At 43.6% G+C, this 41,859-nt stretch carries 35 protein-coding genes, 2 tRNA genes and 1 pseudogene; 11 read left to right on the top strand and 27 right to left on the bottom strand.

Going from position 1 to position 41,859, the window contains the following annotated elements; translation table 11 throughout:
• From QZL64_RS12385 to QZL64_RS12355, 7 genes are all read left to right on the top strand, one after another.
• Window positions 1-528: aminotransferase class I/II-fold pyridoxal phosphate-dependent enzyme (locus QZL64_RS12385; protein ID WP_296309643.1), on the top strand; the 528-nt coding region annotated here is incomplete at its 5' end.
• A gap of 11 nt (window positions 529-539) precedes the next feature.
• The gene (gene queD / locus QZL64_RS12380; RefSeq protein ID WP_021842275.1) at window positions 540-878 is read left to right on the top strand and encodes a 6-carboxytetrahydropterin synthase QueD; all 339 of its coding nucleotides are present in this window, start codon (window positions 540-542) and stop codon (window positions 876-878) included.
• Window positions 865-1,524, top strand: coding sequence for a radical SAM protein (locus QZL64_RS12375; RefSeq protein ID WP_226974452.1), 660 nt, complete (start codon window positions 865-867; stop codon window positions 1,522-1,524). Before queD ends, QZL64_RS12375 begins: the two co-directional genes overlap by 14 nt.
• 139 nt (window positions 1,525-1,663) lie before the next feature.
• Window positions 1,664-1,754 (top strand) — tRNA-Ser (locus QZL64_RS12370).
• A gap of 198 nt (window positions 1,755-1,952) precedes the next feature.
• Window positions 1,953-2,543, top strand: a complete 591-nt coding sequence (locus tag QZL64_RS12365) for an anthranilate synthase component II (protein ID WP_021842273.1) — start codon at window positions 1,953-1,955, stop codon at window positions 2,541-2,543.
• Window positions 2,536-3,996: an aminodeoxychorismate synthase component I gene (pabB, locus tag QZL64_RS12360; protein WP_021842272.1), complete on the top strand. Its 1,461-nt coding sequence runs from the start codon at window positions 2,536-2,538 to the stop codon at window positions 3,994-3,996. The genes QZL64_RS12365 and pabB overlap by 8 nt, the downstream gene beginning before the upstream one ends.
• Window positions 3,980-4,729, top strand: coding sequence for an aminotransferase class IV (locus QZL64_RS12355; protein ID WP_021842271.1), 750 nt, complete (start codon window positions 3,980-3,982; stop codon window positions 4,727-4,729). Before pabB ends, QZL64_RS12355 begins: the two co-directional genes overlap by 17 nt.
• Window positions 4,730-4,793: 64 nt before the next feature.
• On the opposite strand, the gene QZL64_RS12350 is transcribed toward QZL64_RS12355, so the two are convergent.
• Entirely contained in the window at window positions 4,794-5,342 is a 549-nt protein-coding gene (locus tag QZL64_RS12350) for a helix-turn-helix domain-containing protein (RefSeq protein WP_021842270.1), read from the bottom strand.
• A gap of 577 nt (window positions 5,343-5,919) precedes the next feature.
• A tRNA-Ser gene (locus QZL64_RS12345) sits at window positions 5,920-6,008 on the bottom strand.
• A 231-nt stretch (window positions 6,009-6,239) separates the two neighbouring features.
• On the opposite strand from QZL64_RS12345, the gene QZL64_RS12340 reads away from it, so the two are divergent.
• The 3 genes from QZL64_RS12340 to QZL64_RS12330 are packed head-to-tail and all read left to right on the top strand — an operon-like array spanning window position 6,240 to window position 11,302.
• Entirely contained in the window at window positions 6,240-7,703 is a 1,464-nt protein-coding gene (locus QZL64_RS12340; RefSeq protein ID WP_021842269.1) for a hypothetical protein, read from the top strand.
• A 21-nt stretch (window positions 7,704-7,724) separates the two neighbouring features.
• Window positions 7,725-9,533: an ABC transporter ATP-binding protein gene (locus QZL64_RS12335; protein WP_021842268.1), complete on the top strand. Its 1,809-nt coding sequence runs from the start codon at window positions 7,725-7,727 to the stop codon at window positions 9,531-9,533.
• Entirely contained in the window at window positions 9,530-11,302 is a 1,773-nt protein-coding gene (locus QZL64_RS12330; RefSeq protein WP_021842267.1) for an ABC transporter ATP-binding protein, read from the top strand. Before QZL64_RS12335 ends, QZL64_RS12330 begins: the two co-directional genes overlap by 4 nt.
• A gap of 208 nt (window positions 11,303-11,510) precedes the next feature.
• Here QZL64_RS12330 and QZL64_RS12325 read toward each other — a convergent pair whose 3' ends face one another.
• The 4 genes from QZL64_RS12325 to QZL64_RS12310 all read right to left on the bottom strand — a co-directional run bounded on the left by QZL64_RS12325 (window position 11,511) and on the right by QZL64_RS12310 (window position 17,197).
• Window positions 11,511-14,564 carry a YadA-like family protein gene (locus QZL64_RS12325; protein WP_021842266.1) on the bottom strand — a complete coding sequence of 1,018 codons (3,054 nt, stop codon included), beginning with the start codon at window positions 14,562-14,564 and terminating at the stop codon, window positions 11,511-11,513.
• Between the two features lie 424 nt (window positions 14,565-14,988).
• Window positions 14,989-15,804, bottom strand: coding sequence for a sulfite exporter TauE/SafE family protein (locus QZL64_RS12320; RefSeq protein WP_021842265.1), 816 nt, complete (start codon window positions 15,802-15,804; stop codon window positions 14,989-14,991).
• 302 nt (window positions 15,805-16,106) lie between these two features.
• The gene (locus tag QZL64_RS12315; RefSeq protein ID WP_021842264.1) at window positions 16,107-16,826 is read right to left on the bottom strand and encodes an LrgB family protein; all 720 of its coding nucleotides are present in this window, start codon (window positions 16,824-16,826) and stop codon (window positions 16,107-16,109) included.
• On the bottom strand, window positions 16,820-17,197 hold the full coding sequence (locus QZL64_RS12310; protein ID WP_021842263.1) for a CidA/LrgA family protein: 378 nt from the start codon (window positions 17,195-17,197) through the stop codon (window positions 16,820-16,822). Before QZL64_RS12310 ends, QZL64_RS12315 begins: the two co-directional genes overlap by 7 nt.
• Before the next feature lie 227 nt (window positions 17,198-17,424).
• On the opposite strand from QZL64_RS12310, the gene QZL64_RS12305 reads away from it, so the two are divergent.
• Window positions 17,425-18,375 (top strand): LysR family transcriptional regulator, encoded by a 951-nt coding sequence (locus QZL64_RS12305; protein WP_021842262.1) that lies wholly within the window; start codon window positions 17,425-17,427, stop codon window positions 18,373-18,375.
• A gap of 247 nt (window positions 18,376-18,622) precedes the next feature.
• Here QZL64_RS12305 and QZL64_RS12300 read toward each other — a convergent pair whose 3' ends face one another.
• The 21 genes and pseudogenes from QZL64_RS12300 to QZL64_RS12200 form a co-directional block, all read right to left on the bottom strand.
• Window positions 18,623-20,473 carry a hypothetical protein gene (locus tag QZL64_RS12300; RefSeq protein ID WP_021842261.1) on the bottom strand — a complete coding sequence of 617 codons (1,851 nt, stop codon included), beginning with the start codon at window positions 20,471-20,473 and terminating at the stop codon, window positions 18,623-18,625.
• Window positions 20,474-20,688: 215 nt separating this feature from the next.
• Complete coding sequence (larA, locus tag QZL64_RS12295) at window positions 20,689-21,984, bottom strand: nickel-dependent lactate racemase (protein WP_021842260.1); 1,296 nt, start codon at window positions 21,982-21,984, stop codon at window positions 20,689-20,691.
• The gene (locus tag QZL64_RS12290; RefSeq protein ID WP_021842259.1) at window positions 21,971-23,167 is read right to left on the bottom strand and encodes a DNA polymerase IV; all 1,197 of its coding nucleotides are present in this window, start codon (window positions 23,165-23,167) and stop codon (window positions 21,971-21,973) included. Before QZL64_RS12290 ends, larA begins: the two co-directional genes overlap by 14 nt.
• Window positions 23,168-23,185: 18 nt before the next feature.
• A complete protein-coding gene (locus QZL64_RS12285; protein WP_021842258.1) occupies window positions 23,186-23,521 on the bottom strand; it encodes an ArsR/SmtB family transcription factor in 336 nt (111 codons plus the stop codon).
• Between the two features lie 640 nt (window positions 23,522-24,161).
• Entirely contained in the window at window positions 24,162-24,725 is a 564-nt protein-coding gene (gene ahpC, locus QZL64_RS12280) for an alkyl hydroperoxide reductase subunit C (RefSeq protein ID WP_021842257.1), read from the bottom strand.
• Between the two features lie 397 nt (window positions 24,726-25,122).
• Entirely contained in the window at window positions 25,123-26,697 is a 1,575-nt protein-coding gene (locus QZL64_RS12275) for an ABC transporter permease/substrate-binding protein (protein ID WP_021842256.1), read from the bottom strand.
• A complete protein-coding gene (locus tag QZL64_RS12270; RefSeq protein ID WP_021842255.1) occupies window positions 26,698-27,825 on the bottom strand; it encodes an ABC transporter ATP-binding protein in 1,128 nt (375 codons plus the stop codon).
• A 239-nt stretch (window positions 27,826-28,064) separates the two neighbouring features.
• Window positions 28,065-28,706, bottom strand: coding sequence for a TrkA C-terminal domain-containing protein (locus tag QZL64_RS12265; protein ID WP_021842254.1), 642 nt, complete (start codon window positions 28,704-28,706; stop codon window positions 28,065-28,067).
• Between the two features lie 2 nt (window positions 28,707-28,708).
• Complete coding sequence (locus QZL64_RS12260) at window positions 28,709-30,322, bottom strand: CTP synthase (RefSeq protein WP_021842253.1); 1,614 nt, start codon at window positions 30,320-30,322, stop codon at window positions 28,709-28,711.
• A 64-nt stretch (window positions 30,323-30,386) separates the two neighbouring features.
• Complete coding sequence (gene argS, locus QZL64_RS12255; protein ID WP_021842252.1) at window positions 30,387-32,051, bottom strand: arginine--tRNA ligase; 1,665 nt, start codon at window positions 32,049-32,051, stop codon at window positions 30,387-30,389.
• Window positions 32,017-32,475 (bottom strand): DUF1934 domain-containing protein, encoded by a 459-nt coding sequence (locus tag QZL64_RS12250; protein WP_021842251.1) that lies wholly within the window; start codon window positions 32,473-32,475, stop codon window positions 32,017-32,019. The genes argS and QZL64_RS12250 overlap by 35 nt, the downstream gene beginning before the upstream one ends.
• 112 nt (window positions 32,476-32,587) lie before the next feature.
• Window positions 32,588-32,887 carry a GIY-YIG nuclease family protein gene (locus QZL64_RS12245; RefSeq protein ID WP_021842250.1) on the bottom strand — a complete coding sequence of 100 codons (300 nt, stop codon included), beginning with the start codon at window positions 32,885-32,887 and terminating at the stop codon, window positions 32,588-32,590.
• 95 nt (window positions 32,888-32,982) lie between these two features.
• Complete coding sequence (locus QZL64_RS12240; protein ID WP_021842249.1) at window positions 32,983-33,645, bottom strand: peptidylprolyl isomerase; 663 nt, start codon at window positions 33,643-33,645, stop codon at window positions 32,983-32,985.
• Window positions 33,646-33,804: 159 nt separating this feature from the next.
• On the bottom strand, window positions 33,805-34,578 hold the full coding sequence (locus QZL64_RS12235) for an HAD family hydrolase (RefSeq protein WP_021842248.1): 774 nt from the start codon (window positions 34,576-34,578) through the stop codon (window positions 33,805-33,807).
• A 53-nt stretch (window positions 34,579-34,631) separates the two neighbouring features.
• The gene (locus QZL64_RS12230) at window positions 34,632-34,874 is read right to left on the bottom strand and encodes a DUF1653 domain-containing protein (protein ID WP_021842247.1); all 243 of its coding nucleotides are present in this window, start codon (window positions 34,872-34,874) and stop codon (window positions 34,632-34,634) included.
• 106 nt (window positions 34,875-34,980) lie between these two features.
• Window positions 34,981-36,231 (bottom strand): ATP-binding protein, encoded by a 1,251-nt coding sequence (locus QZL64_RS12225; protein WP_296309640.1) that lies wholly within the window; start codon window positions 36,229-36,231, stop codon window positions 34,981-34,983.
• A gap of 222 nt (window positions 36,232-36,453) precedes the next feature.
• A complete protein-coding gene (gene ilvC, locus QZL64_RS12220; protein ID WP_021842245.1) occupies window positions 36,454-37,464 on the bottom strand; it encodes a ketol-acid reductoisomerase in 1,011 nt (336 codons plus the stop codon).
• 48 nt (window positions 37,465-37,512) lie between these two features.
• Window positions 37,513-38,001 carry an acetolactate synthase small subunit gene (ilvN, locus tag QZL64_RS12215; protein WP_021842244.1) on the bottom strand — a complete coding sequence of 163 codons (489 nt, stop codon included), beginning with the start codon at window positions 37,999-38,001 and terminating at the stop codon, window positions 37,513-37,515.
• The gene (gene ilvB / locus QZL64_RS12210) at window positions 37,991-39,733 is read right to left on the bottom strand and encodes a biosynthetic-type acetolactate synthase large subunit (protein WP_021842243.1); all 1,743 of its coding nucleotides are present in this window, start codon (window positions 39,731-39,733) and stop codon (window positions 37,991-37,993) included. Before ilvB ends, ilvN begins: the two co-directional genes overlap by 11 nt.
• Window positions 39,734-39,965: 232 nt before the next feature.
• Window positions 39,966-41,189 carry a threonine ammonia-lyase gene (gene ilvA, locus QZL64_RS12205; protein ID WP_021842242.1) on the bottom strand — a complete coding sequence of 408 codons (1,224 nt, stop codon included), beginning with the start codon at window positions 41,187-41,189 and terminating at the stop codon, window positions 39,966-39,968.
• Window positions 41,190-41,439: 250 nt separating this feature from the next.
• Window positions 41,440-41,859, bottom strand: a pseudogene (locus tag QZL64_RS12200) (dihydroxy-acid dehydratase domain-containing protein); the annotation flags it as partial.

Below are 41,859 nucleotides of genomic sequence, written 5' to 3'. Positions count from 1 at the left end.
GGGGCTCGCGAAGTAGCCATTGAATTCCGTTCCTTCTCCAAAACAGCCGGCTTCACCGGCACACGCTGTGCCTATACAGTGGTTCCGAAGGAATTAACGGTCAATATGGCAGACGGTCAAAAACAGGCCTTAAACCCTATGTGGAATCGTCGACAATGCACTAAATTCAACGGTGTTCCTTATATTATTCAACGTGCCGCCGAAGCCGTTTATTCTGAAGCAGGCCATCGTCAAACACGTGAAGCCATTGCGTACTACAAAGAAAATGCCCGCATCATCCGCGAAGGCCTTACTGCCATCGGACTCACCGTATTCGGCGGTGTTGATGCGCCTTACATTTGGCTTAAAGTTCCGGCCGGCATGACAAGCTGGGAGTTTTTCGACCTTTTATTGGGAAAAGTACATATCGTAAGCACCCCGGGTGCCGGTTTCGGCCCTTGCGGCGAAGGATACTTACGTCTCACCTCCTTCGGCAGTCGTGAAAACACATTGCGTGCCATTGAGCGAATTAAAACATTACAATTTTAAGCGAGGTATACATGTTTACAGTAGTAAAAAAACTAGAAATCAGTGCCTCTCATCAGCTGAAATTGACCTACCCAAGCAAGTGTCAAAACTTGCACGGTCACAACTGGATTGTGCACATTCATGCACGCGCCGCCGAGCTTGATGAGAACGGCATGGTAATTGACTTCGGTCATATCAAAGAAGCGATTCACGGCCAACTCGATCACAAACACGTGAACGATGTTATGGGCGATATCAATCCGACCGCCGAAAATATGGCCAAATGGATTGCCGACCAATTGGGTGAAAAATGCTTCAAAGTTGTTGTTCAGGAATCGGAAGGGAATGTGGCGATTTATGAACGTGATTGAGCGTTTCAGCTCCATCGAAGGTGAAGGTACCCGCCAAGGGTCCCTTTGCTCCTTTCTAAGACTCTACGACTGCAACTTACGTTGTGTCTATTGCGACACAACGTACAGCTACGGCGACGAAGTAGACTATGAAGTACAATCCGTGGAAGACGTAGCGGATGCGTTGCGCCAAATGGGGAATCGCTACATTACCATTACCGGCGGCGAACCCTTGTTGCAAGCCGACGAAGTAGAACAGCTCATCGATGTATTGAGCCGTGAAACAACGCCGTTTGGTCCCTATGAGTTCAACATCGAAACGAACGGCAGCATTATTGCTCCCTTCCAGCGAGATAATGTATTCTATACTTACGATTACAAATGTCCCGATTCGAGTGCCGAAGAGTCCATGCACCCTAAATTATGTGAAGCCATGACGGATAAAGATGTATTGAAATTCGTAGTCAGCTCCTACGGCGATTTACAGCGCATGAAAGAAATCGTGCTCACTAAAAAGCCGAAAGGACATATCTTCGTATCCCCCGTTTTTGGCAAAATCGACCCGCAAGAAATCGTAGCGTATTTACTGAAAAATAATCTGCAGCAGATTCGCTTGCAATTACAAATCCACAAATTCATTTGGGATCCCGATGCTAAAGGCGTCTAAAAACTAAAAACACCAGACGGCAATAGCTTAATTGCTAAGCAATTTAATCCTAAAAGAGTTAATAAAATTTACAACTATTATTTACAAAATCTTGACAAGTGCCTTCTACTAATGATATGATATTTTAGTAATTAGATATGGAGGATTACTCAAGAGGCTGAAGAGGACGGTTTGCTAAATCGTTAGGGCGGGTTACCGTCGCTAGGGTTCGAATCCCTAATCCTCCGCCAGTTAGATTACACCCCTACAAACCTAGGTTTGTAGGGCTTTTTTATTTAAAACAATCATAGTAAAAACTTTAGTCAAAGAGCTAAATATGATATACTAATAAAAGGAATTTTCCACTTACAGTTTACGGGCCTTTAAGGATAACGACTGTGCAGTTTTTTGCTGCCATCGTTATCCTTTTTTTCATATAAGGAGCTATTATGTATCTCATCGTCGATAATCATGATTCATTTACCTATAACCTGGCCAACTTGGTGGCCGAAACGGGACGCCAAGTCGAGGTGCGCCCCTGCGACACCATTACGGTGGATGAAATTACTTCTATGAAACCTACCGGCATCATCATCTCGCCCGGCCCCAAGGGGCCTGCCGATGCCAAAGAATCCTTGGATATTGTACGTGAATTTAAAAATACGATGCCTATTCTCGGCGTCTGCTTGGGCATGCAAATCCTGGCTCATAACGCCGGGGCTTCCGTGGTACGCGGCGAAAAGCCGATGCACGGCAAAATTACGGCCATTCATCATGAAGGAACCGGCTTATTCAAAGGTCTGCCCACAACATTTGACGTGACCCGCTATCATTCGCTGGTTGTCCAAAAAAGCACCTTGCCGCCCGTTTATCACGTAGATGCCATCAGCGACGATGGGGCCGTTATGGCCATGTCACACCAACTATTACCGCTCTTCGGACTGCAGTTTCACCCGGAAGCCTTATTGTCAGAATATGGCTCTGAATTAATCCAAGCCTTTTGCCGTCGTGCCGAAGAAGGAGGTCACCCCCATGCCTGAAGCCATGATAAAAAACGTCACTAAAACAATGACGGAATCTATTGGCGACACCATGATTGAAACAGAGGCTGAAGCCTGTATTTGCCGTTCAACTTTGCCCTATAGCGCCGGTGATATTTTCACCCTCTTTGCCGACGAAAAGAACGCCGCCTTTCTCGACTCATCCTTAGAAAACAACCTCGGTCAATATTCCATCATCGGTCTCGTACCTTATCACGAGGTAAAAGTTGAAAACGGGTGCCTTTATGTGGACGGCAAAGCCCATCCGGGAAGCGCCGAAGACTATCTCAAGACCTACTTGCAAAATCATTACCGTAAAAACGATACCGACCTACCTTTGACAGACGGTGCCATCGGCTATGTTACCTATGATTACGGCATGAAAGAAATGGGACTTACCTCGCAACACGAAACGAAGGTCACCATGGCCGATATGAAATGGGGCTTTTACGACTTTTTTATCATAGAAGATTTAAAAGATCACTCCCTTTGGTTCATCGCTAACGGTCATACCGAACCGGCTCCCGTTCTTTTGAAAAAGATGGAGGATCTTATCGCCGCGAAGATGGCTAACTTCAAGTCACAATCACTGGCAGAAACTTATCCCCTAGCAATTCATCCGGACAGCACATCGGATGAATATGCTCAGGCCCTTCATAAATTGATGGACTACCTTATAGCCGGTGACGTTTATGTTACCAATTTTACCGGTACGTTGACCGTCGATTGTCAGTGCCCGCCGTACACCTTCTTTAGCCGGCTGCGCCGAGATAATCCGTCGCCTTTCGGAGCCTACCTGCAATACGACTCCTATCAGATAATCAGTGCTTCCATGGAACGATTGCTTCGCATCAACGGCAAAAAAATTGAAACCCGTCCGATCAAAGGAACTCGCCGACGCGGCAAAACAGCCGAGGAAGATGCGGCGCTTCGTAAAGAACTGGCCGAATCGCAAAAAGACCAAAGCGAACTCTTGATGATTGTGGATCTGGAGCGAAATGACCTCAATAAAATCTGTGAGCCCGGCAGTGTTATCGTACCCGACCTCTTTGCGGTAGAAGAGTATGCCACAGTCTTCCATTTAATCGCCAACGTGATTGGCACGCTCAAACCGAATCAGACCGCCATCGATGCCCTCTCGGCACTTTTCCCAGGTGGCTCCATTACAGGCGCGCCAAAAAGACGGGCCATGGAAATCATCGACGAACTGGAATCGAGCCGTCGCCAACTCTACACCGGCACCATCGGTTACTTATCCCTCGACGGCAACTGCGACCTCAACATCGTCATCCGCACGGCCGTCCACCAAGGCGATTCGTACTATATCGGTGTCGGTGGCGGTATTACCGCCGAATCGGAACGTGGCTTTGAATATGAAGAAATCTGGCAAAAGGCAAAGGCCTTACTCAGTGCCTTGAAAGGAGAAACTTTTGATTATGAACCTTACCTTTGATGACGGCTATCAGTTTGGCCTTGGTGCCTTCGAAACCATAGCCCTCGTAAACAATCAGCCAATTTGGTTAGAAGCCCACGAAGCGCGCCTACGCCGCACACTCGACTGGCTTGGCATCACCCTACCTGACGATTGGCAACAGCAGCTTCAAATTTATTTAAACAAAAATGGTGACGGCATGGGCGTTGTTAAAATCATGGTGTCAGCTAACAATCTAAGCTTCACAGTAAGAGCTAACCCCTATGAGAATTTACCGTCTCGTCCGGGTTTTGTCCTCGCCATGTCCGACATTCGCCGTAACGAATCATCCCCTTTTGTCTACCACAAAACCTTTAATTACGGTGAATCCATCTTAGCCAAGCGACAAGCTGCTAAGGCAGGCATCGACGAGCCGATTTTCTGTAACAGTCGCGGCGAACTTACGGAAGGATCCGTAAGCAATCTCTTTTTTATAAAAAACGACCGACTTTATACACCACCCATCGAGGCCGGCCTCTTGCCGGGCATCGTCCGGGCCTACCTTTGTCAGCGCTATGAAGTAGTTGAAAAGACCATCATTCCTCATGAAATCGGCTCCTTCGATGAGTGTTTTATTACCAATTCCCTCATGGGCATCATGCCGGTACGTCAGTTTGGGACTCACGAATTCCCGGCCTCAGCACAGACAATGACGGGAACCTTATACCAAAATTATCTGCAAGATAGATTGCGACCTTTTCCTAACTACAATTAAATTTAACTCAATTAAATTAAACACCCCTGCAAACCTAAATCTGCAGGGGTGTTTAGTTTCTCGCCTATTTTTTATTAATTTGTAAGCTACTCGACGTTACAAAATTCTTAATTTTAAATTCTTTTCGCGCCTGCTCGGCAACCCTTGCCAATACATAATATAAAAAGTAAGGATCATACTCATTAAAAAAGTCTAGCCACTTATCCCTTTCTACAATATCCTCAATACTACCGATAGAAAGGAGCATAACATTACTGCGCATCTCGCCATGAGGAATCCGAATCAACGTCGTCAGCGTCTTGGCGCCCTCCTTATTTTTTAAAATTACATCAATAGAAATATCCTTAAAGCCCAATACATAACTTTCTTCCTGTGTCTTGGACTCATAGGTATCTCCAATCTCTATTTCATAGGGAACGTAGATTAAAATATCCTCGAGCCTGGTTATATCCAAAATCTGCATAACCCGTTCCAATGATTCCATATTAATATCTCGGAACTTATTGCTTACCAAGTTTTCAATAAAAGTTTTGGGGAAACCATTGTCCAAAGCAAATGACGTCTTTTTCAGATTCCGCTCTTTTAAAATTTTGCTTAGCTTGCATATAAACATTTATTAATCTCCCTATCTCCAAAAATCTATTTCAAATTACTTTTTATGTAAAATTAATTCTAAATCGACAATTAACATAAAGTATGTTATAATCCAATTATAGCCGAAATGATTATAGAAAGGCTATTATAACTAGTTACATTTTAAAGGATTTTCTAATTTTAAGAAAGAAGGAGATGATATTAGAGCAAACGTATTTAAAAGAATGTCAGTAATACATGAGGGATTTTTTGAAAAAGGAGGTCTCATATATACAATTGACTGCACTAAGAAAAAGAAAAAACCGTCTAGTATTGGCGTACTAAACGGCTAAAAACAAAGTTTTTAATTGAATTAACTACCTTTATTCTAACATACTATAGGTTTTTATAAAAGAGGCGTCTTAATGTTCATATCAATTGCCCGGATATAAACAAATAGGCGCCTTTAAACCTATCAAGAAAAAGTCTTAGCTACTACGAACAATGTTAATATGTGTTCTTTATATTCAAATCATGCAGAAAGCAGGAATACCCCATTAACACAAAATCCCTTATAGAACTACTATTTAGCTCTATAAGGGATTTATATTTTCTTATGGCGGAGAGGGTGGGATTCGAACCCACGGCCCCTTGCGGAGTCACTGGTTTTCAAGACCAGCTCCTTAAACCACTCGGACACCTCTCCAAATTAAACTATTACCTTAATATATTACCGTGTTTTGTCCAACAAATCAAGCCCTTACCGCAACTTTCCGCTGAAACGTACCGTAAATCCTGTAATCCTCCTATTTACTTCATCAAAGTTTTCTTTGTACTCTCAGCTAAAACATGCTATAATTAACATATCGAAATTTATAATTATTATGTGAAATTTACTCGAGTTTAATAAACGAATTAAACACATCTGAGGAGCTCCATGAAATACACAAATAAAAATCAAACAAATACAAACTCATCAAATACCGCCAATACTTCCGGCACTGCCCGTAAAAATCATAAACGCAAAGCTATTGCCGCTATAATGACGATTGCCTTAGCCATGTCCGCATCAGCCTATCCGCTCAATTCCGTACATGCAGTAGATCCGGTTAACGCCTATATCGCCGCCAAAATCATCCCCTCTTTCTCGTTACCGTCACTTAATCCGATTAAAGCGGCCGGCAAATTACTGGGTCTCGTAAGCGATTCCGATGATGCCGTGAAAAAAGGCAAAAAAGTGGACAACAACTACAAGTTTAAAGCCACTAAAGTAGCGAACGGCTCAAAGACTTTTAAAAATTCTCTCAACAATAACCAGAATAATCAAAATGTAATTTTAGTACAGAAAACCGGCAAGGCGAAAGTGAAAAAAGCGGAACTCATTAAAACCGGTCATAGCGACAGCGAAGGTCTCAGCCTGTGGCGCGGTCAAAACGCCGCTCTTCTAGTTGCGCCATATAGTCAGGCCACGATTGAAAACAGCACTATCACTACCAACGGCGACGGCGCTTCCGGCATCGTTGGTAGCGGTAAGAAAGTAAAAATTACCGCTAAGGATTTAACGATTCACACGAATAACCGCGTATCCCAAGGCATCGGTGCTGCCTATGGTGCCGAAATTTCCTTAAAGCAGAGTAATATCAGCACCTACGGTTCTCAAAGTCCGGCCCTCGCCACCGCAACGAAAGTCGACAGTAGCCTCACTGCTGATGGCGTCACCCTTCGTACTTACGGCCAAAACAGCCCCCTCATCAGCTCAACCGGCACGATGAAGTTGAATGCTATTAACGGTGAAGCATCGAATGGCACATTCGGACTTTTGGAAGGCAATACGGACGTGACATTTACCAATTCACAGCTAAAAGGAGCCAATGGTTTTTACCTATATCAAACCGATTTAGGCACCGCTGAAAAAGGGACGACCAAGCTCACCATTAACCAAAGCCGACTCACCGAAACGGGCTCTACGCCGCTTTTTACCATTCTCGGTGCTAAAGCCCAAATAAAACTCCAAGGCAATACTATCAGCCAACCGAGCCGTGCTCCATTCTTGCAGGTACTATCCGGCACGGGCGATACATCCGACCTAAATCGTGCAGCGGCGGCTATCAACAGCACCGGCAACACTAACAGCCAAGTACGTTTACAAGCCAATCAACAGGCCATTAACGGCGATATACTAGCCGACCGCGGTAGCAAGCTGGACATTAAGCTTTCGCAAAACTCCACATTTACCGGTGCCATCAATCCGAACAACAGCGCTAAACAGGCTTCTTTAAGCCTTAGCAAGGATTCTGTGTGGAATGTAACCGGTGATTCCTATCTGACGGAACTTAACAACGACGATTCAACCAACAGCAATATCCATACTAACGGTCATACGGTAAAAATTGTAAAATAATTACCCAAAGGAACGATTTATATGAAATTTATCACAACTTATTTAAGCCCCGTAAAATGGGCTTTTTTAAGCGCCTGCCTGCTCTCCTTAATTCATGTAGTCAGTGCGCTTACTGTGCCGACTTTAACGGCCAGCATCATTAATGAAGGCGTTTTGCAAGGCGACTTGGACGCCATCAGTCGCCTCAGCGTTGCCATGCTCGCCGCCTCTTTGGTAACCGTCATCGGCTCACTCAGCGCCGTATACTTGGCCGCCCATATTGCGTCACGCGTCAGCCTCAACCTGCGGCAGCAACTCGTGCAGGCGTTGCAGGACTTCTCTTTGTCGGATTTTTCAAAATACGGCACCGGCACCTTGCTCATGCGTGCCACCCGTGATGTGGAAAAAATCCAGTCCGTCCTCGCCGAAGGCATCAATATGATTCTCCCCATGCCGCTCATGATTATAGTCGGTTTAGGACTCACTTTTTACAAAAGCTTCGAAATGGGGCTCATCATTTTAAGCCTCATGGTCATCATGGTAGTGCTCATGATAAGCATTCAAAAACGGGCCCTCCCTATCGTCATGGCCGTTCAGCAGCAATTAGATAAACTGACCGACCTCGTGCGCGACCATATTATCGGCATGTCCGTGATTCGAGCTTTTAATCGCACGGACGATGAAAAAGCTGCTGAAATTGGCATGTTCACGGAATTATCCAACAAGGAAACTCGTCTGGCCCGCACCTACGCCATCGGACTGCCCAGTATCCTCATTATTTTCAACATGAGCACCGTGGTTATCCTCTGGCTTGGCGGCTATCAGATTGACTCCGGTGTGCTCCAAATCGGTGATATTATGGCCATCATCGAGTACGCCACCCTCATTTTGATGAACCTCATTATGGCTGTATTCGTGCTTCTCGACGTGCCGGAAGCCATTATTTGCTATCGACGTATTAGAGAGTTATTAGTTCATTCTGAAAACCCGACAGTTAGTTCTAAGCAAAATACAGTAACTGATAACGTTTATTTACATGCAACGGAAAGTATCTCCGGCCAAGTACCACTGTTAGAATTTCGCAATGTTACCTTCCGCTATGACGATGCGGAAGAAGCGGCCTTAAAAGATATTTCCTTCACCCTCAACGCCGGCGAAACGCTGGCTATCATGGGTGACATCGGTTCCGGCAAAAGTACCTTGGCCAAGCTCATTTTGGGCCTGTATCCTATCGAGTGTGGCGACATTCTCTTTAACGGTCAGTCAATTTTTAGCCAACCCATTGAAGATGTGCGCTCACAAATCGGCTATGTGCCGCAAAAAGCCTATCTTTTCACCGGTACCATTGCCATGAATTTAGAATTTGGCAAAAGCCAAGCCTCGAATGCACCGCTGACACGTGAAGATATTGAAGAAGCGGCAAAATTAGCGGGCGCCCATGAATTTATCAGCCGTTTCGAAGACGGTTATGAGCACGAACTTGCTCAAGGCGGTACCAACCTATCCGGCGGTCAGCGCCAACGCCTCGCCATGGCTCGTGCCTTAGTTCGTAAACCTCGTCTTTTAATTTTTGACGACAGTTTCTCTGCCTTGGACGGCATCACCGAACAGCAAGTGCGTAAAGCCGTAGCCGAGGAGATTAGCAATAGCAACGGCAATAGAAACAGCGATGGCATTACCTCCGGCAGGGCATTCATATCTATTGAACAGAAGGTCAGCGCCGCCCGAAAAGCCGATAAAATCCTGGTCATCAACCAGGGTGAATCGATGGGCGTAGGCACGCACGAAGAACTCTTGGCTCATTGCCCAATCTATCAGCAGATTGTAACATCACAGGAGGTGGCACTATGAAACTGGTCAAACGATTCCTCCTGGACTCACGCAGTCAGTGGTGGCGCCTCGGTTTTCTAACCATAGCCTTAATCTTGGCCGCGAGCTTTGAAATTATCGCCCCGCGCCTCTTAGGTGACATTGTCGATGCCATCGTTCAGGGCCTCGAACAGCACCGTGAAATCAACGCCATTTTAGACGGTACAATCGATACAGTCCTTCTACTCATCATTTTTTACAGCTGCCACGCCGTATTCACATACGTTAGTGAATTTATCATCGCCGGCAGTGCACAACGCATGGTATTAGCTTTGCGCAGCCGCGTAAGCCATCAGATTCATCATTTACCGATGTCCTATTTCAATCAACACAACCGTGGCGATATGTTAAGTCGCCTTACGAGTGACTTAGACTCCGTCGGCGAAACGCTCCGTGAAGGCATTCCGGGCCTCATCTCATCGTTTATCGGCATCGTCGGTGCCGTCGCCATGATGATTTGGATTAGTCCGCTCCTGGCTGCGATTATTCTCGGCGTTATCATCGTCGGCGTTCTCGGCTTAACCTTTACGTCTAAAAAAGCGCGCACTATCTACCTGCGCAATCAAGAGGCTTTAGGTGCTGTGAACGGCGGCATTGAAGAATTAATTTCAGGCAAGCAAATCATACAGTCTTTTGGTCTTGAAAAAGTCTCCACCGACCACATGACGGATTTAAATACACGTCTCTTTACGCGTGAACGACAATCCGGTTTTATGGGGCAGCTCATCATGCCGTTGGTTAACTTCATCAACCAAATAGGCTACGTCCTCGTTGCCATCCAAGGCGGTCTCTTCGTGTTGCGCGGCTATATCACCCTTGGTGACATCCAAGCCTTTTTCCTCTACGTAACACAAGTATCCGACCCGATTTCGCGCAGTTCCTACATCTTAACCCGATTTCAAGAAACACACGCCGCCTTAGGTCGTATTTACGAGATTCTGGACGCTCCGATGGAGGATGACTCAGGAACCTTACAAGACGTGCCTAACTCTGTTGCGGGCGCCGCATCAAGTACTAATGCCATTGAATTTAGTCATGTGAACTTCGGTTACAGCGACGATAAACCGCTTATGACGGATGTAAACTTTGAAATCCCCAGCGGCCACGTCGTAGCTATTGTAGGCCCTACGGGGGCCGGCAAAACCACAATCATTAACCTGCTCATGCGTTTTTATGAAATATCCGGCGGTACCATTACTATTCACGGTACGGACATTCGCAAATTAAGCCGCGAAGCCTTGCATCGTCAAATCGGCATGGTATTGCAAGACACGTGGATTTTTACAGGCACCATTGCTGAAAACATCGCTTACGGTAAGCCGGATGCAACGCGGGAAGAAATTATCCATGTTGCGAAACTGGCCATGGCGGATCATTTTATCCGCACCTTGCCACAAGGCTATGATACGATCTTAAAAAATGGTGCCGATGACCTCTCGCAAGGGCAGCGCCAATTACTGACGATCGCTCGTGCCTTTTTGGTTAACCCAAGCATTCTCGTACTTGACGAAGCCACCGCCAACGTTGATACGCGTACAGAAGTGGAAGTGCAAAAAGCGATGAATCAACTCTTAAAAGGCCGTACCGGTATCGTCATCGCCCATCGATTATCCACCATTCGTGACGCCGATTTATTGCTCGTTGTGAATAACGGTCAAATCGTTGAGCAGGGTACTCACCAAGAACTCTTGGCTAAGGGTGGTTATTATACGGAATTGTATGAAAACTACGCCAAGGGGATGACGGTGTAAACATGCATTCTAAATGCAATTGAATAAAAGATTCTATATACGGACAAGGCCTTATCGGCGGTAGGACGTATAGACTTATAAAGTAAAACGGGATTGTTCCAAGGTTATTACCTCGGAACAATCCCGTTTTTATTTAATTAAAGAGAAGCCAATTTAACTATCTCACACAGCTACCATATTAGAAATTGATAGCAGCGGTTTAGTTCAACTATTTATTAGCCAACTGGCGCATAATTTCCTGAACTTGCGTACGTAATTCCGCATTTTCCTGAGCCTGCTGTTGAACCTGAGCCCGTAATTCTTCAATCGTAGAATTCTGGTTTGCTAATTGCTTAGACTGTTCAGATACAACTTCGGCTAAGGCAGATTTCGAGTAATTCGAATACTCGTTACTGCTACCGAACTTAACACTTACGCCGGCATTAAACATGTTTTCACCGCCGCCCATGCTGGTGCCGATGGAGAATAACAAGTCATTCGTCGGACGATAGAACGCACCAATTGCTACAGCATTAGCCGATTTGTAGTTACCGTAACCGGCGGCAAAATCCCATTTAGCAGTCGGATCGTAATCTTGCGGATGCAATGCTGCTAAAGCGGCCGCACCGGCACCGACACGATTAATACGATTGTCCAGTTTGTTAACCTGACTGTTCAAGCTGGTTACGTTATTGGTAATATTGCTTACTTCGTTGGAAATGGAAGTAATATTATTGGTGTTCTGCGTAATCTGAGTCGTATTAGCAGCTACTTGGCTATCTAAAGCACTCAGGTTTTGGCCGGCTGACTTAGATTTTTTCACGTAAGTACCGTCTTCAGCAACGCGTGTTTCATTATAAACAGTACCGCCGGTAACAATTCCTTTATTGTCTGCAACTACCTTGCCATCGGTGTTCACTTTGATTTTGTAATTAGTTCCGCCGATACTATTCTTTTCTGTGCTGTCGATAGTAATTGTGCTATCACCATCAGCATTGGCAATGGTATTTCTCGTATCAACGGCAGCTGCAATTGTAGACAAGTTAACGCTTCCGGAAATGATTTCTTTTCCATCGGAATTCTTAATAGATAGACCTAATTTATTATCTTTAAAGCTCAAAGCATCTGTACTTTCCTGTAGCCCTGTACCCGCAGCATCCAAAGCCGCTTTAAGCTGCGCCACGTTGACCGCATCGGTATCATTGGTACCGGCTGCAACATTGGTAATTTGACGAGTTAAACCTGTTTCACTATCACCAACGGAAACAGCCGCCGCACCGGATTGCCAAGCGGATGTAATCTGAGTTTTTTCCGATACAGCTGCCGTATAGGCTTTATTGGCATCATTCACGGCTGTTTCTGCCGTATCCATAGCGGCTCTTGCTTCATCATTGGCAGTCTTAGCAGCATCCATCCGTTCTTTAATTTTTTTACCTTGATTCGAATCATGGTCAATACTGTTATAAGCATTTACAGCCTGAACATAATCGGCATTTTTGGCCAGATAATCAGAAACCTTGGTTTCATAATCAGCTTTAGCTGTCGAAAGAGCGGATTCCAAATCAGGGATACTGCTATTTAATTCGGCAAATCGATCTTCTTTGCCGGCATAAGCAACAATAGCCACTTCATTTTCAAAATCTTTACCTGTAATCGGATTATAGCCAAATAACCCTTTGTCAACAGCCGATACAGAATTACTGCCGATAGCCACGCCACCATCATGTTGTACGTCCGTATTATAGCCGAGCATAACAGCGTTGCTGATATTTTCCGTATGTTCACGTAACGGTTTTTGCACCTTCACCGCATAGTGCAGCGTATCTCCTGTCCACTGTAAATTTCCGGTCACATGTTCAAAACTCTTAGGCGTATGAGATTGTTCTTCATAGCCTACTTTCGTTCCCATAGTTCCAAGAATTACGTTATTTTTGCTACCCGATAAGGTATGGTAATCACCGATGACAACATCCGTAGTTGCGTCGCTAAGCGTATTGCCGCTCCCCATGACAGAGACATGATTCACATTAGTGGCTTTATTTTGATAACCGGTAACCATATTATAATCACTGACTGCAGCTTCGGTGCCGCTTAAAGTATTGCCCGTTCCAAAGATGGAAGATCGTCTTGCATAATCCGACACATTGCCGTTCCCAAGTGCAAATACGGAACCCCCATTTAAAGTTGCAAACTCACCCATCACCTCGAAAGAACGATCTGTATAACCAAAATCGTCCCCTGCATGATAATAGAGCTCGCCCCAACGGCCCGTCATAAAACCGCCTTCAATACCTTCAGTCATATTACCGGCTGCATTGGTCACACGGTTACCGGTACCGAAAACCATGGAACTCAAAGACGAATCAACTTTATTCAAAGTCCCAAAAGTTCCGGTTGCAATCGAAACACCCATTCCATTCTCGGAACTAAGCTTATTATCCACGCCATAAAGAGAGGAATAAACAGTCATTCCCTCAATGGTTGAACGAGTGCCAACAGCTGTACTGAGAGGCCCTAAGCTCTGAACTCTATGCCCGATTGCTGTAGTGCCATCGGCTCCCAATGCATGGTAACCAATAACAACCATTTTCCGATTACCAACTCCGATAGTCTTCTTTTCTTCAGGTGATAAAGAGCCTATGATAATAGAATCCAGAATATTACTGCCTTTTTGATTATCACCGATAATAATACCTGCTGCCGCACCGTCAATATCATTATTATTACCGATAACCGTTAAGGAGTCCCATTCATTGCGATACGTATGATTACCGGTAAGGACATTACCGCGACCAATGGTTAAGTCGGAAATATTAGGTTCACGGCCTTCCGGATGACCATAGTCAGTAACGGTACCAACATCTCGACCGATTATTTTATTATTATCACCGATAACGTTTTGTTTACGACTCCCCCGTACTTCGTTGTTATTACCTAGAACACGAGTATCAACGCTGGCTTCATATCTTGTTCCACCCTGCCATGGGTAGCTCTTTGTTACCTTATTATCATTACCTACAATATTAACGCCATTGGTGTCTTCAACGGTATTGGTATCCCCAATAACATTGGCATCTTTACTGCCGGTCACTGAATTTTCCGTCCCCACGACACGAGCCGTTTTGTCATCAGTTACGGTATTCGTTGTCCCCGTAGCGGTACCACTGTCTACAACGATGTTTTCTGCTGCTAACACTTGCCCGCCTAATAACAGACTCAATAATACGGCACTGCTCAAAGAAGCTTTGACTATGCGACGACGATTTTGATGCTTTGTTTCCATCCTAAAACTCCTCTCATACCCTATACCATATAACACTTTTACCATGCGATGAACTCAAATTATACCCCTTATAAATTCATCAAATATTCACTATAATTAAATGCTAGCACTTTTATCATGTAGGGTCAATGAGAGTATTAGTTCATATTTATCACATTTGCCCAAAATACAATCAATATAGCATAATTTTCTTTGATAAAACAATCTATATCACTTCATCTAACCTTTACAAGCTTAACAAATTCACACTATAACCATCCCATTACAATCATCAATATTTTGCGATAATTCATTGATAAAATTTTAGTAAGTATCTTGTTTTCCAACAAAAAAAGAACCGCCAAAACAATTTATCTTGCCTTGTAACGGTTCCTATCATAGATGTCATCAATATTCAATTATAATTCACTAATAGCCGAGCATCTTACCACAACATTCCCGACGTCCAAATCAATCGCAATGCTAAAATCCCTACTCCTAAAGAGAACACCATAAGAATACTGGTAGCTTTAAGACGTTTAGCAATAGCCGCACCAAGTTGGGCCCCAATGACGGCCCCAATGCCGCAGGCAATGGCGATATTCCATTGAATATGACCCAAGGAATAATGTGTGACTACACCTGTAATCGTGGATAAGAATAATATAAACTGGCTCGTAGCCGTTGCCACATGTGTGGGGAAGCCCAAAATATACACGAGCGCCGCCACGTGAATGAGCCCGCCGCCGATGCCGAAAACGCTGGAAATAAAGCCGACTACCACACTGATTAAACAACCGATAGTTTTACTATAGGTCAACTCATGAAGTTGCAAAGATTCTTCCTTGCGTTGTCCTTTCGTCCAGTTTTTATAACCGATAAACGTCGACATGCAGAGTAGGAATAAACCGAACCAGAATTTCAACATGGATATGTCGAAGCCTTCCGACGCGACAGCGCCAAGATAGGATCCGGGAATCGTAGCCAGCGTAAACCAGATTGCCGCACTGTAGAGTATTTTTTTCTGCTTAATAAACGCTGTCGAAGCGGACATGGCATTGAACATAACAATAGTGAGCGAGGTACCGACTACCATGGCCGGCGACCAGTCGGTAAATAAATATAAGAATACCGGCACGAAAATTAAGCCTCCGCCGGCGCCTATGAGTGTCCCGAAGGCTCCTACACCAATACCCAGCACAATAAATCCCAAAAGCACGCCCCACGACATGCCCAAAATCAATCCTGTTGCCCCATCCATAGCCGACTCAACCTCATTTCTCTTTTTTCAAAACACCGACTTAAAATAGCGTAACTACTCTTAATACTGCAAATACACCACGTATTTGATTATATCCATATTTTTATTCAGTATATCGCAAAATAAACAGAAACGCCATCACTTCCTGGTTATAGCTGTTCGTGATTCAGCTACAATCCCGCAAATGATGGCGTTTTTGTTTACGTAAGTTTGTGTAAGTGTGTGTAAATACGTATATAGTTAACTGATTGTTCGTGTCAATCAAGGAACTACCTTAAATCGGTATATTTGGTTGTTTTTGCCTATAAAACGGCGGATACGGCTGTTACGATTGGCGCAATGACCGTTGTCATGATGCCCATGAAAATCATGGCCAAAGAGGCAATAGCACCGGTTTTAGGGCCGTCTTCATAGGCTTTAGCAGTACCGGTCCCATGAGCCGAAATACCGTAAAGCATGCCTTTTAACAAGCGGTTATGAATATGAGCCCGTTTAATCATCATGGTGGTCATAATCATACCGATAAGGCCGGTTGCAATTACGAGGATGGCCGTAATCGTAGGGTCGCCGCCCATTGTATCAGACGCAGCTAAGGCTAGCGGCGTCGTTACGGAACGCGGAGCAATACTGTGAACGAGTTCAGGGCTAAGTCCGATAAGTTCGGCGAGTCCCATAGAACCCAAGAACGCCACCGAACAACCCATGCCGATAACAACCAAGAGCGGAATAAAATATTCTTTTACTACGCCACGGAATTTATACAAAGGCACCGCAAAGGCCACGGTGGCCGGTTGCAACATCATCGTGATGTACTGGCTGCCTTCCTGATATACATCGTACGGAATATTCATAGTTACGAGGAATAAACCGATAACTACCGGCACGCCCAACAACGGGGTAAAATAGAGTTTTTTGCCGGAACGTTCATACAATTTTTTAAAAAGAAAATACAAAACTACAGTGCCCACTAACGATTCGATGATATGAATACTAATCATCTGAAACGGTGAATAATTTACCATAATTTGTACCCCTTTCTACGTAATTTCATAACACTCAAGGTAATAACCGTAACGGAAATCAAGAGTGTTACAATACTCGTTACGATAACGCCCAAGAGCATAGCCCCCGTACTGCCAAATAATTGTGTATATTGAATAACCCCTATAGCGGACGGAATGAAGAACAACAAAAGTTCCCCGATTAAAACGGCCGCTCCCTGTTCCACCCAGTTAAGCTTGATGATACCTGAGCAGAGCAACAAAAATAACAAAATCATGCCCACCAAAGTCCCCGGTAATGGCAGGTTCAACCACTCTTTCAAGTAGCCTCCCAACACTCCAATCAAGGCGAGCAATAGAATCTGACCTACTACAATCGCCACACGTTTCATCCTCAAACGCCTCCTACATATCGACTAATTTTTATTCTGCAATATACTGTGTCTTCATTCAATAAACGAATGTTGTATTTATTGTGTACTCGTATAGGGATTTTTCGATATTCCCTTTGTCATGACTTATTGTATCTCATTTTTTCTTAAAAAAATAATATTTTTTCCCTATACGGCCGTATTCTTTTTAGCTATAATAGATGTAGATTATATTGCAGGAGGATTATATGGATATTACCCATTTAAAATATTTTGTCGAAGTGGCTCGCCAGAAGAGTTTCACCAAAGCGGCCCAAACTTTACACGTAAGTCAGCCGTCACTAAGTAAAGCGGTACGCCTGTTGGAAGGGGAATGGAACAAGCAATTATTCCGCCGTCGCGGGCATCGCATCGAGCTTACCAATGAAGCGTGCGCCGTATTGCCGCAGATTGAAGCCTTAGTGAGGCAATTTGAAGTGCTTGAACACCAGATGCATCACACGAATGATACGGAATCGGGTGAATTGAGCCTCGGCATCCCGCCGATGATCGGTTCTTCCTTCTTATCGCCGATTATTCGCGACTTCATGGCCGCCTACCCGCAAATTTCGTTAAAGGTAAGTGAACACGGTTCACCGCAAATCGCCCAGCTTGTACAGGACAATCAATTGCAGGTTGGATTCGTTACCTTGCCGGTGTCTGACTTTACCACCCCGGATACACAAACCTATATCTTTAACCACCAGCCTTTATACTATGTGATGCAACCAGATTCACCATTCGCCCATTACGAGTCCGTTACTCTTCACGAAATTCGCAAAGAACCGCTTGTGTTCTTTCATCCGTCCTTTTCGTTATACGATATCATCTTAGGTCGTTTTCAAGAAATCGGCGTAGTACCGCAAATCGTAGCGCAAAGCAACAACTGGGACTTCATCACGGAGCTTGTAAAAAGTGGTCTCGGCACGGCTATTTTGCCACAGACAATCTGCGAACGTCTTAATAAGGAGCAGTTGGTTTCAATTCCTATCGAGCCCCGCATCAACTGGGTGCTCGGCATGATTTGGAACGAACAGTCCATGATTGTACCGGCAATTCGCCTGTGGGTTAACTATTTCCGCTCTCATGTGGTGGAAGAACGCCTGGTTCACGGCGAAGATCCGGGGCCTGCCCCTACTATTTTATGTGATTCTAAATAATCACATAAAACAAGCCCCTTACAGCCAATCGCTGTAAGGGGCTATTTTCATTCACTATGCGAAACTATGCAGGTAATTAATTACTTTAATAGTTTCTCCAATGCACGTTGTCGTTTTTTGCATTTTTCTTTCACCGGTCGGCAATGGTTGCCGCACACTTGACAACGACCTTTACTGTCGGTCAGCAAGGCTTTCTTTTCCGCCTTGGTCGTCTCGTGTAGGTCCGGTAATTTCTTACCAAGGCGTTTTATTTTTTTGGATTTTTGTCATCCGAATTGCTATGTAATTTTTGCAGGGCATCATCGATGAAGTCCAATACGCCCAAAGCCGCACCGCGAGCGCTTTCTTTCATATTGTCCGCTACTTCGGAAATATGATCGGCTACTTTGTCAGCTACTTCTTGAGCTCGTTCAGATAATTCATCGGCTTTATCGGCAGCCTGGTCTTTCAAATCAGCCGCTTTATCGGCTAATTCATCTACTTTGTCCGATGCCTGTTCCTTTAAGTCTTGCGCTTTATCAATTGCTTGATCTTTCAAATCAGCCGCTTTGTCGGCTAATTCATCTACTTTGTCGGATGCCTGTTCTTTAAGCTCTTCCGCTTTATCGGATGCTTGGTCTTTCAAATCAGCCGCTTTGTCGGATAGTTCATCAACTTTATCGGCTGCTTGGTCTTTCAAATCAGTTGCTTTGTCGGCTAGTTCATCAACTTTGTCCGACGCTTTATCTTTTAACTCTTCTGCTTTATCAGTTGCTTGATCTTTTAATTCTTCAGCTTTATCAACAGCTTGGTCTTTCAAGTCTTCAGCTTTACCGGCCAATTCTTCAGCTTTATCGGAAACTTTTTCAACAACTTCTTCTGCTTTGCCATCAGTGGCTTGATTCAAATTCTTGGCTAATTCTTCTTTAGTGGACATTTCGTCTACCACCTTTCCTTTGACATCATTCACTTTTGACTGCACTGCTGTTGCTACACTGCCAGCTGTTTTGGAAATCTCTTTTGTTTTGTCAGCCGCGGTGTTAGCTACATCATCAGTCAACTCTTCCAAATTTTGATACCATTCTTCGCTGCGCTCTTGCACGCCTTTTTTGGCGTGTTTCGCTTTTTTCAATGCTTTTTTTGTTTCTTTTTCAGCCGCTTTAGCTGCTTTTTCAGCTTCTTTCGCGACTTTCTTAGCTTCTTTTTTCGCTGCTTTATGGGCTTTTTTAATAGATTTTTTTGCCTGTTTAGCGAGTTTTTTAAATTCTTTCCACTCCGTATGGAGCATCAAATCTTCAAGCGTCATTGTCCCCTCTTTGCCATCCGGCAAGTTTTGGCTCAACATGTCCAAAATATCTTGCAAAAAGATTTCCGATGTTGGGAATACGTTATGATCGTCATCCTCGTCATCATCCACCTCAGCTGCAAACGCCGCCGAATCGGCCGTTCTCACCCCCGCATTCAATACAGCATTCGTTCCTGCCAATAAATTGTCATCCGCATCGGCTTTTACACTATGAGTTAAAGATGATTGCGGAATATCTCTATCAGTAATGGCATCAGCTGCCACTGCCTGTGTTTTAGCTGCCGTCGGTTCAGCCACAAGGGTACCATCTTGACGTGGTACTACCGAGCCGTCACGGCGATTTACAACGGAACCATCCTGACGAGTCACTACTGTGCCATCTTGACGCGTAGCTACAGCACCTTCACGACGTGCCGCTACCGTACCGGCTTGGCGTAATGCAACCGGTCTTTCCGAAACATCTACATCCGCCAAATCCACTTGATCTATGTTTAATTCTTCACTGGTTAGTTCATCCCCTTGGGCCTGAAATTCATCTTCCAAGGAATCATATATATGAAGCTGCTCTAACAAGTCTTGCGTTTCATCGATTTCCTGCCACAAACTGTCCAATAACGCCGTATAAAATAAGCGTGCTTTCACTTCTTCATACGCCTGACGCGTAATATGAAGTTCTTCATATGTCAGGTCTTCAGTACTATCCAGCTCTTCTATTAACTGCTGAATATGACGATCCTCAGCATACTTATTCTGTAACGAACGACGAACCGATTCAATAACAGACTTACCAATGATGCCATGACGATTATGCATACTTCCAGCTCCCATCTTCCTATACCTTCGGTAATAAACATTAAGCTAAAAACAGTAAAAAGCAAATCTATATCATCGAGTGCTGGCTTTTTAGCCATCCCTACACACCCGGATTCGGTGAATCTATCTCTATCTTAAAACAAATTTCTTAAAAATACCAATCTAAACAGTTAAGCCATAACCTAATTCGCTATTAAAGTAATCCTTTGCAGGAATTATTTATTCAATAAAGGCACCGTGTTGCTGGCGAGTGGCATAACCGTTACGGTGTAATCATCGCGACCGATTAATTTGTTCGCAAGCGCAATGGCTTCATCGATGGATGTTACTACATCGATGCCCACGCGGTCACAAATTGCTTTATTTTCCGGTTTCGTCACCAAGATATGGCGATATTTCTGAAAATCTTCGCCTAAATGGAACGCAATAAAGCCCGGTACGGTAAAGCCATTACGCAATTTAATTTCACGTTCTTTCAAATCGCGGGTATCAAACCAACCGAGGAATTCTTCCGGTTCGTGAATATCCGGCAATTCCATAAGCAAAATAACCACGCCACCCGGCTTACATGCAAGCACTGCATTAACCTGGGTTTTAACACCTTGATACAAGTTAATATCTTTCGGATAACCGCCCGCCGAAGCGATAACGCAGTCAGCCAATTCATTAACCGGTACCCCGTAAATCTGTTTAACTAATTTCGTGCCTTCCAGCCATGCATCTTCCCAATGACCGGCCACGAATTTCGCTAATTTACCTTCCGTATTCGCTACGGAATTAATGAGGAAATCCGCTTCTACGGCACGACCATGTTGCATCTGATCGTCATGCATAATATTATTCGTAATATTACCGCTTACGATTTCAGGTTTCGTACCGCCACCAATCTCTTCCGACAAGCAAAGATTGTGGTTTTTTTGAATCGTCTGATAGGATGAAATACCCGGTAAAATGGCCTTACGACCGCCGCCAAAACCGGCAATCAAGTGGTATACGATACCGCCCGTCAAAATGAGACGATCCGCATCTAAAGCGAGTTCATTCACTTCAATCGGTACACCATGAGATGTTTCGCCGATATGACGGAAATGACTGTCCGGATTGATACCGCTACTGTGTTCAATACGAACGCGATTAACGACTTCGTCACCAAACTCGGAACGAGATTCCGCTTCCGATTGAAGACGATGAGCACCATAAGCGATTAAAAGGAAAATCTTTTCATCCGGCACACCTGCTTCGTTCAAATAATTAAGCAAAGTAGGTAAGTAAGCATCATAGCGAATCCAGGCGCGTGTAATGTCGGATACAACGATACATACCGTTTCATCATGCTGCACAATATCTTTTAGCGGCGCCGTGCCGATTGGATTATCCAAAGCTTCAAGAAGCGCTGCCGGAATATCTTCAATAGCGGGATAGTCCGCCCCTTCCACAACATCTACTACTTCTTGAGTGGGTAAATCAAATTCAACCTCGCCGTTGCCATACTTCAATTTAAAGTGTTTCATCGTTATTCTCTTCCTCTCTCTTTTGGTGGGCCAAGCGTTCCCAAAGGGCCCCTTTCATAACAATACCTTCACCGAATTTTTCTTCGAGGTCATCTACAGTCTTTGCCAATTCATCCTGTGACACTTCACTCTCAAATAAAGATGTCTGCCCCCATTCATCGGCAAAATCGCTGACCGTAAGCCCTAAAAGGCGAATCGGTTTATCAATGTTTAGTTTATTATACAACATCAATCCTATACGGTATAGTGTTTCTTCATTGTCAGTAGGCATATCTATGCGTTTTTGACGACTTATAGTCTTAAAATCGTTAAAACGGACCTTAATGGAAACGGTATGTCCTTTCAAACCTTGCTGCCGCAAACGTTTCGCCACTTTATGGGCAAAATAGTGCCATTCGCGGTCAATGACAGCTTCATCGGTCAAATCTGTTTCATACGTCAATTCATTGCCGATGGAATGAATCATGCGATCATATTCTATCGGCCGGTCATCAATGCCTCGGGACAAATCGTAGAGCCGTTTAGCCTGATTGCCCGCTACGGGGCGCAATTTCGACTCATCCCCTAGCGCCGCAATTTGACCGATTTTATAAAAACCCGCTTCATGTAGACGTTTTTCCGTTTGTTTGCCTACGCCCCACAAGCGTTTAACCGGCAGATTGGCAATAAATTTAGCTTCCTGTCCATAAGGTATTACCACCAAGCCATCGGGCTTTCTAATATCCGAAGCCAGTTTTGCCAAATACTTATTCGGTGCGAGACCAACCGAAGCTATAAGGCCGGTCGCATCTAATATATCCTTTTTAATAGCCTTACCGACCGCATAAGGGCCGTCAAAACGATTATGGAGGCCCGTTATATCCAAAAAAGCTTCATCTAGCGATAACGGCTCAATATAGGGTGAATAGCGTTCCATAATAGCATGGACCTGCTCTGAAACAGCATGGTACACTTCGAACCGGGGCCATAAATAAATACCGTCCGGACAAAGCTCACGGGCCTTGGCCATACTCATGGCCGAATGAACACCTAATTTACGAGCTTCGTACGACGCGGTAGATACCACACCACGCGAAGAAAGGCCGCCAACGATAACCGGGCGGCCTCTATACTCGGGATTATCGCGTTGTTCAACTGATGCATAAAAAGCATCCATATCCACGTGCATAATCCAGCGTCTCATATTAACTCCTGTTGTTTCTTATTCAGGTTTATCTTCTAAGCGACAATATTTAATCTGAGCGCAAATACATTCATCTTTGGTTTTGTACAAATCAGGTAAGATCTTAACTAACTCATCAAAAGTTTCTTCGTTGATTGAATAGCGTGTCCATAACCCGTTACGCTGCGAGTTAACAACACCTGCATCAATCAAAATTTTCATGTGATAGCTCAACGTAGACTGCGACAAATTGAAGCTTGCCAAAATGTCACAAGCACATAACTCATTACATGACAACATGTCAATGATATGCAATCTAGTTTCATCACTCAATGCTTTAAAAATCGTTGCCAATCTTTCGTATGATACTTCCATGCCCAATACTCCTTTTTTTAACCTTAGCCATTACCCTTTCGCCTTATTCTATGTAATATATTATATACTAAAACGCAAGATAAATCTAATAATTTCAATGTTTCAAGTTTTCGATAAATATATGAAAAAAAGCACTAACTTACAAACACTTATTCGACAAAGGTTTTCACGGTTTGTTAATTCATAATTATTAATTATTTTGAATAAGTTAGCATATGAAAGTCAATCAATTTTACCGCATTTTTATGAGGTTTTACTGCTCTTAGCCTTGACAAAAACGACTTTGCAACAATATACAAAAGTAGTCTTTCATTATACATTCGCCACAATTATCTTGAATTCTGCTTTTCCGAACACAATTTCGGTAAAACTCATTGACTAAAGTTGAATATAGCCACAAAAAAATGAATAAATACCCAAATTTTTTCAAAACAAATCAGATTCGAATCATCATTTTTTCATTCAACATTCACATAAAATCAAATGTGTTCAAACAAAAAAATCAGCGGCCGAGACAAGCTCGCGCCGCTGATTTTAGGAAAAGGGATCTCCTAAATATGTCAATGAACAACCTTCTGTAGGGAGGGACTTGCTGTTCATTTATTAACCGGTTAAAAAGGGTTAACCGAATAGTTGAATCTTATAATTTACCTACAAGGTCAAGACCCGGTTTTAAAGTATCTGCACCCGGTTTCCATTTAGCCGGACAAACCTGGTCACCATGTTTAGCTACGAATTGAGCTGCCTGCACTTTACGAACCAATTCATCGGCAGAACGACCGATACCCATGTTGTGGATTTCAGCAGTTTCTACTTTGCCTTCCGGATTTACTACGAAAGAACCGCGGTATGCACGACCTTCTTCTTCGGAGAAAGTTTCGAAGAAGTCAGCCAGTTCATGTTTCTGATCAGCTAACATAGTGTACTGAATTTTTGCGATGTTTGGAGACGCATCAGCCCATGCTTTATGTACGAATTCGGAGTCAACGGATACGGAGAATACTTCTACGCCCATTTCCTGCAATTCTGCATAATGGGACTGTAAATCTTCCAATTCGGTAGGGCAAACAAATGTGAAATCGGCCGGATAGAATACGAATACGCTCCATTTGCCAACTACATCTGCTTTAGTTACTGTTACTACGTCCGGATTGCGGAAACCCTGTAAGGAAAAATCAGGTAATTCTTTGCCGATAATTGCCATTTGTGAGTCACTCCTTGTGTTTAATAAACTTACTATACTTTAAAAACTATCATGAGCTGCATTATTACCAAACAGTAAAAAGCAACCTAACTTGCTATTAGAACAAATATACAGTGCTCTCTATTTTGAATATACAATGTCGCTAATTGATAGTTATTAATAACGGATAATCTATATCGATTACATAATTATCATACACCACGCAACGAAAAAAATCAATACGAAATCGAGTTTCAGTTATGCAATTTATGAAAAAAGGCGATACATTTTTGCAATCTAAAAATAAAGCGATATAGTAATACCACTATACCGCTTTACCTCTTACATTATTCAGTTTTATACACCTTATGTCCCCGCAATCATTAAATCGGTTTATAAAGCCTCATATATCAGTTATTTATTTTACTAAGCCCTTAGCTACCAAAAAGTCATGAGCTACTTCTTTAGGACTCTTATGCTCCACGTCTACTTGATAATTTAACTCACGCATTGTGTCCGTGTCTAAGGTTGCCATCATACGATTAATAACATCTTGTAATTCAGGATGTTCTTCTATGGTTTCTTGGCGAACCAACGGTACACCGTAATACGGCGGAAAGAATCCTTTATCATCAGCCAAAACAGTCAGATTATATTTCTTTAATAACCCATCTGTAGAAAAGGCATCCACTACCTGTACATCACCGCTTGACAACGCCACATAGCGCGTGGCCCCGTCAATGCCTTTAGCATCTTTAAAAGTAAAACCATACTCATTTTGAACGCCGCGTAAACCATCCTGACGATTCAAAAACTCAAGGGTAGTACCGGCCTTCAAAGAGGAGGCAACCTGACTTAAATCACTCATGGTATGCAAATTATACGCCTGTGCCACAGCAGGATCTACCGCCAAGGTATAGGTATTGCTGAAAGGAGCCGCCGCCAACAAGGCAACATCATACTTCTTCGCCAATTCCTCTTTCGTTGTATCGTATACTTCCTGCTCATCGCTTATGGGATCATGTTTTAAAATATCCACATAGGCCGTACCGGTATAATCAATATACGCATCTAAATCGCCTTTTTCCATGGCACTAAACAGCACCTGGGTGCCGCCGGCACCTAAGTGACTTTCTACCTTAATATTTGTATTTTTTTCAATCATTTCACCCAGCATATTACCCAACACTAACTGTTCGGTAAACTGCTTACTCCCGATACGAATCGTATTAGGATCTTTAACTAAATTGGCATATACATTCTGCCCAAACATAAATACCAGTAAGGCTACTACGACGCCGACACTCCATTTCTGGCGACGTCGTTTAGCCGTAAGGGTCGAGCGAGTTTTCAACAACTCAGGCTGCAAACTGACCGGTGTTACCAATGACTCCACTTGAGACAGCACCCAGTCAATGGCCAAGGCCAATATACAGGCAGGAATCGCGCCGGCCAAAATCATACCGTTATTAACGGAACTGATGCCGCTAAAAACTAAAAAGCCCAAACCACCGGCGCCGATAAAGGCGGCAATTGTCATAAGGCCTACGGCCGTAACGGCTGAAATTCGTACACCCGCCATTAACATAGGCAATGTTAACGGTAACTGTACCTTCCATAAAATTTGTTGACGTGTTAAGCCAATCCCGCGAGCCGCCTCAATGGTGCCCGGCGAAATCTGACTGATGCCGATATAGGTATTTTTGACAATCGGCAAGAGGGAATACAAAAACACCACAATGACCGACGGCAAGGTACCAATCCCTAAGAGTGGAATGGCAAAACCCAATAAGGCCATGCTGGGAACCGCTTGAATTAAGTTAGTAGCCCCCATGACCGGCTTATTTAAAGGCTTTACGTAGCTGATTAAAATCCCCAGCGGCAAGCCCACCAGAATAGCTAACCCCACCGCAATGGCAGTTAGCTGGATATGCTCTAACAAAAGACGCATAATCTGATCTATATTTTCAAACATATAACTAAATATACCCAATTATATTACCTCCGCATCATCTACATACTGACTTCCTAAGGTGGTAATTAAACTACTTTGTGTAATGACCCCCGCCAGGCGTTTAGAATCATCCAGTACAATCATATACGGACGGTGCAAGGTCTGAATTGTTTCTACCACATCTAATAAGGAATCCCCCACATGAGCCAATTTCTTCGGCTGGGCCATAATTTCACTGACAGGTCCTTGTAAACTTATTTGCTCACGAATCATACGGGCATTAACTAAGCCTCTAAAACGACGCGTGCCGCGGTCTACAATAATAAGGAAATCTTGAGGGATATCTTTAATTTTTTTCATACAACGGAATAAACTGTCCGTCGGATAGGCGATATTGGTGGCATCAATCATGATGTCTTCCGCTTTGATGAACTCCGGCGAGTTCCAAATACGATTTTTACCAATAAAGCTTTCTACATATTCCGTAGCGGGATTCCGTAAAATTTGTTCCGGCGTATCGTATTGTTCTACATGACCTTCACGCATTAAACAAATACGATCCGAGATTTTAATGGCTTCATCCATATCATGGGTTACGAAAACAATCGTTTTCTTTAATGTTTCTTGTAAACTGCGAAGCTCATCCTGCAAGGACACACGCGTAATAGGGTCAATCGCAGAGAAAGGTTCATCCATCAAAATAACATCCGGATCGACAATAAGCGCTCGTGCTACGCCGACACGTTGCTGCTGACCACCGGATAATTCGATGGGATAACGATTCAATAAATCACGGGATAAATCAACGAAGTCCATCATTTCATTAATCTTCTCAGCCCGACCTTCTTGCGGCATCTTATGAAGATCCATAACTAATTCTAAATTTTTACGAATTGTCATATGCGGGAATAAACCCGTTTGTTGGATAACATAACCAATCTTACGACGCAAGGTTACAGGTTCCATATCATGAATATTTTTACCATTTACATAAATATCGCCACCTGTAATAGGAATCAAGCGATTAATCATTTTAAGCAATGTGGATTTACCACAACCACTACCGCCGATGAGCGAAACAATTTCACCATCGGGAATAGTCAAACTAATATCATGTAATACTTCTTTTTTGCCATATCGTTTCTTTACGTTTTTAATTTCTATCATTCAATACCTCCCTAAAGTAACAACTCAATTCTAACATCAAGTTGTTACTTTAGCCAAATATCGACTTTTATAAATATAGTATAGTATATATTACTTTATGTCATAATGTCCTATATAATACAAAAAAGCGCCCGACTCATGTCAGGCGCTTATTGCGTTATATTGTAAATAAAATTATTAAATTATATAGTCAACCTTTAGTTAACCTTAAAACGTTACCGATTATCTGCCACAGACTGTTAAGCCTCATTTTCATCGGTATTATACAAAAAGCGTTCCAATCGCAACCAGCTGTCAGCGGGGCCGATAAAATAGATTTCTTCGCCCGCCGTAAAGGTAGCATACGGTCCCGGCGATATAATCATAGTCTTATCTTGATTTTCAATCGCCACAATGGTAACACCGGTATGTTGCCATAATTGAATGGATCCTATGGACTGTCCTAAATAACGACAGTCCTCCGTAATGGACATTTTCATAGGTTGCAAAGGATTTTTATATTGGTAATGCCCCACCGAATCAGTTAATTTTTGTATCGTTTCTTTTAATCCCTGCAGGGATTTTGTTTGATTCTCAATTTGCTGAGTCAGCTCGCGTCGCAAAGAGTCCACCGAATCAAAATCGCTAAATTGCATGCGGAATTGTTCGGCTTTCTCTTTAGATAAAACTGTACAGCCACTCCCTTTAGTCACTTCGACAATGCCTAAATCTGCCAGCAAAGCGATGGCACGGCGCGAAGTTTCGGGCGACACACCGTAGTGAACCGATAGAGCGGAGCGCGCAAAAATACGCTCTCCTTCCTTATACCCGCCGGATACAATTTTACCGGCCACATCGGCTGCAATTTGTTGATAACGAGCTGTACGTACAGTTTTACTCACTATTACATTCCTTTAATTTTCAAAATAGCATCAACAAAGCCTTTGAATAACGGATGTGCTTTAGTAGGACGGGATTTCAATTCCGGATGGAACTGAACACCTACGAACCAAGGATGATCTTTGAGTTCCACACATTCAACTAAACGGTTATCAGGGGATGTACCACTGATTACGAGGCCTTTTTCCGTTAATTCCTGACGGAATGCATTGTTGAATTCATAACGATGACGATGACGTTCGTAAATGAGGTCTTCGCCATAAGCTTCACGCACTTTGGTGCCTTCTACAGTCTTACATGGATAGATACCAAGACGCATAGTACCGCCTTTTTGATCTACATCTACCTGATCCGGCATCAAGTCGATTACAGGGTTCATGCAGTCTTCGTCGAATTCGGTAGAGTTAGCAGCTTCAAGGCCGGCTACGTTACGAGCAAATTCCATTACCGCAGACTGCATGCCGAGGCACAAGCCGAGGTAAGGGACTTTGTTTTCACGAGCATATTGGATAGTGCGAATCTTACCTTCTACCCCGCGATAACCGAAGCCGCCCGGTACTACAATACCGTCAACATCTTCATATAACTTAGCCACATTGCATGCGTTTTCTTCCAATTCTTCCGCATCAATCCATTTAATATTAACCTTTGTATCCGTTGCGATACCGGCATGAGTCAAGGCTTCAGCTACGCTGAGATACGCATCGTGAAGGGCTACATATTTACCAACCAAGGCCACGGTGATTTCTTTGTTAGGATGAAGAATTTTATCTACCATTTCTTTCCAAGCTACCATATCGGCCGGCTTATCAGGTAATTGTAATTTTTTAACAACGATGTCATCAAGGCCTTCTTCCTGCATCATCAAAGGCACTTCATAAATCGTGTTACAAGTGCGGTTTTCAATAACGGCTTCCGGATCGATGTCACAGAATAAAGCCAATTTATCTTTCATTTCGTCGGAAATGTGTTTTTCCGTACGGCAAACGATGATATCCGGTTGAATACCGATACTGCGCAATTCTTTTACGCTGTGCTGAGTCGGTTTAGTTTTTAACTCGCCCGCTGCACTGATGTATGGCACCAAGGTTACGTGAATGTAGAGCACGTCGTTACGACCTACTTCTTTTTTAACCTGACGAATGGCTTCGAGGAACGGTAAGCTTTCAATATCACCTACCGTACCACCGATTTCCGTAATAACTACGTCCGCGTTATCTTCTTTACCTACGCGATATACGTTTTGTTTGATTTCATTCGTAATATGAGGGATAACCTGAACGGTACCGCCTAAATAATCACCTTTACGTTCTTTGTTAATAACGGACCAATATACTTTACCGGCCGTTACACTCGAGCGTTTACCGAGGTTGATATCGATAAAACGTTCATAGTGACCAAGATCAAGGTCTGTTTCAGCGCCGTCATCGGTAACGAACACTTCACCGTGTTGATACGGACTCATTGTACCAGGGTCGATATTGATGTACGGGTCAAATTTCTGAATGGTTACATTCATACCGCGGTTCTTAAGCAAACGGCCTAAGGATGCTGCAGTAATACCCTTACCTAACGACGAAACAACCCCACCTGTTACGAAAATATACTTTGTTGCCATGATTCCTCCCAAAGCTATGAATGTATCTACACACTATCGCACGCTGCGACAGTTTTAAAAAATCTTACATTTTTTCCGGTGCGGAAATACCTAAAATACCGAGGCCGTTACGCAATACATCGGCAATCGCCGTGATAAGGCCTAAACGCGCCTGTTGTAAATCGCTGTCTACGCCCATAATACGACCTTGTTTGTAGAACGAATGGAACATGCCGGCCAATTCGTATAAGTAACGAGCAATACGATGTGGCGCACGATGTTCGGCAGCCTCACGAATTTCTTCAGGGTAAGCGCCTAGTTTTTTAATAATATCGAGTTCCAATTCGCTCGTTAAGGTATCAAATTTTACGCCGGTCCAATCGCCGTATTTGATGCCCGCTTCATTCACCTGATTAAAAATGCTGTGAATACGTGCATGCGCATACTGGATGTAGTATACCGGGTTATCATTGCTCTTTGAGGCTGCCAAGTTGATATCAAAATCCAATTGGCTGTCCAAGGAACGCATGAGGAAGAAATAGCGCGCCGCATCTACGCCTACTTCTTCAATCAATTCATCCAAGGTTACGGATTGGCCGGTACGTTTCGACATTTTTACAAGTTCGCCGTCACGATATAAGGCCACCATTTGTAATAACAAAATTTCCAAGCGGTCCGGATTATAGCCGAGGGCCTGCATGGACGCTTTAACGCGCGTCACATAACCGTGATGGTCGGCGCCCCAGATATTAATCATCTTTTTAAAACCGCGTTCAAATTTATTGCGATGGTACGCAATATCCGATGCCAAGTACGTAGGTTCACCGTTTTCGCGGATAACTACGCGGTCTTTGTCGTCGCCGTAGCGCGTGGACGCAAACCACAAAGCACCGTCTTTTTCATACACATCGCCGGTGTCTTTTAAGAATTGAATAGCTTTGGTTACTTCACCGCTTCTATGCAAGGATCGTTCGCTGAACCAGTGATCAAAGTCCACATTGAAATTGCGAAGGCTTACACGCAAGGCATTAAGCTTTTCAGTCAAACCGAATTCTTTAAAGAACGGCAAACGTTCTTCTTCACTCAATACGGCAAAGAAATCGCCACCCCAGTTGATGATACTCTGTGCCGTATCAATGATATCCTGGCCATGATAGCCGTTTTCAGGGAATTCACTCTTCATATCGAGAAGTTCCATATAGCGAGCATCAATGGATTTCGCCAAGTTATCAATCTGATTACCGGCGTCATTAATGTAGTATTCCGATTCTACCTTGTAACCGGCGGCACGCAATAAGTTAACAAGCGCACTGCCGTACGCGGCACCGCGACCGTGGCCTACATGAAGTGGGCCCGTCGGATTGGCACTTACATATTCAACCTGAATCGTATCTTCATCACGAGTAGCTTGAGCACCATAGCAAACGCCTTGTTCCAACACGGATTTCAACGTATCGTAAACAGCGTCTGTTTTCACAAAGAAATTGATAAAACCGGCACCGGCTTTTTCAGCTTTTTCAAGCCAATCATAGTCCATATTGGCAATGATGATATCCGCAATAGCTGCCGGATTCATGCGGGCTACACGGGCCGATTGCATGGCAATATTCGTAGAAAAATCGCCGAATTCTTTCTGTGGCGGTACTTCCAAAACTACTTCAGGGTACGTTCCTTCCGGTAATGCGCCGTCAGCTAATGCTTTTGCTACTGCCGCCTCAATTCCTTGCTTGAGCTTGTCCTTTAGTTCCATACTCTAAATCCTCCTGTAATACGATATCTAATTGATTATAATATTGCCATTCGCCACTGACCGAAATGTCGTAGCCTAAGTGTATTTTACCAATGCCGTCCTCTAAGTCAGACTCCAATTCATGAGTTTTAAACGCCATGTGAAGCTCACCGAAGGGAGTTTCATACACTGATTGCCGTGTCTCGCCGAGCACATACTCATGTCGCATAGACACTTTGCCATTGCGAATTAATACAATGGAACGAGGCTTTAACTTAATCGTTGTATGGGAGCCTTCCATTCCGGATAATTCGGTTTCATTATACATAATATATTTTGTATCATTTTTTTCGTGATATTCACCGGGAGAAACCATTTCAATGACTGTATCATGCCCGTCCGCATCCCGTTGAATACTCTTTACACCAACTAAAACGCGCTTCATCGAAGTCCTCCTTTCCACTTTTGACACATCAGTTTGTTATCAAAAATTTTATTAAACTATACATCAGTTAATTATACCATAGAAAGAGCTTTATTTTAAGAAAATTCTTCGCTTAAACGCCTTGAAGAATGTCCTCAATTACCGTAGGATTCGCCTTTTTAAAAGCCGCCACCAAGGCTCTTTTTTGGTCCCTCGGCATGCGTTTTACCTGGTATTCCATGGACTGCGCATCCTGTTTGCGCTCAAAGGCGGTAAACCACACGAGGCTCACCGGCCGGCGTGTTCTGGTATATTTGGCGCCGCCCGGAATTTCGCCGTTATGAGCCGCCACACGTTGCTTCAAATCAACCGTCCAGCCCGTATACAACGATCCGTCCGCGCATTCTACCATGTATGTGTAAAATTGACTCATAACTGCCTCCCCTCATACAGTTTGCACTACTTTAATATCTTTATTATTGTTCTATTTACAGCTAATAATTGCTCTATTTACAGCTAATAATTACTCTATTTGCTACTACCTTGAGTGTCCGTAATCGGCTCCAAAGTAATAGACTTGATCACAACCGGCGCCAACGGCTTGTCATTTTTATCGGTCTGTACTTTGCCGATTTTAGCGACTACATCCATGCCCTGCGTAACAACGCCGAAAATGGTATGCTTATTATCGAGCCACGGCGTAGGCCCCAAGGTGATAAAGAACTGTGCCCCACCTGTATTCGGCCCGCGGTTGGCCATGGCCAAAAGGCCCATTTTGTTAAAATGTAAATCATTTACAAATTCATCCGGAATAGTATACCCCGGACCACCTTTACCGTCATCGCCGCCTTGAATCATGAATCCGTCAATAACGCGATGGAATGTTAAATCGTTATAATAACCTTGTTTTACCAAGTAGTCGAAGTTTTTAACCGTAATCGGTGTTTTAGTGCCGTATAAACGAACTTTAAACGTGCCTTCCGTAGTGTTAAACACGGCATAATGATCTTTGACCGGCGTGTTATCAAGCGTCGGTGCTTGCAAGGTACCGGTCTGGCTGTTTTGTGCTGTATTTTGGTCGGCCGAGCTGCCTGCAGCCGTACCGCAAGCGGCGGTTACGAGCATGGTCATCCCCAACAAACCAACCGAGCACAAACGTCGCCAATTTGTATAAAAATACGTCAGCTTCATCTGTACCTCCAATATATGAAAAACCGCTCACAAACAATATGAGCGGTACTTTCGACATTTCATTATAGCACAGAGTATTAAATTAGGCTAGAGGAATTTTTAAATTCTTCGATTTTCATTTGTGAAGCGCGGCCCTATGGGCATCAACAGAGCAACAACTTAAATCCAACCGAAATTTTTACAAGCTTCGTAAATGCCGTCATTATTACAATCGGCCGTAATATAATCAGCCGCCGCTTTAAGCTCTTCACGGGCATTCCCCATGGCGATGTTAAGCCATTCCGGATTAAACATGGACAAATCATTATAGCCGTCGCCGAACACTACCACATCGGCCGGTTCCATGCCGTAATGGGCAATCATGCGACGCACGCCTTCCCCTTTAACCATAGGTTCAAACAAGATACAATCATTGCCATAGCGAATGATGTCATTCGACATATGAACGACGCCGGTGGCAGCTTCCTGTTCCGGAGTCATGTAGGCATAAATTTTGTAAAAATGTTCTACCTTACGATAGTCAAAATTCGGATCGTATTTGGTCGTGCATACATCCCAAACCGGATGCCAGTTAAGCACTTCTTCATACGGTGTAACTCGGACCAATTCATTCACATCGGTTACGGCCCAGTGAAGCCCCAACCTGTCCAGTTGTGCCAAGTAGTTAAGGCACGCTTCTCTATCCAAGCCTTCCATAAATAATATCTCATTATTAACGGTCACACTCTTACCGCCATCAGCCACAAAGTCATGCACATTCGCCATATCGGCAAAGCGTTTCGCATCGATTTGCAAGCGCCCCGTCGCCAAGGCTACGCGATGACCGTTCGCCTTTAACGTATCGAGCGTCATTTGAGCACTTTTTGGAATAATGCCATCCGGCCAAACAGCCAGCGTGTTATCAACGTCAAAAAAGAAGAATTTCTTTTTCATCAATGCCTCCCATCACATTAATATTTCATATAATTATACAGTTAAATGTGTTTTTATGCTTTGTCACGGCCCGACATCAGTTTAAACCGTTCTTTCTGTGTTACATCAGGATATTTTTCATGGTCTACCGGACTGGCAAACATAGACAACGGACGAATGTACGTCTTACGTTCACCATATAACTGCTGATACACAACGAAAGGTTCCCCCGTTTCCGAATGAACGGCGATGTCTTTTACGTAATAATACATGCCTTTGAAGTGGCGATATAAGCCACCTACTACGATTTCGTGCATACGACCTCCCATAAGTTGTGATTAAGAATAAAACTCATTGTTTCGCTTTTTTTATTGTAACATATGAGGGCGAAAATAAATACTTTTAAACTTATTTCACTACGGTTTATCTCTTATAACGAGTAGCTCGCCCCAATCCTATTTTAGTAATATATTGTTTTTCTATTAACGAATTAAGTAATCGAATTACTTTACCACGCTTATATCCTAAATGTTCAACTACTTCTGCTGTTGTTAGTTCTCTATTTTCGTTAAATACAGATAATACAACCCTTTCATCATCAGTTAATCTTTCCCTATCAGTTACTACCGGCAACACAACCGTAATTGTGTTGTCCATAACGATAAATTGGGGTTGTATTGCTTTTCCTTTATAAGCTTCTTTAATACGACGAATACCGGTTCCCAATCTTTCAATTAAATGTAACCTATAAAATAAACTTCCCAAAATCGGGTTTCTTAAACTTGAAATATAGCCTTCTAAATATTCTTCCTTGCTCAAGCCATTAGGTAAGCCGCCCGGTGATGATATTTCAATCCGATCCTCAAACATAGCTACTCTAACATGTATATTTATATCCCAAGTACGATGTACCAATGCATTAGCCATGACCTCACGAAAAGCGGTTTCCGGAATTTTTTCTACTACTGTCCGCTCTACGCCTCTAACTTCTTCATAGCGGTAGTATAACTTATAAAACTCAATCGCTTCTTCATATTGCTTAAAAATCGATTGTTTATCTATTGTACGGCGACTTAAAATTTGATTAATATCTACGCCAAATTTAACTATATCCGTTCCATAAAACGGATTTTCATCAGCTACAATAGCCGCCGCATTATTGAGTTCATGTTTTTTGGTATAAAAGCCCAACGTTCTCAGTATATCCGTTGTAAACTCTTCAATATTTAATCGTTCTTTTACTAATTTTTCAAGCAAAGTAAACTTTAAGTCTTGATCCAAGGAAGGTAAATCTTCAAACTCCATGTTTTTTCCGGCTAATACTAATCGTTTCAATTCTACTTGATCAACTTTAACCGTAGATGTATCACTACGTCGATAGGCCGTACCATTGTATAAATATGGTTTATATTCACCTTCTTTAACTAATAATTCAATCGTTCTATTTTTTTCATTTACAATCAATTCAAAATCCGGCTTTGGTAAAATACTATCATTTATTTTGTTTTCAATAGCCAGACAATCTCCATTTAAATCAGAGAGACCCTTAACAGTCCCATCATCGGCAATACCAAAAATAATTTTCCCATCGCCAAAATTAGCATAGGCACTAACCGTTTTCAAAAAATTATTATTAGTATTTTCTTTATATTCTAATATTTTTGACTCCTTCATACATTCACCCCACTTTATATTCCCTATTATAATGGAACGAAAAATAGAACGCAAATTTTTTCATTCCATTTTTCGTTCTATTTTAGAACGTATTTTTACATTTCGTTCCATCTTGCGTTTCATTTTTGAAACAAAAAAGCAATTTGCGTTCCAAACGAAATGGAACGCAAATTGCTTTCATAGGATTTTATATGCTCTAAAGGAGTATTAAATTCTTAATTCTTATTTTTTAATCCAGCTCATCAAGCCGCGAAGTTCGGCGCCCACTTTTTCAGATTCATGATTAGCCGCTTTTTCACGACGAGCATACAATTTCTTGAAGCCGTCATTATAATCGGCCAAGAATTCATCGGCAAACGCACCGGATTGAATATCTTTCAAGATTTCTTCCATCTTTTTACGTGTTTCAGCGGTGATTAATTTGGTACCGGTTGCATAGTCACCGTATTCGGCGGTGTTGGAAATGGAATTACGCATAGTATGGAAACCACCTTCGTAGATGAGGTCTACGATAAGTTTCATTTCGTGAACGCATTCAAAATAAGCGTTAACCGGATGGTAACCAGCTTTCGTCAAGGTTTCAAAACCGGCTTGCATCAATTCGCAGATACCGCCGCAAAGAACGGCTTGTTCACCGAACAAATCGGTTTCTGTTTCTTCGCGGAAGGTTGTGCCCAAGATGCCCGCACGACCGGCGCCGATACCGGCCGCCCACGCCAAAGCCAATTCTTTAGTATCACCGGACGGATCTTTTTCTACCGCATAAAGGCTCGGTACACCGCTGCCTTCTTGGAAGGTACGACGAACGAGATGGCCCGGTCCTTTAGGGGCTACCATAAATACATTCACATCAGCCGGTGGTACGATTTTTTTGAAATGAACGTTAAAACCGTGAGCAAAGCCGAGATAGGCACCTTTTTTAAGATTCGGTTCTACGTCTTTTTTATAGGTTTCCGCCTGCAATTCATCAGGAATAAGCACCATAACTACGTCAGCGTCTTTTACCGCATCAGCCGTCACTTTAACCGGTAACCCGTCTTTTTCGGCTACTTGCCAAGATTTAGAGCCTTCACGAAGGCCTACGGTAACATCCATGCCGTTTTCTTTTAAATTAAGCGCATGGGCATGCCCTTGTGAACCGTAACCAAGTACGGTGATTTTTTTACCTTTTAATGCGTCCAAATTGCAATCTGCATCATAATAAACTGTTGCTCCATAGATTGTTCCTGCCATAATTGTTCCTCTCTCTCTGCCAGCTTCCCGGCTAACCTAATCTATCGCTTATAATCGTTCGCCCCGGCTCATTGCCGTCACGCCCGTTTTAGCCATTTCAAGCACCCCGTAGGGTTTCATAATATCAATAAAGCCGCGTAGTTTTTCTTCATCCCCCGTCAGTTCAATGATGAGCGATGTTGGTGCCACATCGAGCACATTGCCGCGATAAATATTGGCAATCTGCACGATTTGTGAGCGGGTCTGGTCGTCAGCCTTTACTTTAATCAGCATCAGCTCACGTCGTACCACATCGGTCTTGGGGAATACTTTCACTTTAACTACGTCGATAATTTTATAAATCTGTTTTTGGATTTGATCCAGTGTATCCGAATCGGCATCCACCGTAAGGGTCATACGGGCATAGCCCGGTTGAACCGTCACGCCGGAGGTCATTTTTTTCACGGAATAGCCGCGCCGGTTAAAAAGCGCCAGCACGCGAGCGCCGATGCCGGATGTGTTTTTAGTTATCACCAGAATTTGATGCTCATTCGACATCGTCAGCCACCCCTTCCTTACCGCGCATATCCGCTACCGTCATACCGGCCGGAATCATAGGATACACATTTTCTTCGCGCGCTACGACACATTCGATGAGCACGCCATCGTCCGCATCAAGCGCTGCTTTTAACTTTGATTTTAAATCTGTTTCCCCTTCGATTTTCACACTGCGTACGCCATACGCCGCCGCCAATGTTTGAAAATCCGGATTACAGGATAAGTCTACATAGGAATAACGCTTATCGTTAAAAAGCTCTTGCCACTGCCGTACCATGCCCAAGTAGGAATTATTAAGGAGTACGATTTTCACCGGCAATTTATACTGATTAATGATCATTAATTCATGAGCCGTCATCTGAAAACCACCATCGCCTACCACAAGGACTACTTTGCTCTTTGGCATCCCCACTTGCGCCCCGATGGCGGCCGGTAAGCCAAACCCCATCGTACCGGCGCCGCCAGATGTAACGATGCTGTTCGGTTTCCGATAGGTAAAATACTGAGCTGCCCACATTTGATGTTGCCCTACATCGGTGACGATAACCGCATCACCTTGAAGCAATTCATTAAGTGTTTTTAACACTTGCTGCGGTGGCAAAGTACCGTCAGGTTGCTTGTTATAACGCAACGCATATTGTTTTTGCCAAGCCTTAATCTGTGTGAGCCAAGCCTCATGGGCGGCCACCTTAGCCTCGTCTTCGCCGATCTTCAGCTCCTTATTCAACGCCTGTAAAACCTGCTTTACATCACCTACAATCGGCACATCCACCTTACGGTTTTTCTCAATTTCCGCCGGATCGATGTCGATGTGAATAATGGTAGCGTTTTTACAAAACGCTTCCGGATTACCGGCGATACGGTCATCGAAGCGAATCCCTGCGGCCAATACTACATCAGCTTCATCAGTAGCGAAGTTTGCAGCTGCCGTTCCGTGCATGCCGAGCATCCCCAAGAATAACTCATGGTTCCCCGGAAATGATCCCAAACCAAGCAATGTATTTGTCACCGGAATTTGGGCTTTTGCAGCCAGTTCAAAAAGTTCCGCCGAAGCACGGCCTTTTAAGACACCGGCGCCGGCAATAATCAACGGGCGTTTCGCATTTTTCAAGACCTTGGCCGCTTTTTTTATCTGCTTAGGATGACCTTTATAATTCGGTTCATAGCCTTCGAGAGCGAAGGGCTCTTCATAAAGCTTATCGAATTCATCCCGCGTAATCTCTTTTAGCTGAACATCTTTCGGAATATCTACGAGCACCGGCCCCGGCCGCCCCGTCGTTGCTATATAATATGCTTCGCGCAAGATGCGAGGCAAATCGTAAATTGATTTTACGAGGTAATTATTTTTCGTAATCGGCATCGTAATCCCCACAATGTCGGACTCTTGGAACGCATCTTTACCGAGTAAAGCACAACCGACCTGGCCTGTAATAGCCAGCACCGGCACGGAATCCATATGTGCCGTCATGAGCCCGGTCACTAAATTAGTCGCCCCCGGTCCCGATGTCGCGAGGCACACACCGCATTTACCGGTAGCTCTGGCGTAACCATCGGCCTCATGTGCCGCCCCTTGTTCGTGGCGGGCAAAATAATGGTTCAGCTTCGGGTATTTATAGATCTCATCGTAAATCGGGATAACGGCACCGCCGGGATACCCGAAAAAATCGGTCACTCCCATGCGATGAAGCGTTTCCAATACGATGCGCGCCCCGTTTATCATGGCGTCCCCCATTCGCTCACATCCTCTCTCTGTTTTCTCAAAACAGTACTTTTTCTTTTAGATTTCTAAAAAATTTCTCTCAATTTTTTCTCATCGTTTGCTTGTCTTTGCAAGCCATCACTTCGAACGTTTTCTCAGATTTTATTTAATACTGTATAATTCTTTTTTGATTTACTGCAACCTATTTTAATTGTTTCGTATAACTAATTTTTCATAACTGATTCTTTAAAAATAATTAAATCTGTTAACGTTCGTTTATTTCGCTCGTATTAATACGGCGAATTGTGTAGCCCTGTTTAGCAAACTCTTCGGTAATGCGGCGAATATGTTCTTCACCGTTAGTTTCTACCGTTACTTGTAATTCTACTTCGTGGAAACGATCCAAGTTTTTGAACTGATTATGTTCCAATTTAATAACATTGGCATTTTGACCGGCCAGGATTTCCGATACCGCTACCAGTTGGCCCGGTTTATCCGGTAAGTTTACGGAAAAGGTAAAAATACGGCCCCGCAATACCAAACCTTTATTAATCATGGAAGCGATAGTCAATACATCGATGTTCCCGCCGCTTAATATAGATACTACCTTTTTGCCTTTTTCTTTCAGTTTCTTTAACCCCGCAACGGATAAAAGTCCTGCATTTTCACCGACAATTTTATGTTTTTCCGCAAGCAACAAGAAGGCTTCCATCAATTCGTAATCGGATACGGTGACGATTTCATCGACATACTCTTTAATATACTTCAAGGTCACATCGCCGATTTGCTTAACCGCCGCCCCATCAGCAATCGTACTGACACTGTCAAGCACCACCGCTTTATCGGCTTTTAATGCAGCTACCGCACTGGCCGCACCTTCCGGTTCGACACCGACTACTTTAATGGACGGATTTTTTAATTTGGCCGCTGCCGCTACGCCTGCAACTAAGCCGCCGCCACCGATTGGCACAAGCAAGATATCTGCATCCGGCAATTCTTCAAGCACTTCCAAAGCAATTGTCCCCTGACCTTCGATGACGTCTTCATCATTGAAAGGATGTACAAACACATAGCCGTTTTCCTCTTGCAAGCGAACCGCTTCGGCATAGGCTTCATCATATACTTCCCCGGCCAGCACAACTTCGGCACCATATTGGCGAGTTGCTTCAATCTTGATGAGCGGGCTTGGCTTCGGCATTACGATAACTGCTTTAGTCCCCAATCGTTGAGCCCCGAGCGCCACGCCTTGTGCGTGATTGCCGGCGGAGGAAGCAATAACGCCACGCGCTTTTTCATCCTTCGTAAGCTTAGCAATCTTGTTGTACGCCCCTCTTAATTTGAAGGAGCCGGTCCGTTGTAAATTCTCCGGTTTAATATACACATCATTGCCCGATTCATCTGAAAATACCGTGCTGTGTATTAGCTTTGTTTTGACCGTTACCGTCTGCAAACGCTCTCTTGCTTCTATAAAATCATACAGTGTTAACATCCTACCCATCCTTTTTGCTCAATTCTCTCTATATTAAGGTTTCTCACGCCTCATTTAATGTTCTCTCTCGATTTTTCTCGCTATGGCTAAGGTTTCTCAGGTCTTAGTCAAAACTCTCTCAATTTCTCTATATAAAAGGTTTCTCACACCTTATAAAATGTTCTCTCTCTTCTTTTCTCTGAATCGGCCAGGTCTCTCAGGTCTTGCCGATTAACGCGCCTTTTTAGTAGCTTCCCCGGTTATTAAACGCTTAATATTTTTCAATAGCTCCTTCGGCTGCCGACGATACGAATGTAGCATATTTTTTCAAGTAACCCGTAGCACCGGAATCATGAGGCTTTAGATTGGCTCTTCGTTTTGCCATTTCTTCTTCCGTCAAACGCACCGACAAGCTGCGGTTTGGAATATCGATGTCAATCACATCGCCCTCCTGCACCAGTGCCAACGGCCCCCCGGCCGCCGCTTCCGGTGAAATATGACCGATGGAAGCGCCTCGGGTAGCGCCCGAGAAGCGTCCGTCCGTAATAAGTGCCACATCCTTACCAAGGCCCATGCCGGTAATCGTGGATGTTGGGGTCAACATTTCCGGCATCCCCGGTCCACCTTTCGGTCCGGCGTAGCGAATAACCACCACATCGCCTTTCTTAATTTGATTCGATGTAATGGCTTC

The sequence above is a fragment of the Veillonella sp. CAG:933 genome (genome assembly GCF_000431435.1).
Taxonomy (GTDB): domain Bacteria; phylum Bacillota; class Negativicutes; order Veillonellales; family Veillonellaceae; genus Veillonella_A.
The sequence above is the reverse complement of the archived record's forward strand: the minus strand, read 5'-3'. Positions and strand labels throughout refer to the sequence as shown.

Bases quoted from the DNA above. Each gene is read 5' to 3' on its own strand.
- queD (WP_021842275.1), top strand. From the start codon at position 540: ATGTTTACAGTAGTAAAAAAACTAGAAATCAGTGCCTCTCATCAGCTG.
- QZL64_RS12375 (WP_226974452.1), top strand. From the start codon at position 865: ATGAACGTGATTGAGCGTTTCAGCTCCATCGAAGGTGAAGGTACCCGC.
- QZL64_RS12365 (WP_021842273.1), top strand. From the start codon at position 1,953: ATGTATCTCATCGTCGATAATCATGATTCATTTACCTATAACCTGGCC.
- pabB (WP_021842272.1), top strand. From the start codon at position 2,536: ATGCCTGAAGCCATGATAAAAAACGTCACTAAAACAATGACGGAATCT.
- QZL64_RS12355 (WP_021842271.1), top strand. From the start codon at position 3,980: ATGAACCTTACCTTTGATGACGGCTATCAGTTTGGCCTTGGTGCCTTC.
- QZL64_RS12350 (WP_021842270.1), bottom strand. From the start codon at position 5,342: ATGTTTATATGCAAGCTAAGCAAAATTTTAAAAGAGCGGAATCTGAAA.
- QZL64_RS12340 (WP_021842269.1), top strand. From the start codon at position 6,240: ATGAAATACACAAATAAAAATCAAACAAATACAAACTCATCAAATACC.
- QZL64_RS12335 (WP_021842268.1), top strand. From the start codon at position 7,725: ATGAAATTTATCACAACTTATTTAAGCCCCGTAAAATGGGCTTTTTTA.
- QZL64_RS12330 (WP_021842267.1), top strand. From the start codon at position 9,530: ATGAAACTGGTCAAACGATTCCTCCTGGACTCACGCAGTCAGTGGTGG.
- QZL64_RS12325 (WP_021842266.1), bottom strand. From the start codon at position 14,564: ATGGAAACAAAGCATCAAAATCGTCGTCGCATAGTCAAAGCTTCTTTG.
- QZL64_RS12320 (WP_021842265.1), bottom strand. From the start codon at position 15,804: ATGGATGGGGCAACAGGATTGATTTTGGGCATGTCGTGGGGCGTGCTT.
- QZL64_RS12315 (WP_021842264.1), bottom strand. From the start codon at position 16,826: ATGGTAAATTATTCACCGTTTCAGATGATTAGTATTCATATCATCGAA.
- QZL64_RS12310 (WP_021842263.1), bottom strand. From the start codon at position 17,197: ATGAAACGTGTGGCGATTGTAGTAGGTCAGATTCTATTGCTCGCCTTG.
- QZL64_RS12305 (WP_021842262.1), top strand. From the start codon at position 17,425: ATGGATATTACCCATTTAAAATATTTTGTCGAAGTGGCTCGCCAGAAG.
- QZL64_RS12300 (WP_021842261.1), bottom strand. From the start codon at position 20,473: ATGCATAATCGTCATGGCATCATTGGTAAGTCTGTTATTGAATCGGTT.
- larA (WP_021842260.1), bottom strand. From the start codon at position 21,984: ATGAAACACTTTAAATTGAAGTATGGCAACGGCGAGGTTGAATTTGAT.
- QZL64_RS12290 (WP_021842259.1), bottom strand. From the start codon at position 23,167: ATGAGACGCTGGATTATGCACGTGGATATGGATGCTTTTTATGCATCA.
- QZL64_RS12285 (WP_021842258.1), bottom strand. From the start codon at position 23,521: ATGGAAGTATCATACGAAAGATTGGCAACGATTTTTAAAGCATTGAGT.
- ahpC (WP_021842257.1), bottom strand. From the start codon at position 24,725: ATGGCAATTATCGGCAAAGAATTACCTGATTTTTCCTTACAGGGTTTC.
- QZL64_RS12270 (WP_021842255.1), bottom strand. From the start codon at position 27,825: ATGATAGAAATTAAAAACGTAAAGAAACGATATGGCAAAAAAGAAGTA.
- QZL64_RS12260 (WP_021842253.1), bottom strand. From the start codon at position 30,322: ATGGCAACAAAGTATATTTTCGTAACAGGTGGGGTTGTTTCGTCGTTA.
- argS (WP_021842252.1), bottom strand. From the start codon at position 32,051: ATGGAACTAAAGGACAAGCTCAAGCAAGGAATTGAGGCGGCAGTAGCA.
- QZL64_RS12250 (WP_021842251.1), bottom strand. From the start codon at position 32,475: ATGAAGCGCGTTTTAGTTGGTGTAAAGAGTATTCAACGGGATGCGGAC.
- QZL64_RS12245 (WP_021842250.1), bottom strand. From the start codon at position 32,887: ATGAGTCAATTTTACACATACATGGTAGAATGCGCGGACGGATCGTTG.
- QZL64_RS12240 (WP_021842249.1), bottom strand. From the start codon at position 33,645: ATGAAGCTGACGTATTTTTATACAAATTGGCGACGTTTGTGCTCGGTT.
- QZL64_RS12235 (WP_021842248.1), bottom strand. From the start codon at position 34,578: ATGAAAAAGAAATTCTTCTTTTTTGACGTTGATAACACGCTGGCTGTT.
- QZL64_RS12230 (WP_021842247.1), bottom strand. From the start codon at position 34,874: ATGCACGAAATCGTAGTAGGTGGCTTATATCGCCACTTCAAAGGCATG.
- QZL64_RS12225 (WP_296309640.1), bottom strand. From the start codon at position 36,231: ATGAAGGAGTCAAAAATATTAGAATATAAAGAAAATACTAATAATAAT.
- ilvC (WP_021842245.1), bottom strand. From the start codon at position 37,464: ATGGCAGGAACAATCTATGGAGCAACAGTTTATTATGATGCAGATTGC.
- ilvN (WP_021842244.1), bottom strand. From the start codon at position 38,001: ATGTCGAATGAGCATCAAATTCTGGTGATAACTAAAAACACATCCGGC.
- ilvB (WP_021842243.1), bottom strand. From the start codon at position 39,733: ATGGGGGACGCCATGATAAACGGGGCGCGCATCGTATTGGAAACGCTT.
- ilvA (WP_021842242.1), bottom strand. From the start codon at position 41,189: ATGTTAACACTGTATGATTTTATAGAAGCAAGAGAGCGTTTGCAGACG.